Raw genomic sequence first — 45378 nt, forward strand, 5'->3', positions numbered from 1 at the left:
GCGGGACGGCGCAAGAACGTGGAACTGGCTGTCGATCAACTCCGCGACAAGTTCGGGAAAACCGCTGTGGAACTCGGACTGACCCACTCGGCCAAGCCCGGACGGAAGCCCTGATCAGCCCGCCAAGACACGTCTCCGCGTTGCCAGGTTACGGACAGTCCGCCGCTTCAAACATCTCAAGATCGGTCATTTTGCCCTTGAGCGTGAAGTCACCGTAATCAAGGGTCAAATGGCTGCTGATCCCGTTCTCATAGAGGCGGAAGGACAACTGGTAGATCGGCGTCAGCTCACCTGCCGCTGCTCCTTGCGGATCGAAATAGGCAATGGTCATGGGCCAATAGCCGACCCCGGCAAGCATGCTGTCCGGACCGTCCGCGGGCTTTGGTTCGTCCCCGGCAAACGCGCGCGCGCCGATAACGGTCGTTGTGGCATAGCTCTTCTCGCCCGTTTCCGAGCCGTCATAAATGTCAGCCGCCAGGAAGCTCTTGTCTTCTTTCGCAGCTGTCAGCACGGTGAGAAGATGCTCGGTCGGAAAAAGGACCTCCTTGCCGAACTCCACCGTTTTCTCAGCCGGAATTTGAAGCTCTACCTGCTTGCTGTTGTCCTGTGACCGGGCAATCCCCTTGGTCTCTTCCAGAAGTTTCTGGTCCACGTAGGTCTTTGAGAGAAACTGAAAACTGGCAGACCCCGGCTCTTCAAATGTGCTCGACTGGAGATCCCTGACTTGAGCGCCGCCATCCATGTCCTGGTACTCGGTCACAAACCGGAAATTCACACTGTAGCCATCGCAGGCACTACCGGAAAAGTCATAGACCATGCGCCCTTTGACGCCTGCAACACCGCTTTGTTCGGCGCTTTCCCCAAGCCGTAGGTCATAGACTGCCCGGTGCGGTGCAAGGGAAATGGACGACGTGCTTCCTGGGGCTGCGAGACCCGGAGATGCGAAGAAGACCATGCTTGCGCTCCCCGCTAGAACGGCCAAAGCTCCTAATAAACCAAAGGACTTGTGAGCAGGTTGCATGATCTTCACCTCTTACCACCAAGCTGAAGCGGGATGTCCGCATCCCCCCTGTTTAAGCCTGAAAGAGGGTCTCCGCCAGCTGAAAGGCGCGGCCTTGCCGGGCGATTGTCCGTTTGCCGCACGAAGTTCACAAGTAAAATCGAACCGCCAGCGGCACATCTGCAGAGAAGATCTCAGAACATGTTTTTCTTTTCGCAAGGGCGGTGCTTCGCCCTTGTCAGGTCCTACGAATTGCGCCAAGACACCGGAAAAGCATCATTTTCCAGGAGTGACCTTATGACCGGAACCATCGAAGCCCGCCTGAAAGACCTTGACGTTGATTTGCCTGAGGCCGCCGCACCGGCCGCGAATTATGTGCCCTTCGTCCAAACCGGCAACCAACTCTTCATTTCGGGCCAGCTTCCAATGGCAGACGGCAAGCTTCAATTTACCGGTAAGCTGGGTGCCGATGTTTCCCTGGAAGATGGCAAGGCTGCCGCAAAGCTTTGCGCGATCAACCTTCTGGCTCAAGCCAAAGCCGCAACCGGCGACCTGGAAAAAGTTCTCCGGCTCGTGAAGATCGTTGGCTTTGTCAATTCGACCGGTGACTTTACCGATCAGCCGCAAGTGATCAATGGCGCATCCGATTTTCTGGTGGAAGCCATGGGCGACAAGGGCCGTCATGCCCGTTCTGCCGTGAGCGCCGGGTCCCTGCCCTTTGGTGCCGCCGTTGAAATCGAAGCCATCTTCGAGATTGCCGGGTAATCCATGAAGAAGCGCGGGCGGACACCTAGCCGCCCGTTGCATTCCAAAACACTCCTGGACTGACATGACACCGGATTTGCAGACCATCTTTGTCCACCCGATCGCACACCGTGGTTATCACAATGCGGACGATGGGATCATCGAAAACACCCCAACGGCGATCCAAGATGCCACTGCCAAAGGCTTCGGGATCGAGGTCGATGTTCAGGAAACAGCCGATGGGGAGGCGCTGGTCTTTCACGACTACACGCTCGACCGCCTCGCGGATGGGACCGGCAAGGTTATAGACCGCACCAGTGGCGAACTTGTGAAAATCGACATGCGCACCGGCACGGACAAGCTCTGGATGCTTCAAGATCTGTTCGACCTGGTGGATGGCAAAGTCCCTCTGGTCATTGAAATCAAGTCGTTGCTCAGGCGTGATGCACAGCAGGATTTTGTCCGCCGCGTCGTTGATCAGGTTGCCGCCTACCGGGGGCCCGCCTGCATCAAAACATTCGACGCTGACATGCTGTCCATCGCACGGGGCCATAATCCGCGTGTTCTGCGCGGCATTGTTGCCGATGTCGCCGAACCTGGGCCAACCTATGTCCGCTTCAGCAGGATCGACCGTTTCATCACGCGGCATATTCTGCATGCCCCGCGGACCAACCCGCATTTCGTATCCTACGCAATCAATGATCTACCCAAGATCGGCCCGACCGTTTTACGGTCGATTTTCAAAAAGCCGCTGATGTGCTGGACTGTTCGGACACGCGAACAACGGGAAAAGGCGGCCCGGTACGCCGATCAGATCGTCTTTGAAGGTTTCGATCCCGGCAAATGACAACCGGGATTCTACTTAAACGTTTAATGATGATTTACACAATAATTGATTGCCGTCCCGATCTGTGATAACGTTACGTCAGTTCGGATAGGTGTTCTGTTATGGAAAAGATTTTATCGTCTTTTGTCTTATTGCTTGTTTTATTTTCCGCCAGCGTTCCGGCCAATGCATGCCCGAACGGATTCAAGAACGTTAATGGATATTGCGTGCCACAATAGAACTTCTGAACGCTCTTTGCAGTTAAGAATGGAGCGGACACGTGTTTTTAAATTGGAAAACCTTTGCTGTCATTGCCGGTTGCCTTGCTGTGCTTTCGGTGCTCGGGCCTTTTCTTGCCTCCCATCTGACGAGGTCGAATTACGCCGCCATCATCGAAGACGAGTATGATCTGACACCCATGGTCCCCCCCAACAACCATTTCGGACCTGGCTTCTTCTATGTCGTGGGGTGGGATGGCAATATTGACCGGGTGGTCTGCGATGCCAGCGGGTATGCGGACCGGGTGACCTACAGCCAGACGAAAACCGTTTCGGTAAGCTCAAAATTCACGGCGGACTCCGACATTCTTGGGCAATTGTCTGCAAGTGAAGAGGCCAGCGCTGCGGCCAACTCCATCCGGTCGATCAAGGTGATCATCCGTGATGCGGAAGTCGGTCATCTTGATGATGCGGCGCGGCTGGAAGTGCTTGGCGAGCTGACGCAGGACCGGTTTTGCCGGCTTGCCTTGGACAAGGCGATTGCTGATGGCTATTGCGTGGCGCAGGGCACCCACGTTCTGCGGGCGACCGCGGACGTTAAAGTGATCACGACCTCCGGCGCGGAAAGCGATCTCAGCGCCGAAGGCAGCATGCCATCAATGGTCGAAGCCGCCGTCATGCAGTCCTTGAGAGCCAATCTGGGCACATCCATCAATACGGACTTTCAGGGCGAAAAACTCTATTTCGGGTTCCGCCTGGAGGATCGCTGTATTCAAGACCCGGACGATGCCTACAACCGATCAACCCCGGTGTCGAAATGGTGGCATGTGATCGCGGTTCAAAATGTTTATTCCAAAACCTATCAGAGTTTTGCGAATCTTCTGGGCAACGGCTTATCAAACAATGCTCTGGCGGGCGGAAATGCACCGAACGCAACCGCGACCATGAACTGATCTAGCGGATCAAAAAATTCCGAGCGCAATCATGGCAACCACTACGTAGCGGCCGGTCTTGGTGATCGCCACGACCACCAGGAACCGCCAGAAAGGCTCCCGCATCACACCGGCAGCCAGGGTCAACGGGTCGCCGATAAACGGCGCCCAGCTCAACAAAAGGCTCCAGCGCCCGTACCGCCGGTACCACTCACTCGCGCGATCCAGTTTTTCCGGGCTTACCGGAAACCAGGACTTCCCGCGCCCTTGCGCGACCGCCCGGCCGATTGCCCAGTTCACCGCAGAACCAAGCGTGTTGCCAAGGCTTGCGGCAAACACGAGCAGGCCCAGCGGTGCGGTTTCCGCGTAAATCAACCCCACCAAAGCGAATTCCGACTGGGCAGGCAACAAGGTTGCAGCAAGAAAGGAGATGCCGAATAGGCTGAGCAGGCTTAAGATCATACGCTTCCATGCCCGATACTCCGGGAAAGCTCAAGACCGGGTGGCTCGGCCGCCTCCCATCCCTCTTGCGCTGCAAAACATCAGCGCTACATCCTGTGTTAGGCATTCAAAGCAAATGGTTTCTGATACATGACATCTTCCGCGCCGTCCGGATCGGAAATCGGCTGTAACGCCAGTAAAACCGCCTCCTTGCGCATTCTTTCTTCCCTCTCCGATATAGATTCGGAAAAATGGGACCGGGTGGCCAATCCGGGCTGGGCGCTCGGCGCAGGCGGCGCGCTCACCCGAGTGGATGGACATCCACCTGAAGATATCTCAGCAGCGCTTGATTTGCCGCCGCCAGCGGACGCGCACGCGCCGGACTTCAACCCGTTTTTGGCGCACGCCTTTCTTGAAGCTTTGGAGGCGTCCGGATGCGCAACCGGGGGGACCGGCTGGCTGCCCCGTCATATGGTTCTGGAGGATCAGGACGGATTTGTGCTCGGCGCGGTTCCGGCTTACCTCAAGAGCCATTCCCAAGGCGAATATGTGTTCGATCACGGATGGGCTGACGCGTTTTACCGGGCGGGCGGTGAGTATTATCCGAAACTGCAAATCTCCGTGCCCTTCACACCGGCGACAGGCCGCCGCTTCCTGACCGGGCCGGACATTGACCGGGCGGCCGGGATCCAGGCTCTGGCTGCGGGCCTGGTCCAGGTCTGCCAGAAGACTGGCGCCTCTTCGGTCCACTCAACATTTCTGACAAAAGCGGAATCGGACACACTTGGGAACCTTGGATATCTGCGCCGGACGGATCAGCAGTTTCATTGGGAAAACAATGACTACAGCGATTTTGACGGGTTTCTTGCAGATCTCGCCTCCCGCAAGCGCAAGGCAATCAAGAAAGAACGCCGGGAGGCGGTGTGTGCCGAAGGTCTCGAGGTCGAGTGGATAACCGGCAAGGACCTCACGGAAGCCCATTGGGATGCCTTCTATTCCTTTTACATGGATACCGGCGCGCGAAAATGGGGCCGCCCCTATCTCAACCGCAAGTTTTTCTCCCTGATCAATGAGCGGCTCGCGGACCGGATCCTGCTGATTTTGGCAAAACGGCATGGCCGCTATGTTGCCGGGGCCCTCAACTTCATCGGCTCGAAAACCCTTTTCGGCCGCCATTGGGGATGTACCGAACATCATCCCTTCCTGCATTTTGAACTTTGCTATTACCAGGCAATCGACTTTGCGATTGCCCATGGGCTTGAGCGCGTGGAAGCTGGAGCACAGGGTGCGCATAAATTGGCACGCGGCTACCTGCCAACGACGACCTATTCGGCACACTGGATCGCCCATGAGGGGTTGCACGATGCGGTCGCGGACTTCCTCGAGCAGGAACGCCGGGCGGTGGAAAGAGAAAACGCGGCACTGAGCGAGCATGCCCCTTTCCGAAAGACCCCGTAGCGGCCCTTGCCTTGCCGGCTTGTTTGGGCCTAGATCAGCAGGCGATAATTCGCTAACGACTTTCTGCCCGAAGCTGATCGGCCATTGACTGGCCGGACATCCTTGGGCGTCTTCAACAAACCGCCGGATGCTTTCGTCTCCGGGTCAATTGATACCCTCTCCCCGTTTCAACGGAGCCTGCAAACATGCCCGCACCCGCTTATGATGATCAAAATGTCTTTGCCAAGATCATGCGCGGCGAACTGCCCAGCCACAAGGTTTACGAAGACGATAAGACACTTGCGATCATGGATATCATGCCCCGGGGCGATGGCCATCTGCTGGTAATCCCCAAGGCCCCTTCGCGCAATATCTTCGACATCTCCGCCGAAGACCTGAATGCCGTCATGGCAACCGTGCAGAAAATGGCGCATGCCGTCGTTCAGGCTTTCGGCGCCGACGGGACCACCATTCAGCAGTTTTCAGAACCGGCGGGCGGCCAGGTCGTCTTTCACACGCATGTTCATGTCATTCCGCGGTTCGAAGGTGTCCCGCTGCGCCCTCATACCGGCGATATGGCGGACAATGACAGCCTTGCCAGACACGCAGAAAAAATCAGGGCTGTTCTGGGTTAAAACGTCAGGCGTTTTGGCAGAAACGCCAGAAGACACTCGATCATTCCACCGCCCGTTTCACGGCATCGTCCTGTTCGCTGGCAAGACGCTGGTCGTCATGAAGAACATTCTGCACGGCCGGCCGCGCGAAGAAGCGGTCGGTATAGGCCTTGAATTCCTCAAACTCCGGGACGAGACCGAACATCATGCCCCAGCGCAGGCCCATCCCCCAGAGAACATCCACCGCCGTCATCGTGTTTCCGAGAACATAGTCCTGACCGGACAGCTGGTTGCGCATGGCCTCCATCACGGTATCGAACGAGCCATAGGGCGAGACCGACTGCGGTGCCTCCTCCCGTTTCATCGCCCGGTCGACCAACGCGGGCTCAAAACAAGAGGCCATATGCACGAACCAGCGCAAATACGGGCCGCGCAGCGGATCATCCAGCGGTGGCGCGAGGCCCTTTTCGGGAAAAAGATCGGCCAGATAGATATAGATCGCGACCTGTTCCGTGATCACTGACTCTCCACAAACAAGGGTCGGAACCTTACCGGCCGGGTTGATGCGCAAGAAATCCGGCCGCCGGTTTTCACCAAGTTTGACGTTGAGAACATTCAGCTTGTAAGGGGCATCCAGCTCTTCCAGCAGAACCCGGACCCCGGACGCTCTGCTCTGCGGTGCATAGAAAAGCTCAACTTGCGCGGTCATCTCTCATCTCCAAATCACCAAGGGCGCACCTGCCCTTACAACCTACCGCATCGACCCATACCCAACCACAGCCATGTCCGGAGGCAAAGCGGTTAACCCCACCTCAAAAGATCTTCCGTAGATTTGCCAAAAATGAACAGACACAGGGATTTGAGAGGAAAGATTTGTGCAATCGTGCAGCACTACAGCTCAAGATACGACAAATGCGGCCTCTTCACTTTGTGCGGATGAGCGTCCCTTCCGCTATGTGCTATCCGCTGGCCGAACTGGAACCGTTTTCCTCGAAGGATTTTTAAATCGACAGATCAGCAAAGTGACCGCGGTCCATGAGCCGCCAGAAACCCGCTGGCAGATGATGCTGGCAAACCTACGAAATGATTGGGGAGTTGGCGATGGATTGCTCCGCGCTATCTTCCAGCGCCTTCGCCAAAAGCGCGAATCCGCAGTCGGCGGCGACTATGTCGAGCTGAATCCATTCCTGTGTGCAATGACCGATCTGTTACCGCTCCCAGGACGCGACCTGAGAGTGGTTCATATGGTGAGAGATCCCGCTACCTGGGCTCATTCGATATCCAGTTTCAAGGCCTCTTCCACATTTCGGCCGATCATTGACCTCGTTCCTTTCGCGAAACCCTACCCTACGCCGCGCCCTAGAAACTGGTCCAAGCTCAGCGATTATGAACGCGCTCTGTGGCGATGGAACTGGTGCAATAATCGCATTCTAGAGCTTCGTGACCAATGCACTGCATTTACGATTGTGCGGTACGAAGACTTATTCAATGCCGACGCCAATAAAACAGTTTCAGCACTCAACGGAATCTGCAACACGCTAGCCTTGTCACCTCCGGACCAGTTCGACCTTGACAGCCTAGCGAAAAGACTAAATCCGAAACCAGATAAAGGACTGGTTGCAGATCCTCTGGCAGCCTCAAGAATATGTGGCGAACTTGCGAGAGAATTTGGGTATGCGTATTGACCTAAAACGCTGCCTGGTTGCGGCCGGCGTCAGTGGTTGCTTTTTCGCCGGGGTTCTTTGGGTCGCCCAGTTCCAAGGTTTCGATTTCTCTCATCTTGACCCGCTACTGATTACCGCGTTGTTCACCATTTATGTTGTGTTGACAGTTTGCCGTGGCTTATTGCTACGCGCCCTTGCCCCTATCGAAAAGCACTTGAGTGTAGGTACGTGGTTCAAACTGGCGGCCCGTCATCAAATCCTGTTCACGCTGGTGCCGAGCGGCGCCGGAGATATCGGATTTCCCCATCTTCTCAAAAAAATGGCTGGACTGCCGATCGCCACGGGCGTGCGGATCATTGCTCAAGTCCGTATGCGTGATGCAGCGGTACTTGGAAGTCTTGGCCTGCTTGGGCTTATTTCCCAAGGTTTTAACCCCTTTTTGGGCTCTTTAGGTCTTGCCATCACAGCAGTGGCCCTGTGGTTTATTGATGATATTGCCGCCTTTGGACTGAAAACGGCTGCGTCCCTTTCCCCGAATGGCAAAGTTGCCGCATTTCTTCAAACTGCGCTCTCACAAAAGGCTCCACACCGGGCACATAGACTGCTTTGTACCCTCCTTTCGATAGTAATCTGGACAGTGGCCGCATCCGGCGTAGGGCTGGCATTTTACAGTGCCGGGCACCCGCTTTCGGTGAGCGAATGCATGCTTGTATTGGCTCTGTTGAATGTTATCGGTGCAGTAGCGGTCTCCATAGGCGGTTTGGGCGTGGCAGAGGCAGGCGTCGCCGGGGCTTTGATCGCCATGGGCACACAGCCCCAGGAGGCCGCTGCCGTGGCGATAGTTGTTCGTCCGCTAATGCTGTTCACTTTGTTGTGCGCCAGCGCAGTGCTTGATTCTGCTGCTGGACTTTTCATCCGGCAGAACTTGAAGAGCGATGTTTCCAGGCCGTGATTCTAAACAGCGGAACCCCAAGCGGAACCCTGCGTAATTTCGTGCGTTGCAGATGTTTATCGGCTGCTGCTTCGATCTCGTAAATTGTCGTGACGTGGTAATCACCTTCAAAGCCCGCCAGTTTGCGCCCAAACCGATACAACTCATTTTCAGTTGGCCCGGATAGCACCAGCACTCCGTTGGGTGCTAGAAGCTTGGATAACGCTTTCAAAAGCTCTTCGAAGTTCGTGTTGTGTTCAAGACTATCAATAGCAAACACAGCATCATACCCGCCCGGAGCTGCATCTTCTAAAGTCCGGCGGACCGCATCTGGTTTGTTGCGGGTAAGCATCGAAGCTGCCAGTTCGTCCTGCTCGATGAAATCATACTGAACATCGGCACCAATAATATGGCTGAGTTCGCCCACAGACGCTCCAAAGTCGACGATACGCTTAAGGTCGGGAACACAAGCGCGCGCGACCTCAACTGCGGTAAACAATCGGATCCAGCTCACATACGCCGCTGCCAGGTTGTTATGACAATAGGAAGGGACACAGGTTTCTTCCCATTGCTTGAAAGACTTGACGACATCAATCTGATCACGAAGAACCTTTCGGCGCGTGCTTATGTGCTTAATTTTTGACAGCATTAGTAGCCTCCGCTGGGGTCAAATCCTCGCTCACGAGGACCCGCCGCCGCATAATTTTCGGGTGAATAGCAATTCTTGGTGTCCTCGCGACATCATGCTGCAAAAACGACAGCAGAAGCTGAATGCCTATGAGAAGCGGCGTAGCGCTTAACATGACAGTACCCGCCGTAGCCGGAACATCTGTGGCATGACTTTGCATCCATGCCGAAGCGCCGAAGGTTACACCAAAAGCCGCTAGCGCAAGGCCGATCAGAAGACTGAGAGAGGCAGCGTCAAAGTCCCTGACAAAGTAATTGTAAACCACCCGCTTGAAAAAATTCCTTGCATGCAAGAGCGGGAATGTCAGGAGAGCATTCGTGACGCTCAGGTGGCTCACCTCATTGCCATAACGCGTTTCCATTGGCTGCTCGACAACAACTGCGCCAAGGCAATTCAACCTAAACAGCATATCGCTCTCGAAGAAGTATCTCTTATGCAGTTTATTTGCTGGCAGGAGATCTGCGACTTCGGCCGCAATTGCCGTATATCCGTTGGTAGGGTCGGAAACACCCCAGTATCCGCTTGAAAGCTTGGTTAAAAAGGAAAGCCCAGCGTTTCCAATCAGTCTGATCGCAGGCATTTTCAACACACGGTCAATGTCGAAGAAGCGGTTTCCTTTCACGTAGTCTGCCTCACCGGAAAGGATTGGCGCCACAAGTGCCGGAATAAAGGCCGGGTTCATTTGACCGTCGCTGTCGATTTTTATGATGACCCTGGCGCCCAGTTCAATCGCACTCCGATACCCTGTCACAGTTGCAGCGCCGACGCCCTGATTCCTTTCGTGGGTCAACACCCTAATTCGTGGATCGGTCTGTGCCAGCTGATCAAGCACGCGCCCAGTCTCATCATCGCTGGCATCATTCACACAGATGATCGAACCGACACTGGCGGGCACACCTCTTACAACGTCTCCGACAAACACGGCACACCGGTAACAGGGTATGACGACAGCCACTTCCGCCAACTGGTCCAGATCCGTCATCTAACCGTCCTTAATCCTGTACGCCCGGAAACCGGAGGGAGCTCCGCCGATTTCCTCATAATTCGACCAAAGCTGCCGGAACCCTGCGTCCCGAGTATAAAAATCAAGGAAATCGAATGTTATGTCGTTGATGGCATGCCGATGTGGGCGAACATCAACTAGAATGATGTCTGGTTTCCGAGCAAGATCTCGCTTTGCTGCGGTAAGAGCCTTCTCTTGTGCATGTGCAAGCGAAGCCTCATGTTGACTTTCAGGCGCAAGCATCAAACGAACCACTGACGGCAAAAATACAGCGCTGTTGCTTGCCGAGACCCAAGTCCTGTGCGCGTATAGCGCGCTTGGAAATCCTGGAAAAGGATGGGTGGAAAGGGCAAAGAAACCGCCATCTTCCGGAACATTGGTTTCTATGAACTCTGACATCTGCCGAATGTGTTTGCCGACCGGGCCTGCATCCGTTCGCTTATAAATTCCAACAAGCGACACCCCGATGAGGGTGGCAAGAACACAGGTGCGCAACAGCTCCGCAATACGGTTTGTCGCGGGATCGCTCGTAACTGCTATCACTATTGAGAGGGTTCCAAGAGCTAAGGCGGGGTAACCATGATAGGAATACCCCTTGGCTTGCCAGATCGCACTCACCAGAAAACCTGCTGCGGCAAGCAGGTAGATTGCCGTTTCATTCGGCCTATCCGGCCGGAGTGAAAGACCAGCGGCCACTAAAATGAGAATCATAATCGGAAAGTACTCGATCAGAACATCAAGCATATCATTACTGAAACCCCAATAAGTTTTGGCGATTTCCGGCAGGACGACCGTCAGCCATGGAGAGGCAAAGATATAGAGTGACACTCCACACAGACTGACAGCTAAAATGGCTCCGATTGCTTCGGGTCGGACGATCATCGCAAAGGCTCGACGTTTCCAGAGCAAATAGAGTTCGACTGGAATTACGGCCATGAGAAAATAAGGTTTAAAAACCACCCCAAATCCGGCAAAGGCTCCGATTAAAAAACCAATTATCCATGGGAGATCCTTCTTTCTGGAACGAACCCCTATGGCAGTAAGGTAAGGGAGCAGAAGAATAACGGTGAGCTGTTCCCGTTGTCCAAAGTCGCGCCCAGCTCCTATCGTTAAAACGAATGCGGCTACGGCCAGCAGCCAGGCTCTGGTATTAGCAGGCTCCCCGGCAGCCCGAAGCAAGATGTTCACGGATATCAAGCTGCACAGAATCATGAAGCCGATAACAAGCCTCAAACTGGTTTGCGGGCTGATCCCGATCCATTGAGACAGTGCCATAGGCCCTGCAGAAAACCACCAGATGAAAGGCGGGTTTGCGGCTACAATATCGGTACCAAACTGCTTCCCGGAAAGAAGCCAACCGGAAGACACAAGCACCCAGGCAACATCATGGTTTAGATAGGTGAGTGCTTGGAGGAACAGACCTGCACCACCGATCGCCAATGGCAGGGCCGCTTGGCGCGCCGACAGACTGTCAGGGTCCCCGCCTAGGTGCGAATGTGTGGCTATGCTCATCGGTTTGTGCATAAAACGCGTGTATTGATCTGGAGCCTTAGGCAAGCCGGTTGGAAGAGCGTTTCTTCACCCGATAAGAATCAGGTTTGTGGTTGACCGTGACATGCTTGACCAATTTGCTTAGGGAACAGTTAGCAAAAACTACAGGGAGCTTGCCGACTGATCAGTACGGACCGCATGGTCCTTATTTAGCGTAATACATCCAGCGATAGCCAACCGATGACCAGGAAGGCCTCGGCGGCCAGAACTCCGACAATGACCCGCTGGCGGGACACTTGAAAGGCGAGAAATCCAAAGGCAGCGGCTGCGAGGCGCAGGGCGAGCGGTGTGTCTGCCAGAACACCTTGCGGGAACAAAATCAGTTTCGAGATCACGCCTGCGACCAAGGCCGTGGCAACACACCGGACCCAGATCAGCAGCTCACCGTCTTCCCGCAAATGGCCGCCTGCGAAGACGCCCAGCCAGCGCCAGACATCGGTTGCCAACCAGCCCGCCACCAAGATGACGACGAAAGGCCCCCACCACGTTTCCATCAGGGCTTCGGTCATGAGAGCCCCCGCCGCCAATATCGCGTGATGCCATAGGCAAGCGTACCGCCCAGAAGCCCTGTCCACAGCAGATCAAGACCCGGCAGAAAAAGGAAAAACACAGGTCCAAGCGCGAGACCGGCGACCATTGCCGCCTTGTCCGCCAAGAGGCGCGCCGCCCCCCAGAGCGAACACAGGAAATAGACCGGTGTCAGCAAAACCAAGGCACCGGCGACCATATCCGGCAGCCGCTCAACCAGGAGATAGGCAAGTCCAGTCATGCAGAACACGAAACCCGTCACCGCGGATCCGAACCCAATGAAGAAGGGCAACCGCCCTTCACGCGGCAGGTCGGGCAGGTTCTTCATGGCGTAGACCCACGCCGTGACCGCCACAAAGTGTGATGCGATCAACAACTGCCAAGTCTTTGTTTTGCCAGGCACCTTCACAAGGGGCATCAAGGCCATCGTCATCGGCATGAGGCGGACGGAAGCCAGTGCGACCGCAACCGCGGCCGGTATCAGCCCCATTCCCGAGGAAAATGCCCCGGTCAAAACCACAATGGATGGCAGGGCCCAGATGAAACCGGTCATCGCAAGCGTTTCTGCAAGCGTCAGGCCGGTCTCACGGGCAAGGCCCGCATAGCCAACGAAAGCAGCGGTCAGGATAAGGGCTGGAATGGAAATGGCGGCACGTGCACCGCGCGCCATCCAGCGCCGGGTGGAGACAACAGCATCGCCCGGCACCATTTCGGAGGAAGGTCCATCAGGGGCAGACATTTGAAAAGACTCAGATTGGAATTAGTAAGGGAGCCTTACATTTTTCCATCAATACGTCCAGAACCCGACCTTAAACGGAGCGCGTCAGGCCACCATCAATCCGGATGTTCTGGCCGGTGATATAGGCTGCCTCATCGCTTGCCAGATAGGAAACCAGACCGGCGACTTCATCCGAGCGCCCATACCGGCCCATGGGAATCCGGCCGCGCCGGTCGTCCTTTTCCGGCAGGCTGTCAATGAAACCGGGAAGGATGTTGTTCATCCTCACATTCCGGTCCGCGAATTTGTCGGAAAACAGCTTTGTGAAACTGGCAAGACCCGCCCTGAAGACACCGGATGTCGGGAACATCGGATCGGGTTCGAAGGTGGCAAACGTGGAAATGTTGAGGATCGTACCCCCGCCTTGGTCCGCCATGACCGGGGCTACAAGACGGCTCGGGCGGATGACATTCATCAAGTAGTAGTCCAGTCCCCTGTGCCAATCCTCATCACTGATCTGGAGGATATCGCCCTTCGGTCCGTGACCGGCGGAATTCACCAGAACATCGATGCGTCCATAGGCTTTGATGGCCGCATCAACGAACGCCTGCACGTCAGCAGTTTCCAGATTGGAACCGGTAAAGCCAAATCCATCCAGTTCTTTTGCCAGTGCCTCGCCCTTGCCGGACGAGGACAAAATCCCGACCGTGAAGCCGTCAGCTGCGAGACGCCGCGCGGCTTCCGCGCCCATCCCGGACCCGCCGGCGGTAATCAATGCGATTTTGGATGTAGGCATAGCTTTCTCTCCAGTTTCTGTCTGGTGGAAAGCTAGGCAGCCGGAGAGATCCTCACAAACGAATTTGTGAGATCTGTTCCATTCGATTTATCGATGGATCGCCTCCGGCCTAACTTGCCGTGCGTATCCAGACTGCGGTGTCGTGAAAGGCAGCGCCCCCATAAGGGGCGACAGGTTCAGCGCCGGTCAGGGTATTGATGCCCTTCCCGTCCCTGAACGCCTCGTTCGGCCAGAGCCCTTCGGAGATGACCGTCCCCGGCGCAACCGTATCCACCAGCCTTGCATGCAGGGTCACAACACCCCGGCGATTGCCCATCTTGACCAGCGCGCCGTCTGCAATCCCGGCCTTTTCTGCCTCGTCCGGCCGTATCCACACTTCCGGGCGCCCCTCCTTTTTGCGTGAGGCTTCAGTCTCATTGAAACTGGAGTTGAGGAAAGACCGGGCGGGTGCGGTCACGAGACGGAACGGATGCTCCACATCGGCGGCTTCAACCACATCCCACTGATCTGGCAGGTCGGGCATCGCCTGCCATGGGCCCATCGGGTCCCCTTCCGGTTTGTTCGGGGCACTTGAGCGGCCCCAGTCCGGGCGGAAGTGGAACTTCCCGTCCGCATGACCAAAACCGTTCACATAGTGGGCCGTCTGAAAGTCCGGCTGAAGATCAATCCACTTTTGGGCTTCAAGGTCCTCAAGCGTCCCGTAGCCGGAATGGCGCAGCATCCAGTCGATATGGTCGCGCGCGCTCATGTCGGAGCCGGGGTGAGGTTTTGAATCAAGGCGCTTCGCCAGCTCATTGATTACAAATATGTTTTCCTTCGGCCCATCCGGCGCCTCGACCACCTTCGGACCGAGCATAAGATATTGGTGGCCGCCGCCCTTATAAATATCGTCATGCTCCAGAAACTGGGTTGCAGGCAGGACGATATCGGCCATCTGCGCCGTCTCGGTCATGAACTGCTCATGGACCACCGTGAAGAGGTCTTCGCGCGCAAACCCTGCCCGCACAAGCTCTTGTTCAGGTGCCACCGACATCGGGTTGGTGTTCTGGATGAGCATTGCCTTGACGGGCGGACCGTCCAGCAGAGCCGCCTCATCGCCGGTCAGGATGCGGCCGATGAGGCTCTGGTCCAGCGCCCGGGTTTGCGGGTCCTTGAGGTCCGGCGCCTCGATCATCGATTTGTTGAGCTCGTAGATCGCGCCGTTGTTGTGAAAGGCACCGCCGCCCTCGTATTGCCAGCTTCCGGTCACCGCGGCAATCGAGCAGGCTGCATGCATGCCAACCGCACCATTGCGCGAACGGGTAAAGCCGTACCCCAGGCGGAAATAGGTCTTTTTCTCGGATCCGATCAGGCGGGCCACCTCCTCAATCTCCGCCGCCGGCAAGCCTGTGATCGCCGCGGCCCAGTCTGGTGTTCTCTGCTGAAGATGGGATTCAAGCTCGTTCGGGAAGTCCGTGTATTTGTTGAGATAGTCCCAATCGGCAAATCCATCGCGGAACAGGACATGCATGATGGCGCAGGCAAGAGCCGCATCCGTTCCGGGCTTGAGGACCAGCCCGATATCCGCCTGCTTCATGGTCTCGGTGCGGTAGACGTCGACCACAATAATCCTGGCCCCGCGCTTCTTTCGCGCGGCAATCGCATGGGTCATGACATTGACCTGCGTCGCAACAGGATTGGTGCCCCAGATCACGATCTGATCTGACACCGCCATTTCGCGTGGATCGGGACCTGCAAGCTTGCCCGTTCCGGCCACATAACCGGTCCAGGCCATATTGGTGCAAAAGCTGTCGAATTGCCTTGAGTAGCCCTTGGCGTGGCGGAACCGGTGGATGCTGTCGCGCTGGACCAGGCCCATGGTTCCGGCATAGTGATACGGCCAGACACTCTGCGCGCCAAACGTCCGTTCCGCTTCCAGGAACTTGTCGGCGATCAGGTCGAGCGCGGCGTCCCAGGAGAGTTCCTCGAACCGCCCGTCTCCCTTCTTGCCAACGCGGCGCAACGGTTTCATGAGCCGGTCGGGGTGATACAAGCGCTCCGCGTACCGGGCGACCTTGGCGCAGACGACACCGGCCGTGTAGGCGTTATCCTTTGCGCCGTTCACGCGCTTCACGCGGCCCGCATCGTCGAAATTGATGTCGAGCGCGCAGGTCGAAGGGCAGTCGTGCGGACAGGCTGAAAATGCGGACTTGGGCGGCTGCTGGGTCATCTTCGTCCAGATGGCTGTGAAAGGTCAGACGACTTATCCGCAACAACCGGCGGCGCCGTCAAGCGCCGCATTGTTATCCAGAACAATTGCGGGTCAGCTGCCGCTGCAAGGCCCGCGTCCGCCCGGCCGGTTCCCGCCCTGCGGTCCAAGACCGTTTCTCGGCCCCTGCCCAGGCCCGCGGCCAGCGCCCGGTGGCGGCGGACGGCCTCCCGGCAAAAACCGCGGCGGGCGTCCCCCATGGTGCTGAACGAGGGTAATCGTTGCAGCGCTGTTATCGGAAAAGGCCGCAAAATCGATTGCCGGCGCTTGATCTGGGGTCTCAGGTCCGTTTTTGAGATCACCCCGCCTTTGCCCGCCACCGCCTCGTTTCAGGCGGGAGAAACTGCTGTCCGGCGTTCCCATCCAGCAGCGCGGAATGAACGGAAAGCTCTCCGTGAGCACATAATGGTAGGTGCCTTGCGGATATTCCGGCGTGACCGCAAAGCGCCCGTTGCACGCATCCAGATCGCCCGCGCCTGCCACATAGGCCCAGTCCTGGGTGAACTTGCCGTCATAGCGCCCGCCCGGACCGTCCGGGCGTGTCCCGCTCTTGACCCGGTAACTGCTGCTCAGTTTGGCAACGCGCGATGGCGCTTGCGGATTGGAGTACCCGTAGGGGCCGTAAATTGGAAAGCCATCGGCGGCGAACCCCAAAAGCGCCGGTGCGGACGACCCGCCCTGGGCCGCCAGAACACCGGTCGGTATACCGTGATAATGGTATGTCCCGTCCGGTTGGACATGGGCGTTGTATTTGTCGAGCCCGAGCTGGCATGCGCCGCCCAGCGCCTCATAGTTCCACCCCGATCTGCGGTCATTGTTCCAGTATTCTGCCGTGCCCGGATCCATGACCACGCCATTGATGGCAATCCCGAAGACGGCGCCTTGCGCGTTTGTCGCGCGGCCGTTGTTTTTCGGGTTCAGCGGCACTTTCAAATTATAGTTCTTCTTGGAAATGCTGTGCGGATTGTTCCGGTTGGGGAATGTTCCAGGCGCCTTGTCCGGATAACCGTTCGCGCGGATGCGGCGGGAGTTTCCGTCCACCGTGATATCGGCATAGGCCTCGGCGTCCGGCAGCAACAGGTCCCAGATCCCATCGGAAGCGTGCGCATGGTCATGCGGCTCTTCCCCGTTCAAGGGCACCACGCTGTCATGTGCGCCCGCCGGGCTCGCGGCAATCAGGCAAATCAGGGCAGCGGCTGTGCGCATGTCGAAGTCTCCCGTATCAAACACCCAAGACACACCCAGTATGGACGAACAATCAGGAACTTGCTGTCGCCAAGAAGTCTGGAAGTGTTTCTGCGTGTAACGGCGCGCTGTAGCATCCCCTGCAAGGCACAGCGGTTGACCCGGACCGGCGCGCTTCAATCCCTGCCAGGGCTGCGTTTCCCATCCACCCGCTCTGGGACAGAGTGGCCCCCGGATCTCCGCTCCGCTGCGTCCGGGGTGACATTCGGGGCAGACCCTCTTACCCCGCCAGACCAAAGTTCTTGGTCAAATCGTCCGGGCTGACACTGGGCTGGTCCTCATCCAGAAAATCATAGGATTGCATGGCAAGGACGGCAAAAACAGCTTGATCGGAAATCTGTGTGGTCATTCTTTGCGTGAGTGTTTTTTCGCGAGTGTACGCCATTTGCCCCCGCCGCCGTCCCGGCCCTGCGCCGGGACCTATTGCGGGCTCACAAGGCAGTGGCGGCGCGAAGCCAAAACAGGCCCCGGATCAGGTCCGGGGCGGCGAACTCATTCTTTCCACCCCTTCACAACAGGCTCATCGATGGACCCCGCCACCGAAAGGCTCATAAAAACAATGAATTCATCAAGTTCACGCACATAGACCGGCACAAGCGGCGAGAACGCCGCACGCAATAGGTTGCCCTCCCGAGCAACCGAAAAACTTGGACCAGCAGGGCTGTCGTCGGAATAGGTTTTGTTAGACCAGAAGCTTTGAGTGCGGTCGGGAAAAAGGACCTCGTAATCGCAGCCGAAAGACCCAGAGCGATCAAGGTCGACATAACGGCCATGATCCGTCGAAATCACCGGATGGATCGTTTCGTAAACCGCAAAGCGGCCAATCGGCTTCCGCTGGCTTTCGGGCACATATCCGACCGGCCCCAGTCTGGGCGTTCCATTCCCCCCTATGAATGGTATTGTTTTTCGGAAGACCCGCCCGAACCTTTCTGTGTCAATCAAGTAAGCACGGCCATCTTTAGGAAGATTGGCAACCCAGTCTACCAGTCCTTCCACTTCCGACCATTCCGCCCGCGTAATGCGCCACGCCGCGTGACAGACCGCGTGAACCCGATGACTGTGGTTGGCGTTGCCGAAGCGATCCTCATAAAGCTGAAGCCGTTGGGCAGCGTTTTGATCTCTGGGAAACGTGAACGGCGTCAGGTCCGGACTTTCGGTTGCGGCGCGTTTCTCCGATTCCCGGAACGCTCCTTTGTCCACCTTGACCGGCGGATGGGCTTTGACAAATTCCACATGACTGTCGACACCGGACAGCGCCCGCTCGCTGACATAGTATTCCATCTGATCAAGCGTTTGGTCGTCATTGACCCAGAGCACGGGCAGGATGGAGTTGGGCGGTAGAGAGTCGTGCTGCTCAGTAAATGGCCGGTCGAGAGACCGGATGTTTTTCTTGGCGTCTTCGGCGCGCTCTTCGGCCGTCGACGACGCCCACCGGCAGGCGTGCACCACCGGCGTATAGACCGCCTCGCGTGTGCCCCCGACATAAGCGCCCATGAGCGGAGGATTTCTATAAGTCCCGCCGGACGTGACACCTGGAGCCACGGTCGATCCTGTCACCAACGTTCCCGTGCACTTGATCACCCGCTCAATGGTGACCGGCGCGCCATCGACCTTCACGTCAACCCGGTAGCTGTAATAGACCGGATAGCGGGGATCGTCCTGAACGCAGGCGGCGAGCAGAAGCGCTGGCAGCAGCGTAACGGAGAAGGTTCTCAGAAAAGCGGTCACGGGGAAATCCTGCAAAAGAACGAGGTGCGCAAGACCTAGCGCACAACCCTTAAGGGTTGTTCAAGAGCGCCGTTCAAGCCGCAGGACGCATCCGCCATTTGCTGTCCCGGTCTTGTAGCGCCCGAGAAGGTACATGAACGGCAGACCAACTCACCCCGTGCCGTCATCCCATGGCCTGACCATGGGATCCATTCCGCCTCCCCGCCCCACGCAAAGCTGATCGCGTTGAACTCTCGCGGCATGGATCCCGCATCACGTGCGGGATGACGGCGGAGAGTGCAGCGGGCCTTGTTTGTCGCGTTGAGCGGCCGTCAAAACAATGAGTTGATGACCTTCCGAGGAAGGCATCTCAAGAAAACAAAAAGGGCCGGCAGCCTTTCGGATGCCAGCCCTTTCACAACACGTCAGCTTGAAAGCTTAGCCGACCAGCTCAACGCCGGAGAACCAGAAGGCGATCTCTTCGGCAGCTGTTTCAGGAGCGTCGGAGCCGTGAACGGAGTTTTCGCCGATGGACAGGGCGAATTCCTTGCGGATGGTGCCTTCGGCAGCGTCTGCCGGATTGGTGGCGCCCATGACTTCACGGTTTTTCGCAATCGCGTTTTCGCCTTCCAGAACCTGAACGATGGTCGGGCCGGAAGACATGAACTCTGTCAGTTCACCGAAGAACGGACGCTCTTTGTGGACGGCATAAAACGCTTCTGCTTCACGCAGGGACATCCATACGCGCTTGGAGGCGACAACGCGCAGACCAGCGTCTTCGAATTTCTTGGTGATGGCGCCGGTCAGGTTGCGCTTGGTGGCGTCCGGCTTGATCATGGAAAAGGTGCGTTCAATCGCCATGGGTGATCTTTCTCATACTGTTTCGCGGACCGGCGGAACTGCCGGGCCGACGGGAATTTCGCGGCTTTAATAACGGGGCCCTGTCCGGGCTGCAAGGGGCAGTTTGCATAACAATTTGATGTCAGTGCTTGCCGCATGACACGCAAAGCCTCTGGCAATGGCCGCTGAAACTCCGTAGTCTCAAGCATTTGAACATGGTTGGTCCGGACCCGCCGTAAGGCCCGGATCGGCGGACGCGCCATCGGAATCGATTTACCGCCCGATGCCCTGATGAAAGTGACCGGAATGCGCTTTTCCCTTGGCCACACTGCCTGCAGGCTGACTGCCCTCGCCGCAGTTGCGCTTCTGATTCTTGTTCAAGCCGCCTTCGCAAGCAATCAAGATGAGGCAACACCTTACCTCGATATTGATGCGGAACTGGAACAGCTCTCGTCCGAAGATCTGGAAGAACTGCTTGTCTTTGTTGCGGGCAATACCCTGTTCACGCTCTACCATGAAGCCGGTCACATGCTGGTCTCCGAACTCGCTTTGCCGGTCCTTGCCCAGGAAGAAGACGCCGTTGACAACCTTGCGACCGTTTCGATGCTGGAGACCGATACGGAGGACATGGACCTTCTCTTGACCAATGCCATGGTCGGCTGGTTCCTGATTGCCGAAGACACCTATGAAAACCTGATCTTTTACAACGAGCACGATCTTGATGAGCAGCGCGGCTACCGCATGCTCTGCTTGATGGTTGGCGCGGATGAAGAGGTGTTCTTGGAACTTGCGCAGGATCTGGGCCTCCCGGACGAACGCATCGAAACATGCGCTTTCGACTATGAGCAGGCGTCCGATTCCTGGGCTTATGCGACAGATCCGTATATCCGCGACAGCGACACCCCGGCCGGCAAGATTGAGGTCGTATACGACCCCGCGCCCCAGGGCTTGTCCCTACTTGAGATTTTCCTGAAGGAAAGCGAGCTGATGGAGCAAGTGGCCGAGGAGTTCGACACGTTTTATGATCTGCCGGAACAGGTCACATTCCGGGCAGCCGAATGCGGAATGGAAAACGCCTTCTGGGACCCGAACATCCGGGAAATGACCTTGTGTCACGAATTGATGGGCGGATTTGCCGCCATTTATCTGGACGTTCTGGCGTCGGACCAATGATCCGGCTGAGTTTAGCCCTGGTTTCACGCGGCCTAACCGCCAAATCGTGCAGCTTTGCAACATGTCCCGACTTGCCGCTGATGCCTGCAAGCTTTCCGCTTGCATCCCGCCTGCCTCTCCTTCATTGATCCGCCCATGTTGCAAGTATCGGATCTTACCTACCGGATCGGGGACCGCCTCCTGATCGACAAAGCCAACGTGACTCTTCCGGCCAAGGCGAAAACCGGCCTTGTCGGGCGGAACGGCGCGGGAAAATCGACGCTGTTCAAGCTGATTACGGGCGATCTTTCCTCCGAGACCGGATCGGTCACGATCCCCAAACGGGCCCGGATCGGCCAGGTGGCTCAAGAAGCCCCGGGCACCGAAGAAACCTTGATGGAAGTCGTTTTAAAGGCCGATACGGAGCGCTCGCGCTTGCTGGCGGCCGCCGACACGGAAACGGATCCGGCCGCAATTGCCGATATTCACACACGGCTTGCCGATATCGGGGCCCACACGGCAGAAGCGCGAGCCGGTGCAATCCTCTCCGGCCTCGGTTTTGATGCCGCCGCGCAGCAGCGCCCCTGCTCGTCGTTTTCCGGAGGCTGGCGCATGCGGGTGGCGCTCGCCGCCGTTCTGTTTTCCGAACCGGATCTGTTGCTGCTCGACGAGCCGACCAACTATCTCGACCTGGAGGGAACGCTCTGGCTGGAGAGTTATGTTGCCAGGTACCCGCATCAGGTTCTCTTGATTTCCCACGACCGGGATCTGCTCAACAAGGCGGTCGACAGCATCGTGCATCTGGATCGCGGCAAGCTGACCTATTATTCCGGCGGCTATGACAGCTTCGACCGGCAACGCCGCGAAGCCATGATCCTGGCCGAGAAGGCCAAAGTGAAACAGGACGCGCAACGCCAGCATATGCAGGCCTTTGTCGACCGCTTCCGCTACAAGGCCTCGAAAGCCCGTCAGGCCCAGGCCCGGCTGAAGATGCTGGAAAAGATGGAGCCGATCGCCGCCCTGACCGAGGAGAGCTCGAAGCCGATCCATTTCCCGGACCCCGAGGGGCGTCTTGCCCCGCCGATCATCAAGATCGAGGGGGTCTCGACAGGCTATGGGGAGACCAGGATCCTCTCGCGCCTGACGCTGAACATCGACACCGATGACCGGATTGCCCTGCTTGGCGCCAACGGCAACGGCAAATCGACCTTCGCGAAGCTGATTTCCGGGCGCCTTGCCGCCATGGATGGCGAGATCGCCAAGGCCTCGAAATTGAAGATCGCGTTCTTCGCACAGCACCAGCTGGATGAGTTGAAGCCGGCCGAGAGCGCCGTCCAGCATGTGCGCGCGCTGATGCCGGATGCCCCTGAGGCAAAGGTCCGTGCCCGGGTCGCCCGCTTCGGACTGCCGACCGACCGCCAGGAAACACCGGCAAAGGACCTGTCGGGCGGGGAAAAGGCGCGGCTGCTGTTGGGGCTTGCCACATTCGACGGCCCGCATCTTCTCATTCTCGACGAGCCGACCAACCACCTGGACATCGACAGCCGCGAAGCACTTGTCATGGCCCTGAACGAGTTTCAGGGCGCCGTGGTTCTGATCAGTCACGACCGGCATCTTGTGGAGGCCTGCGCCGACCGGCTCTGGCTCGTCGCCGGCGGAAAAGTCGAGCCCTATGACGGCGACATGGAGGATTACAAACGCCTGATCCTGCAAGGTCCGGAGGCGGTTCAAAAGGCACGGGACAAGGAAGCGGAAGACGCAGACAAGGCCTCGGCCCAGGAAAAACGCCGGGGCGCTGCGCAAAGGCGCGAACTCCTGAAGCCGCTCAAGCAGAAAATCGATTCAGCCGAAAAGGAAATGGCGCGTCTTCAGGACAAAATCGCCAAGCTGGATGAAAAGCTGTCAGATCCCTCGTTTTTCCAGGATGAGCCTGACCGCGCTGCCAAATTCGCCAAGGAACGCGCTTATTGCGAGAAGAAACTCGTCAAAACGGAAGAAGAGTGGCTCGAACTGTCCGCCGAGTTCGAAGAGACGGGGTGACCCGCCCTCTGGCCACTACATCACCGACTTGATTTCCCGGATCTCAGAATCAATCTCTCCAATCTTTGACGAAATGCCCTCGGCGCATACCTGAAGTTCAACCGTATCGTCGCGAATTTCATTGACTTCAGAATTGATGGCATTGATCTCCGATTTCAGGTTGTTGAGCGTCGTCTTCAAAGCCTGACTGGATGTTTGTATGCCCCGTACCTTCAAATACACGTCTTTCAAGTCAGTGCTTGATGCCGTGTAAGACACATTGATCCCAGTGAGCGACAGGTTCAGGATTGGCTTGACAGTGGCCGATCCGCCGGCAGTCAAAGTGAAGTCAGCATCGCCATTGATTGTGCTTTTCGCACCAAAAAAGAAATTGTTGGATGTCCCGGTTGTAAATGAATTCTCGGTCTCACTGACCTTGTATTCATGTCCAGCAATTTCCTTATAATGACCTTTTGAGTATTCATAGATTGTTCCGGTGCCACCGCTATTGCTGTCTGTCCCTGCCCTGAAGATGATGTCCTTGTTCGTGCCGCTCTCCAGAATTACCTCACCGCTGGAAGCCTTGACCGTGATGTTGCCGTCAGTTGATGTAATGCCAATGTCCCCTTTGACGGAGATCGTATAGGTACCGCCAACCACAAGATTGTTATCGCCCGTTGTATTCTGATGATAATAGGCGGTTTCCAAGTACATTTTTTCCCGCGCCATGACCAATATCCGCCCGTCGCATGCCAGAAGGATACCCTTGTGCTTTTCTTCAGAACCTGACGCGGAATGGGTCGGCGAAAGCCCCTCGGCATTGGCATCATCGATATGCTGTTTGGGATAGTATTCGTCCAAATAACCATCGCTCGAAGCCAGCTCTTCGATGTCGCTGAATTCGCCAAGCCGAATGATCGCCCCCAATTCATCATCATCGGCTTCGATATCAGCATTGTAAGGTACGAAAAGATACGCATGCGGCGCGTCGTTCAGGTTCGAAAGGCTCAAAGTATCTTCCGCAAGTGCCATGTGCTACATCCCCTCGCCAACAAAACGGTGCCAGTCGCTTTAGCGCCAAATCTGCATCATTGAGCGACCCTTAACCTGAAAACGTAACTCTTTTAACAACGCGCGTCATGGTTGCGATCTATCATCTGGAACGTCCCGCAGTCCTGCGCCAATTTCAGACCGGACGCACTTCAGCGTATCGGACCTCAGACTATCGGGCCTCTTGCCGGTAGAGCCCAAAGATGTCCGGCCATTCCACAATTGGCCCGCGGGTCTAGTCGGCCTGTTCCACTGGCCCGCCGGATTTGATCCAGGCACTGAAACCCTCCTTGAGGTGCGCGGCGTCAAAGCCCATCTCCTTGAGGGCCGCAACCGTTAGCGCCGACCGCCATCCAGAGGCGCAATGGAACACAAAGCGCTTATCCTGGCCAAAAACCTCCTTGAAGTAGGGGCTCTCCGGATCGACCCAAAACTCGGCCATACCGCGCGGACAGTGAAAGCTTCCCGGAATGAAGCCGGATCTCTGTCGTTCCCGGACATCGCGCAGATCCACAAACAAGACACCTGGGTCACCCAGAAGCGCAATCGCCTCATCCGTTTCGATTTCCTCAATGCGCTGGCGCGCTTCAGCAACCAGATCGGCGGAAGACTTTTTCAGCTTTTGCGGCATCAGCGCACTCCATCTGCTAGGCATTCGGCCAAGGACTATGTTTCCGTCGCCATCGGAGCCATCCGTGGTTTAGGGCAAGTCGCGTTGAAACGGAATCAGGTTTCGCTGCCGCCCGGCTTTGCCTCCCACGCGAAACCTGATGTTGCCTGAATTTAAATAGGCGCGACACGCTATAAACCCAAGTCAGGCAGGTTTGCGGAACACGGCCCGAACATGTGGGATGATCCGGTCCTGCCGCTGTATTTCGTAGAGTGTTTCATCTTCAAGCTCCAGGCCCAGATGTTCAAACTGCCGCCATTCGGATGGCTGCAGCGGCCAGGGCGGCCCATCCGCATAGACCCCCTCCCCGCGGCTGCGATTGATCAGCAAAAGCCTGCCCCCTGGAGCGACAAGACTTGCAATCGAGCCAACGGCTTTTTCTCTCAGATCACCGTCAAGCGCCTGGATCGTGTAGCACTCATGCGCAAGGTCAAAGGCGGCCGTCCAGGTGGCCGGTAGATCGAAGAGATCAGCCGCGTGATAGGCGACAGCGCTACCAGGAAAGCGTTTCTTGGCCCAAGAGACCGCATCCGAAGACACATCAAACGCCGTCGTGCGGTAGCCCGCAGCGCTGAGCGCCTCGGCGTTGTCGCCAAGTCCGCATCCGATATCGATTGCGGTCAAACCCGTGCCGGGTGCGTTTGCAAGCCATTCGGTCAGCGCAGCTTTCGGCGCAAGATCCGCCCAGGGAACCGCGGCCGGATCGCCATTGGCCTCCTTGTAGACTGTATGAAACCAGGCGAGCCGGTCGTCGGCGTCTCCGCCTTTTGCTCCGGTCAGCGCGTCTATCCGGTCGCGGGCCGCCTGGCGGCGTCCCATGAACACCGGATCAGAATGCACATCCTTGCTGCTCACGCCTTGCGCTCCCAGCCACCAGCTTCCGTTTGCTGCCAATAAGCTATGTCAAACCCTTCCGCTTTGGCTTCGCTCCATCTTTGCCGCGCTTCCTGAACAGCTGTTTGATCATTGCCGTCAAACATGTAGATGGCTCTCTGGTAGTCGGACAAGGCCGGGGGCTTCGCCCGGTCGACGAGAAACCGGACATCCGCGCGATTAGGGTTATCCTGGTCTGACGTCAGATAGATCGGCTGATGCTCCGCATAACCATCGGCCTTGGTTCCATGAGGCAGAAAACTGTCATCGGCAAATGTCCAAAGATGGCTGTCCAGCGCCTGGCAACGCTCTTCACTGCCGGTTTGAACGACGACTTTCCAATCCCGTTCCAGGCATTTGGAAAGGAGCTGCGGCAAGGCCATCTCCAGAGGCTTGTGGAGAAGATGATAGAAAACGACTTCAGTGGCCATGACATCCCGGCATCAGCTTTGGTTGATTATCCACACAGCGTCCAACCTGGACTGGAATTGTGATGCAGGCACGCAACAGCAGCGCTCCCAAATGAACCAGATCAAAAAGCTTCAATGGACTCTTGTTTCGACTCGTATCATTAACCCTTCGCAAATGTCGATTGTCTAGGGTCCGTTGCGGGGACGATCCTAGGGATCATTTTTACCGACTGGTGACCGGTTTCCCGACCCAGTCCGATTGTTTTGGGGGTTCGTAAATGCTCGCACGGGTAGTTGTGTTTTTTGCGTTGGTCGGCATTGTCGCCGGAGCTACTGTCGGAATGGGATTTCTGGTTGAACCGGCAACCGCCTGCCAGGCTTATAAGACCTGCTGAGGTTTCCGGTAGAGTTAAAAAAACCCGCCTTTTGGCGGGTTTTTTGTTTGCTTTGCGCTTAGCTTTCGTAATGGTCTGCCACCAGCTGATTCAGCAGGCGCACGCCATAGCCGGAGGCCCAGCTCTGGCAAATCTCATCTTTCGGTGCACCGAATGCCGTTCCGGCAATATCCAGATGCGCCCACGGAACATCATTTGCAAAACGTTGCAGGAACTGCGCGGCAGTGATCGACCCCGCCCAGCGGCCGCCGGTGTTCTTCACATCCGCATTAGGTGTGTCGATCAGCTTGTCATATCCGGGTGAAAGCGGAAGCCGCCAGAGAGGTTCACCGCTGTTCTTGGCCGAGCTGAGCAGCTTGTCGGCCAACTCGTCATTGTTGGAGAAAAGCCCCGCATTCAAGTTGCCAAGGGCAACAATCACGGCGCCCGTAAGAGTTGCCAGATCGATCATTACGGCAGGCTTGTAGGTCTTTTGGGTGTACCACATGGCATCGGCAAGGACGAGGCGGCCTTCCGCGTCCGTATTCAAGATCTCGATGGTTGTTCCGGACATGGCCGTGACGATGTCACCCGGACGCTGCGCATCTCCATCCGGCATGTTTTCAACCAGACCGATGACGCCGACCACATTGGCCGCTGCCTTGCGCCCGGCAATGGCATGCATGGCCCCGACAACGGCGGCAGCGCCACCCATGTCGCCTTTCATTTCTTCCATGCCACCGGCAGGCTTGATCGAAATCCCGCCAGTATCGAAGACAACACCCTTGCCAACCAACGCCACCGGCGCCACACCCTTCTTGCCGCCATTCCAGCGCATGATGGCCAAACGCGGTGGCCGGGACGCCCCTTGCGAGACACCCAGGAGCGCAGCCATTTTGAGCTTCTTCATCTCTTTTTCGCCGAGGATCTCGACCTCGACGCCGAGCGCTTCGAGCTCGGACGCCTTGGCGGCGAATTCGACTGGGCCCAGTACGTTGGCTGGTTCGTTGACAAGGTCGCGCGCCAGAATAACACCATCGGCAATTGCCTCACTGACTGCCCATGCCTTCTTCACCGGCTTCGGATCACTGACCTGAATGGTCAGCTTCAGTGAAGACGGCTTTTTGGTATCGCCCTTCTTGGTCTTGTAGGTGTCAAACGTATAAGCGCGCAGTTTCGCGCCCATGGCAAACTCAGCTGCAGCCTCGGCCGAAAGTCCGTCTTCGCCGGGGATATCAAGTATAACGGTGGCTCCATCAGCCTTCGCTTTCTGAAGCTCTGCCAGCACGGTTCCCCCAAGCGCCCGCCAATCCTCAGCTACCAGCTCCGCCGTCTTGCCAAGGCCCACCACAACCAAACGATCCGTTTCAAGACCATGCGGTGCCAGAAGATCCATCGTGCTTTTCTTCTCGCCAGAAAAACCGGCGATCCCTGCTGGTTTTGCCAGTCCACCGTCGAGCCCGTCGATAACCGACTGACTATGTGTTCCCGTTTCAAGATCGGCCCCGGCCAGAACGACAACCACATTCGTTTTCGGCTTTTCGAATTTGGCGAAGGTAATCTTTGCAAGTTTTGTCATTTTTTATCCCTAGATGGCCGGATGGACGGCGCCGCATATTGATCGGCATTGGTAAGGAGTGCCCCCGGGCAACGAAAGTCTCGATCCCACAAATCATGGCGTTTCAACAGCTTCCCGGCAAGTCCGGAGAAAATTAATGTATATTAACCATTCTTATTCATGGGCCATTCACCACATTCCGTGTTATTCAAACCGGGGCTTACAATCGTCAAATTTCCAAAGGACAGCTGCCGCTTCATATGAAGACGCTCGAACGTTACATCATCCGGCGGACAGCTTATGCTTTCACCCTGACCATCCTCGCCATGACCGGTGTGGTTTGGGCGACGCAGGCCCTTCGGCAGCTCGATCTGGTGACCTCCAAAGGCCAGACGATTGTGCAGTTCATCGGCATCACAATGCTGGCCCTTCCCTTTCTTGTCGTGATCGTTGCTCCGTTTGCCCTGATGATCGCCCTCATTCTGGTGTTGAACGCCCTTTCCGGTGACAGCGAACTCATCGTCATCGATGCAAGCGGCGGCTCCCGGTTTCTCGTGCTGAAACCGGTCATGATTTTCTCAGGGCTTGTTCTGGCGCTTGTTGCCGCGTTTTCGATTTATGTCGCACCAATGGGATTGGCCCAATTGCGGACAGAGGTAACACGCGTGCGCGCGGACCTGGTTGCAAACATCGTCAAACCTGGCCGCTTCATTAGCGTGGAAGATGGATTGACCTTCCATATCCGCAACCGGTCCGGCAAGGGCACTCTGGACGGCCTCCTTCTGCATGATACCCGGGATGAGGAAACCGCATTCACCTATCAGGCCGACACCGGCAACATCATCGAGACGGTCGACCGCACGCTGCTGGTAATGCAGAACGGCACTATACAAAGGCGTCCCAAGAGAGATGGCGACATATCGATCGTGCGGTTTCAATCCTACGCGTTTGATTTGTCGAATCTAATTCCGGAAGCAGGAGAGCCGGTGTTCAAGGCCAGTGAACGGTCTACCGCCAACCTCCTCAACCCCGGGCGCAACGATGAATACGCATTAAAAAACCCGGATAAGCTGACCACCGAGTTGCACGAACGCTTCAGCCAACCGCTCTACTGTCTTGCGTTCGGTCTAATCGTCTTCGCATTCCTGGGCCAGGCCCGCACCACCCGACAAAGCAGGAGCATTGCTGTTCTCGGAGCGATCTGCGCCTGCGTCTTGCTCCGCACGGCCGGTTTCGGCGTTACAGCGGTTCTTGACGGAACTAGCCGCCTTATATGGCTGCTTTACGCGGTACCTATGGCAGGCACGCTTCTGGCATCGGTCTCCATTTTCAGGAACCAACGCGGCGGACAGTCAAAATGGCTGGTAAATCTTCAGCTTGCCCTTCAGGACCGCATTGAAGCCATCGGACAACGGTTATCGGGACACCGGCCGGGAGGACATGCATGATCCTCGGCCGCACACTGACCGTCTACCTGTCCGCCCGCTTCTTGAAAGCGATTATTGGCCTCTTCCTTTTTGCAGCAGCCCTCATTTTCCTGTTTGACGTCCTGGAACTTGTCCGCCGGGGCGGCGACCGCGAAGGCTTTTCGGTCATGCGGGTCGCTCTGATCTCCGCATTACGTGTTCCTCTCCTGCTGGAGCAGGTTATTCCGTTTGCTGTCCTGTTCGGATCCATTGCAGCCTTTGTTACCCTAAGCCGCGCCCTAGAATTGGTCGTGACCCGCGCATCGGGCATCTCGGTCTGGCAGTTTTCGCTGCCTGCGATTGCCGTCGGGCTTGTGCTCGGTGTTCTCTCGATCACCGCCTACAACCCAGCCGCAGTGTGGCTGCAGCAAAAATCTGAGGAGGTCGCCATGGGCCTCTTCGGGGCCGAACAGAATTTTCTTCTTCAATCGACGGATAATGTATGGGTCCGCCAGGACGGGCTCGACGGAGAATCGGTCCTCCTCGCCCAGCAGCTCCTTGATAGTGGAACACGCCTGCAAGGGGTCACCGTTTTCACCTTCGACCGGGATGGCACATTCCGCGAGCGTATCGAGGCGCGCGAAGCCCGCCTTGGAACTGAAATCTGGTATCTGGACGATGCGATCGTCTACACGACCGAACAGGATCCACAATCTTATGGCCGCTATCAGATCAGCACCTTCCTGACCGCCACCGAAGTCCGCGAAAGCATCGGGTCTCCCGAATCGATTTCATTCTGGAACCTTCCACGGTTCATTGACCTGGCGAGAAACGCCGGATTACCGGCCTATCGTTATAATTTGCAGTATCAGTCGTTGCTGGCCCGACCACTCCTCCTCGTTGCAATGATTTTGATTGCAGCGGCAGTTTCCCTTAAAGTTTCGAGGTTTGGCGGTTTGGGAAGTATGATTCTGGGTGGAATCCTGTCCGGGTTCGTGCTTTACGTTCTAACCGAATTGGCGAAGGACTTTGGGGGCGCGGGTATCGTCCCTCCCTTGGTAGCTGCGTGGGCGCCTGGAATATTTGGAGTACTTATGGGTTTGACGATTCTCTTGCATCAGGAAGACGGGTAGGACGATGTCGTTGCCACGTATCCTGACGACAGAGATTTGGGCCAGAAGAAGCAGCCTCTTGGCGGCAGCAAGCATGCTTGCCGTGGCAGCTGCGTTGACCACTCCTTTACCCGGCGCAGCGCAAGCGCAGGAGCTGACCGACACCCTGTCCGGGCAGATCAATCCAGATGCTGATCTTCTTCTTGAAGCTGCGGAAGTGACCTATGATTTCGACCGCGATCTGATCGTGGCGACAGGTGACGTGCAAGTTTACTATGACGGCAATACCGTTCAGGCTCATCAGATCGTATTTGACCGCAAAAGCGGTGAGCTCAAAGCGCGCGGCAATGTTATTTTCATCGAAACAGGCGGCAACGTCATTCGAACCGCGGAAATGACCCTGTCCGAGGACTTCTCGGAAGGATTTGCGCGGGCGCTCCAGATCGACACCACCCGGCGCACCCGGTTTATTGCCGAACAAGCCCGGCGTGAGGGCGACAATGTCACCTCCATCGATAACGGCGTTTACACGGTCTACACAAAACCGACAAACCCGCCTGACAAGCCGCCATTGTGGCGCGTGCGGGCAGAAAAAATCATTCATAACCAGCAGGAAAAGGTGATCCGCTTCGAAAACGCAGCTTTCGAAGTGTATGGCAAGCCGATCGCCTATCTGCCTTACTTGTCCATGCCGGACCCCACTATCAAGCGGAAATCCGGCTTCCTGATGCCGTCTGGCATTGTCTCGGACAAACTCGGTTACGGCGTCACGGTTCCTTATTACTGGGCGCTGAGCCCCTACTATGACGTTACAGCAGTTATGACCCCGCTCACCAATCAGGGCTTGTTCGGGGACGTGGAGTACCGGCACAGCTTCCAGTACGGTGAAATCAAGCTGGCTGCCGCGGGCCTTTATCAGGCAAGGCCGGGCGAATTCTCGACCTCGCGCGCGGACGAACGCTGGCGCGGTGCACTCAATTCGGTTGCCTCTTTCAGCTTGAGCGAAAACTGGACCTTTGGCTGGAACGCTACCTACAAAAGCGATCGCGCGTTCTTCAAGGACTATTCCTTCACGAGTTTCGGCGACAATAACGAGACTTCGGAGATTTTCCTTGAAGGCCGCTCCGACCGGAACGCCCTAACCGTCCGGACCTACGCCTTCCAGATTTCCCAGTCTGACTATGAAGACAGCAATTTCGACGCCAATGGCTTTTCGCCGGTCGGAACGTCCCTGCAGGACAAACAGCCGCTGGTTCTTCCTGTCATCGACTACGATTACGTCTTTGCGGATCCGGTGCTTGCGGGCGAATTGGCGCTGACGGCCAACTTTACCTCACTGACACGGGATGAGACCGACGCTTTCTCGATTGACGGCGGAACAACAGCCCGGTTCAGGGGTGTTGACGGGACATTCTCCAGACTGTCGATGAAGGGGGATTGGCGCCGGACCTTTATCGGCCCTCTGGGTCAGTCCTTCACTCCTTTCGCCTACATGCGCGGCGACCTGTTTTTCCTTGCGTCACCAGATTCTGATGTGACGGCACTGACCGGGGAAACCTTTGTCGGACGGGCCATGCCGGCCGTTGGCCTGGAATACAAATACCCGTTTATTGCAACCTTCTCTGGCGGCAATCAGATCATTGAGCCGATCGCCCAGGTCGTCGTGCGTCCCAATGAGCAAAGAATTGGCGAGCTTCCAAATGACGATGCCCAGAGTATCGTCTTCGACACAACCACATTGTTCGACTACGACAAGTTTTCCGGTTTTGACCGTGCCGAGGGCGGAACACGCCTGAACATCGGATTGAACTACAAACTTCAGCTCGACAGCGGTTATTATCTCAGCGGCTTGTTCGGCCGGTCCTATCACCTTGCCGGTGACAACTCATTTGCAACCCCGGACATCCTCGGCGCCACTCAGGATTCCGGCCTGTCCACGGACCTGTCAGACTATGTCGCGAGCCTCTATCTGGACACGCAATATGGCATCAAGGTCGGGACCCAGGCGCGGTTCGACAAGGATGATTTGAGTGTGAACCGGTTCCAGACACAGGCAAGCGCTGTCTATGGGCCAGTGGTCTCATCGCTCGCCTATGCGTTCCTTGACGCCCAGCCGGATGTCGGCATCGACGATCCGCGCGAGGAAATTCTGGGCTCGGCAAGCCTGAGACTGGATGAAAACTGGCGTGTCTTCGGTTCTGTGCGCTACGATCTTGAAAACACCGATTTTGTTCAAGACGGTTTCGGTCTGGGGTACGACGACGAAGGGTTTTCCTTCTCCGTTTCCTATGCCGAAGACCGGAGCCGGAATGACGGTGAGGATGTTGACCGGACAATCTATTTCCGGATCGGTCTCAGAACCATCGGCGACACGCAAGTTTCAACGGGCGCCCTCAATTAAGACTGTCTGATGAAGCCCCCGGCCAATTTGATGGAAGCCATCATGCGGCCATGAACGGGCGCATTATGCAGAGAGACTTTGAATATATGCCGGTGATATGCGAAACACGTTTGATGCTATCCCGCAAACGCCGCCTTTGGCATGGATGAAAGACCAATGCGCACTCGTTACATACCGTTTCTGGCCATCATGCTCAGCCTTGTCATCGCCGTGGCAGCGCCCCTACCGGCCTCTGCCGCCATCAAGGTCATCGTGAATGATGTTCCGATCACGGATTACGATATCAGCCAGCGCGCCCGTCTTTTAACCCTGACACAGCGTATTTCCGCGGGAGCTGCCCGGACCCAGGCGCAACAGGAGCTGATTGACGATCAAATCAAGCTGACTGAAGCGAGACGGGTGGGCATCAACATCAGTACGTCTGATGTCGACAACGCTTACAATAATATTGCACGCAACGCGAAAATGACCTCTGCGCAGCTCGGCCGCGCACTTGGGCAGAGCGGTATCAAGCCGGACACGTTGAAAGATCGCCTGCGCGCTCAGTTGGCTTGGCGGCAAGTCGTGCAACGCCGTTTTAGAGGCGATGTTGACGTCGACGAGTCCGATATCATCGCGGCTTTGCAAAAGCGTGATGAAGACGAGCGCAGATCGTCCATCGAGTATGATCTGCAGCGGGTCATCGTTGTGGTTCCGAAAAACTCTTCAGGCGGTTTCAAATCGAAACGCCGCCGTGAGAGCGATCAGATCCGGTCGGCTTTCACGGGTTGCGACAACTTTGGAGCCGTCCTGTCAAACTTCAGCGAGGTTGTGGTCCAACCAATCGGCCGCCGTCTTGAGACTGAAGTTCCAGACGGTTTGCGCAAGGAAATCGAGACGCTCGAGCCAGGGAACCTCACCAAACCATCGCCGACCGGTGTTGGTTTTGAGATGATCGCGCTTTGCGGAAAACGGGAAATCGCCTCGGATATCGCGTTGCGCACAAAACTGGAAAATGAGCTGCGGGCGAAAGAGACCGAGAGCCAAGCCCGCCGCTACCTTCTGGAAGTCCGCCGCCGCGCGACCATTATCAATCGTTGATGCGTAGATCCACACCGTCGCTTCCAATTGCTGTGACCATGGGTGAGCCCGCAGGTATTGGGCCTGACCTTGCCCTATTGGCTTGGGAGAATAGCAAGGCGCTCGGTCTGCCCTGTTTCTACGTTCGGGCTGATGCAGCGTTATTGACCGAGCGGTCTGCAAAGCTCGGTTTGTCGGGAAAGATCGCGGCCGTATCTCCTAAAGACGCAAGCGCTGTGTTCGGAAAGGCGCTCCCGGTGGTGCAAACCGGCCCCGCCCTGCCCGATCAGCCTGGTTTCGAAAGGGAAGACACCGCAGCCTCGGTCATTGCGTCCATTGAACACTGTGTGGCCGACGTGGACGACGGCCTAGCGGCAGCTGTGGTCACAAGCCCAATCAACAAGGCCGCGCTTTACAAGGCCGGCTTTGATCACCCGGGCCATACAGAGTTCCTGGGAGAGCTTGCCAAACAGCATTGGCCAGAGACAACCCCGCACCCGGTCATGATGATCGCAGGCCCTGAACTGATGGTCGTGCCTGTCACGATCCATATTCCGTTAAAAGACGTTCCAGCCACGCTCACATCAGATCTCATTGTCGAAACGGCACTCACGGCAGCTGCCGATCTCAAGCAACGGTTCGGTTTTGCAAACCCACGGCTCGCGCTGTGCGGGCTGAACCCGCATGCTGGTGAAAACGGTACGATGGGCACGGAAGAAGATGCCATCATAAGACCGGCAATTGACCGGTTGATTGCCCTAGGGATCGCTGCAACGGGTCCGCATCCGGCGGACACGCTATTTCATCCGGAAGCCCGCCAGACATATGACTGCGTATTGGGGATGTATCACGATCAGGTCCTCATACCCGCCAAAACCATCGGCTTTGACGACAGTGTGAATATAACCCTCGGGCTGCCGTTTGTCCGCACATCACCAGACCACGGCACCGCCTATGGATTGGCCGGGACAGGAAACATCCGCACCGACAGTTTTGCAGCGGCTATTCGAATGGCCCATGCGCTCGCCTATCCGGAACAGCTTTAGGAAAGACCACCGGTATGGCTCAGATAGACGGCCTCCCGCCCCTGCGCGATGTGATTGCCAAGCACGGCCTCAACGCCAAGAAATCCCTCGGGCAGAATTTCCTGCTGGACCTCAATCTCACATCCAGAATTGCAAAATCAGCAGGCCCTCTCGACGACTGCACCATCCTTGAAGTCGGACCGGGTCCGGGCGGCCTGACACGCGCGCTTCTTGCCGCTGGCGCCCGGAAAGTCGTTGCAGTCGAAAAAGACAGCCGGTGCCTGCCTGCTCTCCAAGAGATTTCCGACCACTACCCTGGCCGTTTGCAGGTCATCGAAGGAGATGCCCTCGCGCTTGATCCGGTTGCCTTGACGGGTGGCGGAAAGGTCCGGATTGCCGCCAACCTTCCCTATAATGTCGGCACCCAGTTGCTGGTGAACTGGATCACGACCGACACGTGGCCGCCGTTCTGGTCATCTCTGACTTTGATGTTCCAAAAGGAAGTCGGGGAGCGGATTGTGGCGCAGCCCGGCAGCAAGTCTTACGGCCGCCTGGCGGTTCTGGCAGGCTGGCGGTGCAAGAGCGGGATTTTGTTTGACCTCAATCCGAAGGCCTTTACGCCGCCGCCCAAGGTCACGTCCGCCGTGGTCCATTTGACACCGAACCCGGCGCCTCTGCGCTGCGATTTGTCCGCCCTGGAGCGGATTACCGCAGCTGCCTTTGGCCAGCGCCGCAAGATGCTGCGCGCAAGCCTGAAAAGCCTCACCCCGGACGCCGAGGCACTGATCGTCTCTGCCGGTCTTTTGCCGACTGCCCGGGCCGAAGAAATAGATGTCGCCGGATTTGTGCACCTCGCCGAAGCATTCAAGTCCGTACGTGCCGTTTAGGCCCTTTTCAGCTTTGAGTAGCCGAAATCTCGCTTTCGAGATCGTTCACCATGCCCTGAATGAGCGGGCCGATCTTGGGTGAGCGGAATTGTTTCAGCCGTTCCGCCTTCAGAATTGCCCGGACGTTGTCATAAGCGCGCTGCAGGTCATCATTGACAACCACATAGTCATATTCCGACCAGTGCCGCATTTCCCCAACGGCTGTTTTCATGCGTTTGGCGATCACGGCGTCATCATCTTCGGCCCGCCCTTTCAGCCGCGCTTTCATCTCGGCGATGGACGGCGGTAAAATAAAGACGGAGACGACATCCGACCGCATCTTCTCATAAAGCTGAAACGTGCCCTGGATATCTATGTCGAACAGGATATCGCGCCCGCTTTCAATGGCGTTCTCCACCGGGCCGCGCGGTGTCGCATAGTAGTTTCCGTGCACCTCGGCCCATTCGAGAAGCTGGCCATTGTCGCGCATATGAGCGAAGCGGTCACTGTCGACAAAATGGTAGTCCACGCCGTCAACTTCGCTGCTCCTGCGCTCACGCGTTGTTACGGATATTGAAAGGGCCAGGTTGCTCTCGTTCTGGAGAAGCATGCGCGCAATAGTCGATTTGCCAGCACCAGAGGGAGATGACAAAACCAGCATCAAGCCCCGGCGTTGTTGCTCTGCCTGATCAGCGCTGACTGAAGTTCCAAGGGATGCCTCTGGCATGGGGTTCACTCCAGGTTTTGTATCTGCTCACGCATTTGGTCGATCACCGCTTTCAAGTCCAGACCGATGGACGTCAGATCCACATCATTGGACTTGGAGCATAAGGTATTGGCTTCCCGGTTAAATTCTTGTGCAAGGAAATCAACCCGCCGCCCAATAGCGCCGCCGGTATCCATCAGCTCCCGGACCGCGGCGACATGGGCGTGCAGCCGGTCCAGTTCCTCGCGGATATCCGCTTTCGTTGCCAGGATGATTGCTTCTTGATGAAGCCGCTGCGGGTCCAGCTGACCACCAGACGCCTCAAGCAGTTCGTCTACCTGCTTCTTCAACTTCGCACGAATTGCCTCTGGCTGCCGGACCGGAAGGTCTTCGGCCGCCCGTGTCAGTTCAGCAATCCTGTCAATTTGATCACGTACCACATGCGCAATGGCGTGTCCTTCGCTATGCCGCATGTCAACCAGGTCCAGAAGGGCCGCATCAAGACTTGTCAGCAAGGCTGCATGAAGGGCTTCTTGCGCCGCGTCATCGTCTTCAGGTTCCTTGAGTTCAAAAACACCCTTTTGCGAAAGGATCCCGTCGATTGAAGGAGGTGACAAATCCGGAACGCGCTGGCGCAGAAGCCCGATGGTGCTCAACACAGCTTCAAGAGCCGTTTCGTTCACCTGCAGCTTCAGTTCGGACTGATCGCGCTGCATTGAGAGCCCGATCGAGACGTTTCCGCGTCTTAAAACCTTGGCACAGCGTTCACGGATGCGCGGTTCCAGAGTCTCAAGGCCGGTTGGAATTCGGATCCTCAGGTCCAGCGACTTGCCATTGACGGACCGGAGTTCCCAAGTCCACCGCACCGGTCCGGATTCACCCATGGACCTGGCAAATCCGGTCATGCTGGCAAGTGCCATTCGCCCCTCCGAGTTTGGTTAAATACGGGCTGTTTCAACCGCCCGCTGATTGTCAGTTTGAGGTCGGAGCCGCATCGGAAGACTGCTCACGTTCAGCCTGGCGCCGCTTGCGTTCAATCTCACGCCACTTGCGGACATTTGCCTGATGCTGCTCATACGTTTCTGCAAACACATGCCCGCCGGTGCCATCGGCCACAAAAAACAAATCCTGTGTCCGCGACGGATTGGCGACGGCTTCCATCGCGGCCCGACCCGGATTGCCAATCGGTCCGGGCGGAAGCCCATCGATCTGGTAGGTGTTGTAGTTGTTTTCCGCATCCAGTTCGGATCTGGTGATCCCGGACCGGTCCTGGCTCCAGGCTTCACCACCATAAAGACCATAAAGAATTGTCGGGTCCGACTGCAGACGCATGCCCTTGTTCAAGCGGTTTACAAAAACACCTGCAACACGCGGACGCTCGTCGGCAAGAGCTGTTTCCTTCTCGACAATCGATGCCAATACCACAAGCTCTTCCGGGCTGTTGACCGGGAGATCTTCGACACGGCGCTCCCACACTTCGGCCAGAAGCTTGTCCTGGGCGGCGGCCATTTGCTCAATGACTTCCTGGCGGCTGGTTCCGCGGGCAAAAGTATAAGTCTCGGGAAGCAAAGCGCCTTCGGCCGGTATATCCTGGATATCCCCCACGAGGATGGGATGGGCCCGGACCCGGTCAATAATCTGCGCTGTCGTCCAGCCTTCTGGGATGGTCACAGAGTGTGTAACCGCATTTCCCTCCACGAGGTCCCGCATGACTTCTTCCATGGAGACACCGGGGGCGAATGCATATTCGCCAGCCTTCAGTCTGGTCGCATTCTTGTAGAAGCGGATCCCCAGATTGAAGATCCATTCGTCGACGATGCTGTTTGCGATAACGCCTTGTCCGGCAAGTCTGTCAGTGATGCCCGACAGGCCCGCGCCAGAGGAAATGACGATGGTCGCCTCTTCCGACAGCGGACCGGGTTCTTCGAATTTCTGCTTGCCGAAGTAAAGGGCCCCGCCAACGGCGGCCAGCCCGAAAACGGAAAGCGAAATCACCATATTGATCAGGATGACAAGCGGATTTCGCACATGCCGCGAACGCTGCGGCGGCCCCGGTGCCGGCTCTGGTTGCAGCGCCTCGCGCGGGCTTTTCGGCTTGATGCCCATGTGGGAACGAACCTCCAGAAATGAGCCCGGATTTCAGGCGTTGTATCGAGTCACAATCAAAATACCCGGGCGGGCGATCCGAATCGCCGCCCAATTCCCGGGACCATGACCTGATTATGCGGCAACTTTGCGGAAGACCAACGATGCGTTGGTGCCACCAAAGCCGAAGGAATTCGACAGCGCAACATTGATATCGAGCGACTTTGGCTTGTGCGGCACAAGGTCGATCTCCGTTTCAACGGACGGATCATCAAGGTTGATGGTAGGCGGCGCAACACTGTCCCGGATGGCCAGAACCGAGAATATCGCCTCAACCGCCCCGGCTGCCCCCAGAAGGTGGCCGATGGACGACTTGGTCGACGACATCGTCAACTTGGATGCATGCTCACCGGCGAGACGGGTAACTGCCCCCAGTTCGATCTCGTCGCCCAGGGGCGTCGACGTGCCGTGCGCATTGACGTAATCGATATCGGCCGGAGAAATGCCTGCGCGGTTGAGCGCAGCTTCCATGCAGCGGTATGCGCCGTCGCCATCCGACGACGGTGCGGTGATGTGGTAGGCATCACCCGACAGGCCATAGCCGATGACCTCAGCATAGATACGGGCGCCGCGCTTGACGGCATGCTCATATTCTTCGAGGACGACAACGCCCGCGCCTTCGCCCATAACAAAGCCGTCCCGGCCCTTGTCATATGGGCGGGACCCGCGTTCCGGTTCGTCGTTGTAACCGGTGGACAGGGCGCGGCAGGCTGCAAAGCCAGCGAGCGCCAAACGGCACACAGGGGACTCAGCGCCGCCGGCAACCATCACATCCGCATCGCCGAATGCGATCAAGCGCGATGCATCCCCAATGGCGTGTGCGCCGGTGGAACAAGCGGTCACCACCGCATGGTTCGGGCCTTTCAGACCGTGGCGGATGGAAACGTACCCACCGGCCAGATTGATCAAGCGGCCAGGAATAAAGAACGGGCTGATCCGCCTCGGACCTTTTTCGGCAAGAAGATGGGCCCCTTGCTCAATGCCCTGGAGACCACCAATACCGGAACCAATCAGAACACCGGACCGTACCTGCTGGTCGTAAGTCTCTGCCTTGTAACCGGAATCGGCCATTGCCTGATCCGCGGCAGCCATGGCATAGACGATGAAATCGTCAACCTTGCGCTGCTCCTTAACGTCCATCCAATCATCCGGATTGAAATGGCCGTCGGAGGACGCACCGCGCGGGATTTGACAGGCGATCTGGCAAGCCAGGTCATCAACCTTGAAATCGGCGACCTTGTTGGCCCCGCTTTTGCCCTCGAGGATCTTTTTCCACGTGACATCGACGTTGCCGCCCAGCGGCGTCACCATGCCAAGACCAGTTACGACTACTCGCCTCATACACCCGCACTTATGTTAGAAGGGCCTGGCGGAGCAAATCCCCGCCGGCCCGGCATTCATACAACAGAAATCAAGTAAGGATATACGCCTTACTTGTTGGCTTCCAGGAACTTTACAGCGTCGCCAACGGTCAGGATGGTTTCAGCTGCGGTATCCGGAATTTCTACGCCGAATTCTTCTTCAAATGCCATGACCAGCTCGACAGTGTCGAGGCTGTCTGCGCCCAGATCATCAATGAAGCTTGCGCCTTCCACAACCTTCTCACCGTCAACGCCGAGGTGCTCGACAACAATCTTCTTAACCCGATCCGCGATATCGCTCATTTCTCAGTTCCTTGGTTTTTCGTCTCGTCAGCTCACGCGATACATCCGGACCTGTTTATTGAAAAACCAGGCCCGGCAATCCCGCGGTCGTTAGATGTACCGACATAACACCGGGTGCTGACCAGCACCGGGCAATGCCGTTTGTAACAATCGGCGGGTAGGTAACACACTTTTAGGACCTTTACCAGCCGCTCCGGACCGCAAGTTTGCGGGCCGGATTCCTTTCGCCAAGAAGGCGAAAATCTCTTTTAAATCATGGCCATGCCGCCATTCACATGAATCGTTTGCCCGGTCACATATGCCGCCTCGTCGCTGGCAAGGTAAAGGGCAGCGGACGCGATCTCATGTGAGGTGCCAAGACGGCCAGCAGGAACGCTGGTCAAAATCGAATCTTTTTGCTTGTCGTTCAGCGCGTCGGTCATGGCGGTTTCGATGAAACCTGGCGCGATCGTGTTGACCGTGATGTTGCGGCTTGCAACTTCGCGCGCGACCGACTTGTACATGCCGATCATACCGGCCTTGGCAGCTGCATAGTTGGCCTGACCCGGGTTTCCGGTGACACCGACAACCGACGTGATGCCAATGATGCGGCCGGAACGGCGCTTCATCATGCCCTTAATCGCCGCGCGGCAAAGACGGAAGCCGGAAGACAGGTTTACTTCCAGAACCTGATCCCACTCTTCGTCCTTCATGCGCATAAAGATGTTGTCGCGGGTAATCCCGGCGTTGTTGACCAGAATGTCAACCGACCCCATCTTTTCTTCTGCTGCCGGCAAAAGAGCATCCACGGCGTCGCGGTCAGACAGATTGGCCGGGGTCACAAAAGCGCGCTCGCCCAGATCCGATGCGAGCGCTTCCAGTTTCTCCGCACGCGTGCCGGACAAGCTGACTGTTGCCCCTTGCGCATGCAGCGCGCGTGCAATGGCTTCGCCAATCCCGCCGGTCGCACCGGTCACCAGCGCATTCTTGCCTTCCAAGCTGAACATTTGACGTCCTTCCCTATGACCCGGCATTCCAGGCAGGCCTGTTGTTCTAACGTGTGTCTTTGTTATCCGGAAATCTTTTCAAGCAAAGCGTCAATATCTTCCGGCGCGTTTACGGCAATGCCGGTCGCTTCTTTTGCGATCCGTTTGACCATGCCTGTGAGGACCTTTCCGGTCCCGATTTCCACAAACGTATCGGCACCGTTTTCCGTAAGCCATGTAACACTTTCCCGCCACCGGACGGTACCGGTAACCTGCTCGACCAGACGATTGCGGATGTCATCCGGGTTCGTGATCGGTGCTGCGAGCACATTGGCGACCAGCGGAACAGCCGGGGCCTTGATGTCCGCGCCTGCCAAAGCCTGTTGCATCGCATCGGCCGCAGGGCCCATGAGCGAGCAATGGAAGGGTGCGCTTACCGGCAGCATGACCGCGCGCCGGGCGCCTTTGGCTTTTGCGATTTCAACGGCACGCTCAACCGCAGCAAGGTGCCCTGACACGACCACCTGGCCGGGTGCGTTGTCATTGGCGGCCTGGCAAACTTCGCCCTGGGCGGCTTCGGCAGCGACTTCAGAAGCCACGTCGAAATCAAGACCAAGAAGCGCAGCCATAGCGCCCTGCCCGACCGGCACGGCATTTTGCATGGCATCGCCGCGCACACGAAGAAGGCGCGCAGCTGTCGCAACATCCAGGCTTCCGGCGGCCGCCAGCGCGGAATATTCGCCAAGCGAATGCCCCGCCACGAACGAGACCGTTGACTTTAGGTCCAGCCCCTTGGCTTCCAGAACACGCATTGCCGCCAGGCTGACAGCCATGAGGGCTGGCTGCGCATTGGCTGTCAGCGTCAGGTCGCCTTCAGGACCGTTCCACATGATGTCGGACAGCTTTTGATCCAGTGCATTGTCCATTTCATCAAAGACCGCCTTTGCTTCGGGGAAGCTGTCTGCAAGGGCCTTGCCCATGCCGACAGACTGGCTTCCCTGACCGGGGAATGTGAATGCAATGGTCATCTGGATTTTCTCCATATCGGCTGCAGCACGGACTCATTGGTATTGGTGCGGCTGCGGCAAGGAAGAGAAGGTTTCAAGCAGCTTTTATAAAAAGCCGAACAATCTTGGCGGCAGGCTATGAAACGGGTTAGGGCGAAGTGTCAAGTCCTGAAAGGCAAGTTTCCGCTTGCTATGGCACCTGGAAGCCTATCGGCGTCATTATAAATGGTGCGTCTGCAAGTATCCGGTCTGCAGGTCCTATCGCGTCCAGCATCTCAGTTTCTACTGTTTGGGAAAGTCTGTTACTTCGACCCGCCGATCACTGGCGAAAACTCGCAAAGTGGCCCTCGAGCGGCGAAAACAAACACCCTCCAGAAAGGCTGCCCTCCAAACCACATTTAAATAATTTCTAATGTGAGCTCTTCAGCTGAATTATCCACGTGCCGTCCTCCCCCTGCACACTCATGCACGAACGCTGGCCGGGTGCAATTTTCCGGACCGCAACACGGTCAAACAGGGAGCCCTGAGGTTTCTGGCAGCCTGTTGCAGAGATGCAGCTTGCCTCCGGCGCTCCCGATACCCAACTCCGGCTTATGCGTGCTATTTCAAAGGTCTGGTGGCGCAACTGGCCCTTCCCTCAAGATCCTGGATCCCATCCATGCCCAACACCCCCGGCTCGAAACTCAACATAAAGATCCCGTTTCCGGAAAAACCGGAGCATGTGGCAACCGCAATCGTCGCCTATGCCGGAATTGCCAAGAGGCTTCATGTGGAGTTGGCCGCAGTTGCCGATCAAGCCGGCATAGACCTGGACACAATCAAGGCAGACCTGATGCAAGAGGCCAAGAAGGCCGTGCCTCATGGGGATTTCACAGAGAACGAGATCGGGATCTATGAGACCATGTTCGAAGCCATTGAGACGATTTTCGACACCGGCACATAAAGCATAATGTGCCTCTAAGGCTTTCAGACGCTCATTGGCCCGCCGCCCCTCTTGCAATTTCGTCAGATAAGAGTATACACCGCGCTTCATCCGGGGTTTGGCCGGGGGCTGAACGGAAGGGCATTGCGCCAGGTTCTTCTCAAAAGAACCGACTTCCCGTGTTCCCACTCCCGTAAGATTTCTCGTGCGCCTTTCCGGGTCTACGAGGAGGCTTTGCGCCAACCCTTGTTGTCAACTTGAAGAAAGGCTTTCCCATGCCTCTTTATGAGCACGTGTTCCTGGCACGCCAGGACGTTTCGGCCCAGCAGGTCGAACAGCTGATCGAACAATATAAAGGCGTCATTGAAAATGGCGGCGGTTCCATCGGCAAGGTCGAGAACTGGGGCCTGCGCTCCCTCGCCTACCGCATCAAGAAAAACCGCAAGGCTCACTACACCCTGATGAACATCACGGCACCGCACGCAGCTGTTGCCGAGATGGAACGTCAGATGGGTCTTTCCGAAGACGTTCTGCGCTTCATGACCTTCAAGGTCGACGAGCTGGACGAAGAGCCGTCCGCAATGATGCAGAAACGTGACCGTGACGACCGCCGCGGCGGTGGCCGTGGTGATCGCGGCGACCGCGGTGATCGTGGTGGTGATCGTGGTCCGCGCGGTCCGCGCCGGGAAGAACAGGAGTAAGACCCGATGGTAGATATCGCACAAATGCCAAGCCGCCGTCCGTTCTTCCGCCGCCGGAAGACCTGCCCGTTCTCCGGCGCAAACGCTCCGAAGATCGACTACAAGGACATCCGTCTCCTGCAGCGCTACATCTCTGAGCGCGGCAAGATCGTCCCGAGCCGGATTACCGCGGTTTCCGCGAAGAAGCAGCGTGAGCTGTCCCGCGCCATCAAGCGTGCGCGCCTGCTCGGCTTGCTGCCGTTCGTCATTAGCTAAGCATCACCGCATTCCAGCGTGATGCCTTCTGCCGGGTATACCCGGCAGAACCCGAATTGGGACCGCGGGCAAACGGTCTCTAACCGTCATCACATTATGAACAGATGACGGGACAGTAGGAGAAAACCCATGCAAGTTATCCTTCTTGAGCGTATCGCCAAGCTCGGCCAGATGGGCGACACCGTTAAGGTGCGCGACGGCTATGCCCGTAACTTCCTTCTGCCGCAAGGCAAGGCTCTGCGCGCCAACAAGGCCAACCTGGAGCGTTTTGAAAACGAACGCGCCCAGCTTGAAGCCCGTAACCTTGAGCGCAAGACCGAAGCAGAAGCCGTTGCTTCCAAGCTGGACGGTGAAGCTCTGGTCATGATCCGCTCTGCCGGTGAAACCGGTCAGCTCTACGGTTCTGTGTCCACCCGCGATATTGCTGAAGGCCTCACCGCTGCCGGCTTTAGCGTTGGCCGGTCCCAGGTCGAACTGCGCACCCCGATCAAAACGATCGGCATGCATTCTGTTCTGATCCAGCTGCACCCGGAAGTCGAAGTGTCCGTCACCATCAACGTGGCGCGCTCTGAAGACGAAGCGACACGTCAGGCTGCTGGCGAAGACCTCACCACACCGGAAATGGACGTCTTCGAGTTTGAAGAAGACGACGAAGAAGGTGAAGAGGGCGAAGCCGAGGCAACTGAAGAAGCGGTTTCCGAAGACGAAGCCTAATCGCTTTTTTACTTCGTGTTTGAAACATCCGAACGGCGCTGCTTGCAGCGCCGTTTTTGTTTGCCGGCTGTTTTTTCTTGAGGCGGCCACGACCAGCGTAAGGCACAGGTTTCAGACCTTCCAGCAAGGCTTTGAATCTCTTACTGAAATCATTAACTTTTCATTTACTATCGAAAATTCAATAGAAATTTCA

General features: G+C 56.9%; 45 protein-coding genes. 19 read left to right on the forward strand and 26 right to left on the reverse strand.

Features of this window, described 5'->3' with window-relative positions; translation table 11 throughout:
- Window positions 1–148 precede the first annotated feature (148 nt).
- Entirely contained in the window at window positions 149–955 is an 807-nt protein-coding gene (locus E1180_RS07570) for a cell envelope integrity EipB family protein (protein WP_155190562.1), read from the reverse strand.
- Window positions 956–1297: 342 nt separating this feature from the next.
- Between E1180_RS07570 and E1180_RS07575 the strand changes: the two genes are divergently transcribed.
- From E1180_RS07575 to E1180_RS07585, 3 genes are all read left to right on the forward strand, one after another.
- On the forward strand, window positions 1298–1765 hold the full coding sequence (locus tag E1180_RS07575; protein ID WP_155190563.1) for a RidA family protein: 468 nt from the start codon (window positions 1298–1300) through the stop codon (window positions 1763–1765).
- A 64-nt stretch (window positions 1766–1829) separates the two neighbouring features.
- Complete coding sequence (locus E1180_RS07580) at window positions 1830–2591, forward strand: glycerophosphodiester phosphodiesterase family protein (RefSeq protein WP_155190564.1); 762 nt, start codon at window positions 1830–1832, stop codon at window positions 2589–2591.
- Between the two features lie 259 nt (window positions 2592–2850).
- Window positions 2851–3741: a hypothetical protein gene (locus E1180_RS07585; protein WP_155190565.1), complete on the forward strand. Its 891-nt coding sequence runs from the start codon at window positions 2851–2853 to the stop codon at window positions 3739–3741.
- 9 nt (window positions 3742–3750) lie between these two features.
- On the opposite strand, the gene E1180_RS07590 is transcribed toward E1180_RS07585, so the two are convergent.
- Window positions 3751–4182: a YqaA family protein gene (locus E1180_RS07590; RefSeq protein ID WP_155190566.1), complete on the reverse strand. Its 432-nt coding sequence runs from the start codon at window positions 4180–4182 to the stop codon at window positions 3751–3753.
- A gap of 129 nt (window positions 4183–4311) precedes the next feature.
- Between E1180_RS07590 and E1180_RS07595 the strand changes: the two genes are divergently transcribed.
- On the forward strand, window positions 4312–5619 hold the full coding sequence (locus E1180_RS07595; RefSeq protein WP_196220558.1) for a GNAT family N-acetyltransferase: 1308 nt from the start codon (window positions 4312–4314) through the stop codon (window positions 5617–5619).
- A gap of 185 nt (window positions 5620–5804) precedes the next feature.
- Window positions 5805–6233 carry an HIT family protein gene (locus tag E1180_RS07600; RefSeq protein WP_155190567.1) on the forward strand — a complete coding sequence of 143 codons (429 nt, stop codon included), beginning with the start codon at window positions 5805–5807 and terminating at the stop codon, window positions 6231–6233.
- A gap of 40 nt (window positions 6234–6273) precedes the next feature.
- Here E1180_RS07600 and E1180_RS07605 read toward each other — a convergent pair whose 3' ends face one another.
- Window positions 6274–6921 (reverse strand): glutathione S-transferase family protein, encoded by a 648-nt coding sequence (locus tag E1180_RS07605; protein ID WP_155190568.1) that lies wholly within the window; start codon window positions 6919–6921, stop codon window positions 6274–6276.
- A 166-nt stretch (window positions 6922–7087) separates the two neighbouring features.
- On the opposite strand from E1180_RS07605, the gene E1180_RS07610 reads away from it, so the two are divergent.
- Window positions 7088–7897: a hypothetical protein gene (locus E1180_RS07610; protein ID WP_155190569.1), complete on the forward strand. Its 810-nt coding sequence runs from the start codon at window positions 7088–7090 to the stop codon at window positions 7895–7897.
- Entirely contained in the window at window positions 7887–8828 is a 942-nt protein-coding gene (locus tag E1180_RS07615) for a lysylphosphatidylglycerol synthase domain-containing protein (RefSeq protein ID WP_155190570.1), read from the forward strand. The genes E1180_RS07610 and E1180_RS07615 overlap by 11 nt, the downstream gene beginning before the upstream one ends.
- On the opposite strand, the gene E1180_RS07620 is transcribed toward E1180_RS07615, so the two are convergent.
- From E1180_RS07620 to ndk, 11 genes are all read right to left on the reverse strand, one after another.
- Window positions 8788–9456: a methyltransferase domain-containing protein gene (locus E1180_RS07620; protein ID WP_155190571.1), complete on the reverse strand. Its 669-nt coding sequence runs from the start codon at window positions 9454–9456 to the stop codon at window positions 8788–8790. The genes E1180_RS07615 and E1180_RS07620 overlap by 41 nt on opposite strands.
- The gene (locus E1180_RS07625) at window positions 9440–10477 is read right to left on the reverse strand and encodes a glycosyltransferase family 2 protein (RefSeq protein WP_155190572.1); all 1038 of its coding nucleotides are present in this window, start codon (window positions 10475–10477) and stop codon (window positions 9440–9442) included. Before E1180_RS07625 ends, E1180_RS07620 begins: the two co-directional genes overlap by 17 nt.
- Window positions 10478–12010 (reverse strand): hypothetical protein, encoded by a 1533-nt coding sequence (locus tag E1180_RS07630; RefSeq protein ID WP_155190573.1) that lies wholly within the window; start codon window positions 12008–12010, stop codon window positions 10478–10480.
- A 188-nt stretch (window positions 12011–12198) separates the two neighbouring features.
- Window positions 12199–12558 carry an AzlD domain-containing protein gene (locus E1180_RS07635; RefSeq protein WP_155190574.1) on the reverse strand — a complete coding sequence of 120 codons (360 nt, stop codon included), beginning with the start codon at window positions 12556–12558 and terminating at the stop codon, window positions 12199–12201.
- Window positions 12555–13316 (reverse strand): AzlC family ABC transporter permease, encoded by a 762-nt coding sequence (locus tag E1180_RS07640; RefSeq protein WP_155190575.1) that lies wholly within the window; start codon window positions 13314–13316, stop codon window positions 12555–12557. The genes E1180_RS07635 and E1180_RS07640 overlap by 4 nt, the downstream gene beginning before the upstream one ends.
- A gap of 70 nt (window positions 13317–13386) precedes the next feature.
- Window positions 13387–14091, reverse strand: coding sequence for an SDR family oxidoreductase (locus tag E1180_RS07645; RefSeq protein WP_155190576.1), 705 nt, complete (start codon window positions 14089–14091; stop codon window positions 13387–13389).
- 109 nt (window positions 14092–14200) lie between these two features.
- On the reverse strand, window positions 14201–16300 hold the full coding sequence (locus E1180_RS07650; RefSeq protein WP_155190577.1) for a molybdopterin-containing oxidoreductase family protein: 2100 nt from the start codon (window positions 16298–16300) through the stop codon (window positions 14201–14203).
- Between the two features lie 93 nt (window positions 16301–16393).
- Entirely contained in the window at window positions 16394–17545 is a 1152-nt protein-coding gene (locus E1180_RS07655; RefSeq protein ID WP_155190578.1) for a YHYH protein, read from the reverse strand.
- 259 nt (window positions 17546–17804) lie between these two features.
- Window positions 17805–17969, reverse strand: coding sequence for a hypothetical protein (locus tag E1180_RS07660; protein WP_155190579.1), 165 nt, complete (start codon window positions 17967–17969; stop codon window positions 17805–17807).
- Between the two features lie 107 nt (window positions 17970–18076).
- Window positions 18077–19312 (reverse strand): hypothetical protein, encoded by a 1236-nt coding sequence (locus E1180_RS07665; RefSeq protein ID WP_155190580.1) that lies wholly within the window; start codon window positions 19310–19312, stop codon window positions 18077–18079.
- Window positions 19313–19729: 417 nt separating this feature from the next.
- The gene (ndk, locus tag E1180_RS07670; RefSeq protein WP_155190581.1) at window positions 19730–20152 is read right to left on the reverse strand and encodes a nucleoside-diphosphate kinase; all 423 of its coding nucleotides are present in this window, start codon (window positions 20150–20152) and stop codon (window positions 19730–19732) included.
- A gap of 198 nt (window positions 20153–20350) precedes the next feature.
- Here ndk and E1180_RS07675 point away from each other — a divergent pair, with 198 nt between their 5' ends.
- Window positions 20351–21304, forward strand: a complete 954-nt coding sequence (locus tag E1180_RS07675; RefSeq protein WP_208996998.1) for a DUF4344 domain-containing metallopeptidase — start codon at window positions 20351–20353, stop codon at window positions 21302–21304.
- Between the two features lie 135 nt (window positions 21305–21439).
- A complete protein-coding gene (locus E1180_RS07680) occupies window positions 21440–23323 on the forward strand; it encodes an ABC-F family ATP-binding cassette domain-containing protein (protein WP_155190582.1) in 1884 nt (627 codons plus the stop codon).
- A gap of 15 nt (window positions 23324–23338) precedes the next feature.
- Here the strand turns inward: E1180_RS07680 and E1180_RS07685 are convergent, their stop codons facing one another.
- The 5 genes from E1180_RS07685 to E1180_RS07705 form a co-directional block, all read right to left on the reverse strand.
- A complete protein-coding gene (locus E1180_RS07685) occupies window positions 23339–24334 on the reverse strand; it encodes a hypothetical protein (protein WP_155190583.1) in 996 nt (331 codons plus the stop codon).
- A 253-nt stretch (window positions 24335–24587) separates the two neighbouring features.
- Window positions 24588–24983 (reverse strand): rhodanese-like domain-containing protein, encoded by a 396-nt coding sequence (locus E1180_RS07690; protein ID WP_155190584.1) that lies wholly within the window; start codon window positions 24981–24983, stop codon window positions 24588–24590.
- A gap of 183 nt (window positions 24984–25166) precedes the next feature.
- On the reverse strand, window positions 25167–25877 hold the full coding sequence (locus E1180_RS07695) for a class I SAM-dependent methyltransferase (RefSeq protein WP_283404453.1): 711 nt from the start codon (window positions 25875–25877) through the stop codon (window positions 25167–25169).
- Window positions 25874–26326 carry a DNA polymerase III subunit chi gene (locus E1180_RS07700; RefSeq protein WP_155190585.1) on the reverse strand — a complete coding sequence of 151 codons (453 nt, stop codon included), beginning with the start codon at window positions 26324–26326 and terminating at the stop codon, window positions 25874–25876. Before E1180_RS07700 ends, E1180_RS07695 begins: the two co-directional genes overlap by 4 nt.
- Before the next feature lie 432 nt (window positions 26327–26758).
- On the reverse strand, window positions 26759–28258 hold the full coding sequence (locus E1180_RS07705; RefSeq protein WP_155190586.1) for a leucyl aminopeptidase: 1500 nt from the start codon (window positions 28256–28258) through the stop codon (window positions 26759–26761).
- Between the two features lie 239 nt (window positions 28259–28497).
- On the opposite strand from E1180_RS07705, the gene lptF reads away from it, so the two are divergent.
- The 6 genes from lptF to rsmA all read left to right on the forward strand — a co-directional run bounded on the left by lptF (window position 28498) and on the right by rsmA (window position 36127).
- The gene (gene lptF / locus E1180_RS07710) at window positions 28498–29685 is read left to right on the forward strand and encodes an LPS export ABC transporter permease LptF (RefSeq protein WP_155190587.1); all 1188 of its coding nucleotides are present in this window, start codon (window positions 28498–28500) and stop codon (window positions 29683–29685) included.
- Complete coding sequence (gene lptG / locus E1180_RS07715; protein WP_155190588.1) at window positions 29682–30776, forward strand: LPS export ABC transporter permease LptG; 1095 nt, start codon at window positions 29682–29684, stop codon at window positions 30774–30776. Before lptF ends, lptG begins: the two co-directional genes overlap by 4 nt.
- Window positions 30777–30834: 58 nt before the next feature.
- Entirely contained in the window at window positions 30835–33156 is a 2322-nt protein-coding gene (locus E1180_RS07720) for an LPS-assembly protein LptD (protein WP_155190589.1), read from the forward strand.
- Window positions 33157–33312: 156 nt separating this feature from the next.
- Window positions 33313–34236 (forward strand): SurA N-terminal domain-containing protein, encoded by a 924-nt coding sequence (locus E1180_RS07725; protein WP_196220560.1) that lies wholly within the window; start codon window positions 33313–33315, stop codon window positions 34234–34236.
- Window positions 34236–35261 (forward strand): 4-hydroxythreonine-4-phosphate dehydrogenase PdxA, encoded by a 1026-nt coding sequence (gene pdxA, locus E1180_RS07730; RefSeq protein ID WP_155190591.1) that lies wholly within the window; start codon window positions 34236–34238, stop codon window positions 35259–35261. Before E1180_RS07725 ends, pdxA begins: the two co-directional genes overlap by 1 nt.
- Before the next feature lie 14 nt (window positions 35262–35275).
- Window positions 35276–36127: a 16S rRNA (adenine(1518)-N(6)/adenine(1519)-N(6))-dimethyltransferase RsmA gene (gene rsmA, locus E1180_RS07735; RefSeq protein ID WP_155190592.1), complete on the forward strand. Its 852-nt coding sequence runs from the start codon at window positions 35276–35278 to the stop codon at window positions 36125–36127.
- A gap of 7 nt (window positions 36128–36134) precedes the next feature.
- Here rsmA and gmk read toward each other — a convergent pair whose 3' ends face one another.
- From gmk to fabD, 7 genes are all read right to left on the reverse strand, one after another.
- Window positions 36135–36833 (reverse strand): guanylate kinase, encoded by a 699-nt coding sequence (gene gmk, locus E1180_RS07740; RefSeq protein WP_155190593.1) that lies wholly within the window; start codon window positions 36831–36833, stop codon window positions 36135–36137.
- A 5-nt stretch (window positions 36834–36838) separates the two neighbouring features.
- Window positions 36839–37732 carry a YicC/YloC family endoribonuclease gene (locus E1180_RS07745; RefSeq protein WP_155190594.1) on the reverse strand — a complete coding sequence of 298 codons (894 nt, stop codon included), beginning with the start codon at window positions 37730–37732 and terminating at the stop codon, window positions 36839–36841.
- A gap of 52 nt (window positions 37733–37784) precedes the next feature.
- Entirely contained in the window at window positions 37785–38918 is a 1134-nt protein-coding gene (gene mltG, locus E1180_RS07750) for an endolytic transglycosylase MltG (protein ID WP_155190595.1), read from the reverse strand.
- 114 nt (window positions 38919–39032) lie between these two features.
- Window positions 39033–40298 (reverse strand): beta-ketoacyl-ACP synthase II, encoded by a 1266-nt coding sequence (gene fabF, locus E1180_RS07755; protein ID WP_155190596.1) that lies wholly within the window; start codon window positions 40296–40298, stop codon window positions 39033–39035.
- An 89-nt stretch (window positions 40299–40387) separates the two neighbouring features.
- Window positions 40388–40621, reverse strand: coding sequence for an acyl carrier protein (locus E1180_RS07760; RefSeq protein ID WP_155190597.1), 234 nt, complete (start codon window positions 40619–40621; stop codon window positions 40388–40390).
- A gap of 248 nt (window positions 40622–40869) precedes the next feature.
- Window positions 40870–41607 (reverse strand): 3-oxoacyl-[acyl-carrier-protein] reductase, encoded by a 738-nt coding sequence (gene fabG, locus E1180_RS07765; protein WP_155190598.1) that lies wholly within the window; start codon window positions 41605–41607, stop codon window positions 40870–40872.
- 62 nt (window positions 41608–41669) lie between these two features.
- Entirely contained in the window at window positions 41670–42614 is a 945-nt protein-coding gene (gene fabD, locus E1180_RS07770; protein ID WP_155190599.1) for an ACP S-malonyltransferase, read from the reverse strand.
- Between the two features lie 637 nt (window positions 42615–43251).
- Between fabD and E1180_RS07775 the strand changes: the two genes are divergently transcribed.
- From E1180_RS07775 to rplI, 4 genes are all read left to right on the forward strand, one after another.
- Complete coding sequence (locus tag E1180_RS07775; protein WP_155190600.1) at window positions 43252–43536, forward strand: hypothetical protein; 285 nt, start codon at window positions 43252–43254, stop codon at window positions 43534–43536.
- A 254-nt stretch (window positions 43537–43790) separates the two neighbouring features.
- Window positions 43791–44216 carry a 30S ribosomal protein S6 gene (gene rpsF, locus E1180_RS07780; RefSeq protein ID WP_155190601.1) on the forward strand — a complete coding sequence of 142 codons (426 nt, stop codon included), beginning with the start codon at window positions 43791–43793 and terminating at the stop codon, window positions 44214–44216.
- A 6-nt stretch (window positions 44217–44222) separates the two neighbouring features.
- The gene (gene rpsR / locus E1180_RS07785) at window positions 44223–44471 is read left to right on the forward strand and encodes a 30S ribosomal protein S18 (protein WP_155190602.1); all 249 of its coding nucleotides are present in this window, start codon (window positions 44223–44225) and stop codon (window positions 44469–44471) included.
- 129 nt (window positions 44472–44600) lie between these two features.
- On the forward strand, window positions 44601–45185 hold the full coding sequence (gene rplI, locus E1180_RS07790) for a 50S ribosomal protein L9 (protein ID WP_155190603.1): 585 nt from the start codon (window positions 44601–44603) through the stop codon (window positions 45183–45185).
- Window positions 45186–45378 lie beyond the last annotated feature (193 nt).

It is taken from the genome of Roseibium denhamense, from assembly GCF_009711415.1.
Taxonomy (GTDB): Bacteria; Pseudomonadota; Alphaproteobacteria; order Rhizobiales; family Stappiaceae; genus Roseibium; species Roseibium denhamense.

Coding starts and splice junctions, on each gene's coding strand:
- E1180_RS07570 (WP_155190562.1), bottom strand. CDS start 955: ATGGTCTTCTTCGCATCTCCGGGTCTCGCAGCCCCAGGAAGCACGTCG.
- E1180_RS07575 (WP_155190563.1), top strand. CDS start 1,298: ATGACCGGAACCATCGAAGCCCGCCTGAAAGACCTTGACGTTGATTTG.
- E1180_RS07580 (WP_155190564.1), top strand. CDS start 1,830: ATGACACCGGATTTGCAGACCATCTTTGTCCACCCGATCGCACACCGT.
- E1180_RS07590 (WP_155190566.1), bottom strand. CDS start 4,182: ATGATCTTAAGCCTGCTCAGCCTATTCGGCATCTCCTTTCTTGCTGCA.
- E1180_RS07595 (WP_196220558.1), top strand. CDS start 4,312: ATGACATCTTCCGCGCCGTCCGGATCGGAAATCGGCTGTAACGCCAGT.
- E1180_RS07600 (WP_155190567.1), top strand. CDS start 5,805: ATGCCCGCACCCGCTTATGATGATCAAAATGTCTTTGCCAAGATCATG.
- E1180_RS07605 (WP_155190568.1), bottom strand. CDS start 6,921: ATGACCGCGCAAGTTGAGCTTTTCTATGCACCGCAGAGCAGAGCGTCC.
- E1180_RS07615 (WP_155190570.1), top strand. CDS start 7,887: ATGCGTATTGACCTAAAACGCTGCCTGGTTGCGGCCGGCGTCAGTGGT.
- E1180_RS07620 (WP_155190571.1), bottom strand. CDS start 9,456: ATGCTGTCAAAAATTAAGCACATAAGCACGCGCCGAAAGGTTCTTCGT.
- E1180_RS07625 (WP_155190572.1), bottom strand. CDS start 10,477: ATGACGGATCTGGACCAGTTGGCGGAAGTGGCTGTCGTCATACCCTGT.
- E1180_RS07630 (WP_155190573.1), bottom strand. CDS start 12,010: ATGAGCATAGCCACACATTCGCACCTAGGCGGGGACCCTGACAGTCTG.
- E1180_RS07635 (WP_155190574.1), bottom strand. CDS start 12,558: ATGACCGAAGCCCTGATGGAAACGTGGTGGGGGCCTTTCGTCGTCATC.
- E1180_RS07640 (WP_155190575.1), bottom strand. CDS start 13,316: ATGTCTGCCCCTGATGGACCTTCCTCCGAAATGGTGCCGGGCGATGCT.
- E1180_RS07645 (WP_155190576.1), bottom strand. CDS start 14,091: ATGCCTACATCCAAAATCGCATTGATTACCGCCGGCGGGTCCGGGATG.
- E1180_RS07650 (WP_155190577.1), bottom strand. CDS start 16,300: ATGACCCAGCAGCCGCCCAAGTCCGCATTTTCAGCCTGTCCGCACGAC.
- E1180_RS07655 (WP_155190578.1), bottom strand. CDS start 17,545: ATGCGCACAGCCGCTGCCCTGATTTGCCTGATTGCCGCGAGCCCGGCG.
- E1180_RS07660 (WP_155190579.1), bottom strand. CDS start 17,969: ATGGCGTACACTCGCGAAAAAACACTCACGCAAAGAATGACCACACAG.
- ndk (WP_155190581.1), bottom strand. CDS start 20,152: ATGGCGATTGAACGCACCTTTTCCATGATCAAGCCGGACGCCACCAAG.
- E1180_RS07680 (WP_155190582.1), top strand. CDS start 21,440: ATGTTGCAAGTATCGGATCTTACCTACCGGATCGGGGACCGCCTCCTG.
- E1180_RS07685 (WP_155190583.1), bottom strand. CDS start 24,334: ATGGCACTTGCGGAAGATACTTTGAGCCTTTCGAACCTGAACGACGCG.
- E1180_RS07690 (WP_155190584.1), bottom strand. CDS start 24,983: ATGCCGCAAAAGCTGAAAAAGTCTTCCGCCGATCTGGTTGCTGAAGCG.
- E1180_RS07700 (WP_155190585.1), bottom strand. CDS start 26,326: ATGGCCACTGAAGTCGTTTTCTATCATCTTCTCCACAAGCCTCTGGAG.
- E1180_RS07705 (WP_155190586.1), bottom strand. CDS start 28,258: ATGACAAAACTTGCAAAGATTACCTTCGCCAAATTCGAAAAGCCGAAA.
- lptF (WP_155190587.1), top strand. CDS start 28,498: ATGAAGACGCTCGAACGTTACATCATCCGGCGGACAGCTTATGCTTTC.
- lptG (WP_155190588.1), top strand. CDS start 29,682: ATGATCCTCGGCCGCACACTGACCGTCTACCTGTCCGCCCGCTTCTTG.
- E1180_RS07725 (WP_196220560.1), top strand. CDS start 33,313: ATGCGCACTCGTTACATACCGTTTCTGGCCATCATGCTCAGCCTTGTC.
- pdxA (WP_155190591.1), top strand. CDS start 34,236: ATGCGTAGATCCACACCGTCGCTTCCAATTGCTGTGACCATGGGTGAG.
- rsmA (WP_155190592.1), top strand. CDS start 35,276: ATGGCTCAGATAGACGGCCTCCCGCCCCTGCGCGATGTGATTGCCAAG.
- gmk (WP_155190593.1), bottom strand. CDS start 36,833: ATGCCAGAGGCATCCCTTGGAACTTCAGTCAGCGCTGATCAGGCAGAG.
- E1180_RS07745 (WP_155190594.1), bottom strand. CDS start 37,732: ATGGCACTTGCCAGCATGACCGGATTTGCCAGGTCCATGGGTGAATCC.
- mltG (WP_155190595.1), bottom strand. CDS start 38,918: ATGGGCATCAAGCCGAAAAGCCCGCGCGAGGCGCTGCAACCAGAGCCG.
- fabF (WP_155190596.1), bottom strand. CDS start 40,298: ATGAGGCGAGTAGTCGTAACTGGTCTTGGCATGGTGACGCCGCTGGGC.
- E1180_RS07760 (WP_155190597.1), bottom strand. CDS start 40,621: ATGAGCGATATCGCGGATCGGGTTAAGAAGATTGTTGTCGAGCACCTC.
- fabG (WP_155190598.1), bottom strand. CDS start 41,607: ATGTTCAGCTTGGAAGGCAAGAATGCGCTGGTGACCGGTGCGACCGGC.
- fabD (WP_155190599.1), bottom strand. CDS start 42,614: ATGACCATTGCATTCACATTCCCCGGTCAGGGAAGCCAGTCTGTCGGC.
- E1180_RS07775 (WP_155190600.1), top strand. CDS start 43,252: ATGCCCAACACCCCCGGCTCGAAACTCAACATAAAGATCCCGTTTCCG.
- rpsF (WP_155190601.1), top strand. CDS start 43,791: ATGCCTCTTTATGAGCACGTGTTCCTGGCACGCCAGGACGTTTCGGCC.
- rpsR (WP_155190602.1), top strand. CDS start 44,223: ATGGTAGATATCGCACAAATGCCAAGCCGCCGTCCGTTCTTCCGCCGC.
- rplI (WP_155190603.1), top strand. CDS start 44,601: ATGCAAGTTATCCTTCTTGAGCGTATCGCCAAGCTCGGCCAGATGGGC.